The 53,833-nt window shown below is 36.0% G+C and carries 42 protein-coding genes; 19 read left to right on the top strand and 23 right to left on the bottom strand.

The features are described 5' to 3' along the window. Positions 1 to 394: 394 nt before the first annotated feature. The gene (locus HNS38_RS09890; RefSeq protein ID WP_172346382.1) at positions 395 to 2,377 is read left to right on the top strand and encodes a T9SS type A sorting domain-containing protein; all 1,983 of its coding nucleotides are present in this window, start codon (positions 395 to 397) and stop codon (positions 2,375 to 2,377) included. Positions 2,378 to 2,490: 113 nt separating this feature from the next. On the opposite strand, the gene HNS38_RS09885 is transcribed toward HNS38_RS09890, so the two are convergent. The 3 genes from HNS38_RS09885 to HNS38_RS09875 form a co-directional block, all read right to left on the bottom strand. Continuing rightward, positions 2,491 to 3,660 (bottom strand): adenylate kinase, encoded by a 1,170-nt coding sequence (locus HNS38_RS09885; RefSeq protein WP_172279752.1) that lies wholly within the window; start codon positions 3,658 to 3,660, stop codon positions 2,491 to 2,493. 402 nt (positions 3,661 to 4,062) lie between these two features. Continuing rightward, positions 4,063 to 5,334, bottom strand: coding sequence for an NAD(P)/FAD-dependent oxidoreductase (locus tag HNS38_RS09880; protein ID WP_172279750.1), 1,272 nt, complete (start codon positions 5,332 to 5,334; stop codon positions 4,063 to 4,065). 213 nt (positions 5,335 to 5,547) lie between these two features. After that, a complete protein-coding gene (locus tag HNS38_RS09875; RefSeq protein ID WP_172279748.1) occupies positions 5,548 to 6,036 on the bottom strand; it encodes a hypothetical protein in 489 nt (162 codons plus the stop codon). A 281-nt stretch (positions 6,037 to 6,317) separates the two neighbouring features. On the opposite strand from HNS38_RS09875, the gene HNS38_RS09870 reads away from it, so the two are divergent. The 3 genes from HNS38_RS09870 to HNS38_RS09860 are packed head-to-tail and all read left to right on the top strand — an operon-like array spanning position 6,318 to position 8,055. Beyond that, positions 6,318 to 6,761, top strand: coding sequence for an SRPBCC family protein (locus tag HNS38_RS09870; RefSeq protein WP_172346381.1), 444 nt, complete (start codon positions 6,318 to 6,320; stop codon positions 6,759 to 6,761). 42 nt (positions 6,762 to 6,803) lie between these two features. After that, entirely contained in the window at positions 6,804 to 7,001 is a 198-nt protein-coding gene (locus HNS38_RS09865; RefSeq protein ID WP_172346380.1) for a gliding motility protein GldL, read from the top strand. After that, positions 6,994 to 8,055 carry a methyltransferase gene (locus tag HNS38_RS09860; protein ID WP_172346379.1) on the top strand — a complete coding sequence of 354 codons (1,062 nt, stop codon included), beginning with the start codon at positions 6,994 to 6,996 and terminating at the stop codon, positions 8,053 to 8,055. Before HNS38_RS09865 ends, HNS38_RS09860 begins: the two co-directional genes overlap by 8 nt. Before the next feature lie 400 nt (positions 8,056 to 8,455). Here HNS38_RS09860 and HNS38_RS09855 read toward each other — a convergent pair whose 3' ends face one another. From HNS38_RS09855 to hflX, 7 genes are all read right to left on the bottom strand, one after another. After that, a complete protein-coding gene (locus HNS38_RS09855; RefSeq protein ID WP_172279742.1) occupies positions 8,456 to 9,409 on the bottom strand; it encodes a calcium/sodium antiporter in 954 nt (317 codons plus the stop codon). 102 nt (positions 9,410 to 9,511) lie between these two features. Continuing rightward, positions 9,512 to 10,753 carry an outer membrane beta-barrel protein gene (locus tag HNS38_RS09850; RefSeq protein ID WP_172346378.1) on the bottom strand — a complete coding sequence of 414 codons (1,242 nt, stop codon included), beginning with the start codon at positions 10,751 to 10,753 and terminating at the stop codon, positions 9,512 to 9,514. 471 nt (positions 10,754 to 11,224) lie between these two features. After that, entirely contained in the window at positions 11,225 to 14,056 is a 2,832-nt protein-coding gene (locus tag HNS38_RS09845) for a CocE/NonD family hydrolase (RefSeq protein WP_172346377.1), read from the bottom strand. Between the two features lie 753 nt (positions 14,057 to 14,809). After that, on the bottom strand, positions 14,810 to 15,529 hold the full coding sequence (locus tag HNS38_RS09840; RefSeq protein ID WP_172279736.1) for a DUF6873 family GME fold protein: 720 nt from the start codon (positions 15,527 to 15,529) through the stop codon (positions 14,810 to 14,812). Further along, on the bottom strand, positions 15,486 to 16,493 hold the full coding sequence (locus HNS38_RS09835; protein WP_172279735.1) for an elongator complex protein 3: 1,008 nt from the start codon (positions 16,491 to 16,493) through the stop codon (positions 15,486 to 15,488). Before HNS38_RS09835 ends, HNS38_RS09840 begins: the two co-directional genes overlap by 44 nt. Positions 16,494 to 16,762: 269 nt before the next feature. Beyond that, positions 16,763 to 17,119, bottom strand: a complete 357-nt coding sequence (gene folB / locus HNS38_RS09830; RefSeq protein WP_172279734.1) for a dihydroneopterin aldolase — start codon at positions 17,117 to 17,119, stop codon at positions 16,763 to 16,765. 6 nt (positions 17,120 to 17,125) lie between these two features. Then, positions 17,126 to 18,319: a GTPase HflX gene (gene hflX, locus HNS38_RS09825; RefSeq protein WP_172279732.1), complete on the bottom strand. Its 1,194-nt coding sequence runs from the start codon at positions 18,317 to 18,319 to the stop codon at positions 17,126 to 17,128. Positions 18,320 to 18,479: 160 nt separating this feature from the next. On the opposite strand from hflX, the gene HNS38_RS09820 reads away from it, so the two are divergent. Then, positions 18,480 to 19,712 (top strand): 6-phosphofructokinase, encoded by a 1,233-nt coding sequence (locus HNS38_RS09820; RefSeq protein WP_172279730.1) that lies wholly within the window; start codon positions 18,480 to 18,482, stop codon positions 19,710 to 19,712. Positions 19,713 to 20,137: 425 nt separating this feature from the next. Here the strand turns inward: HNS38_RS09820 and HNS38_RS09815 are convergent, their stop codons facing one another. After that, the gene (locus tag HNS38_RS09815; protein WP_172279728.1) at positions 20,138 to 20,470 is read right to left on the bottom strand and encodes a thioredoxin family protein; all 333 of its coding nucleotides are present in this window, start codon (positions 20,468 to 20,470) and stop codon (positions 20,138 to 20,140) included. 64 nt (positions 20,471 to 20,534) lie between these two features. Between HNS38_RS09815 and HNS38_RS09810 the strand changes: the two genes are divergently transcribed. The 4 genes from HNS38_RS09810 to aspS all read left to right on the top strand — a co-directional run bounded on the left by HNS38_RS09810 (position 20,535) and on the right by aspS (position 28,530). Further along, on the top strand, positions 20,535 to 20,987 hold the full coding sequence (locus tag HNS38_RS09810) for a hypothetical protein (protein ID WP_172279726.1): 453 nt from the start codon (positions 20,535 to 20,537) through the stop codon (positions 20,985 to 20,987). Between the two features lie 899 nt (positions 20,988 to 21,886). Beyond that, positions 21,887 to 25,186 carry a SusC/RagA family TonB-linked outer membrane protein gene (locus HNS38_RS09805; protein ID WP_172346376.1) on the top strand — a complete coding sequence of 1,100 codons (3,300 nt, stop codon included), beginning with the start codon at positions 21,887 to 21,889 and terminating at the stop codon, positions 25,184 to 25,186. Between the two features lie 11 nt (positions 25,187 to 25,197). Next, complete coding sequence (locus tag HNS38_RS09800) at positions 25,198 to 26,646, top strand: SusD/RagB family nutrient-binding outer membrane lipoprotein (RefSeq protein ID WP_172346375.1); 1,449 nt, start codon at positions 25,198 to 25,200, stop codon at positions 26,644 to 26,646. 126 nt (positions 26,647 to 26,772) lie between these two features. Continuing rightward, entirely contained in the window at positions 26,773 to 28,530 is a 1,758-nt protein-coding gene (gene aspS, locus HNS38_RS09795) for an aspartate--tRNA ligase (RefSeq protein WP_172279719.1), read from the top strand. A 228-nt stretch (positions 28,531 to 28,758) separates the two neighbouring features. Here aspS and HNS38_RS09790 read toward each other — a convergent pair whose 3' ends face one another. Beyond that, on the bottom strand, positions 28,759 to 29,448 hold the full coding sequence (locus tag HNS38_RS09790) for a Crp/Fnr family transcriptional regulator (RefSeq protein WP_172346374.1): 690 nt from the start codon (positions 29,446 to 29,448) through the stop codon (positions 28,759 to 28,761). Positions 29,449 to 29,672: 224 nt separating this feature from the next. On the opposite strand from HNS38_RS09790, the gene HNS38_RS09785 reads away from it, so the two are divergent. From HNS38_RS09785 to HNS38_RS09760, 6 genes are all read left to right on the top strand, one after another. Continuing rightward, positions 29,673 to 30,806 (top strand): cytochrome c3 family protein, encoded by a 1,134-nt coding sequence (locus HNS38_RS09785; protein WP_172346373.1) that lies wholly within the window; start codon positions 29,673 to 29,675, stop codon positions 30,804 to 30,806. Between the two features lie 97 nt (positions 30,807 to 30,903). After that, a complete protein-coding gene (locus HNS38_RS09780) occupies positions 30,904 to 31,290 on the top strand; it encodes a hypothetical protein (RefSeq protein WP_172346372.1) in 387 nt (128 codons plus the stop codon). A gap of 23 nt (positions 31,291 to 31,313) precedes the next feature. Further along, positions 31,314 to 32,210 (top strand): DUF5777 family beta-barrel protein, encoded by an 897-nt coding sequence (locus HNS38_RS09775; RefSeq protein WP_172346371.1) that lies wholly within the window; start codon positions 31,314 to 31,316, stop codon positions 32,208 to 32,210. A gap of 29 nt (positions 32,211 to 32,239) precedes the next feature. Further along, positions 32,240 to 32,665 carry a c-type cytochrome gene (locus HNS38_RS09770; RefSeq protein ID WP_172279706.1) on the top strand — a complete coding sequence of 142 codons (426 nt, stop codon included), beginning with the start codon at positions 32,240 to 32,242 and terminating at the stop codon, positions 32,663 to 32,665. Positions 32,666 to 32,668: 3 nt separating this feature from the next. Then, positions 32,669 to 33,649 carry a cytochrome c3 family protein gene (locus HNS38_RS09765; protein WP_172279703.1) on the top strand — a complete coding sequence of 327 codons (981 nt, stop codon included), beginning with the start codon at positions 32,669 to 32,671 and terminating at the stop codon, positions 33,647 to 33,649. Further along, positions 33,639 to 34,253, top strand: coding sequence for a cytochrome b/b6 domain-containing protein (locus tag HNS38_RS09760; protein ID WP_172279700.1), 615 nt, complete (start codon positions 33,639 to 33,641; stop codon positions 34,251 to 34,253). The genes HNS38_RS09765 and HNS38_RS09760 overlap by 11 nt, the downstream gene beginning before the upstream one ends. 77 nt (positions 34,254 to 34,330) lie before the next feature. Here HNS38_RS09760 and HNS38_RS09755 read toward each other — a convergent pair whose 3' ends face one another. Beyond that, positions 34,331 to 35,851: a glycine--tRNA ligase gene (locus HNS38_RS09755; RefSeq protein WP_172279698.1), complete on the bottom strand. Its 1,521-nt coding sequence runs from the start codon at positions 35,849 to 35,851 to the stop codon at positions 34,331 to 34,333. 120 nt (positions 35,852 to 35,971) lie between these two features. Here HNS38_RS09755 and HNS38_RS09750 point away from each other — a divergent pair, with 120 nt between their 5' ends. Continuing rightward, complete coding sequence (locus tag HNS38_RS09750; protein ID WP_305847158.1) at positions 35,972 to 36,172, top strand: twin-arginine translocase TatA/TatE family subunit; 201 nt, start codon at positions 35,972 to 35,974, stop codon at positions 36,170 to 36,172. A gap of 44 nt (positions 36,173 to 36,216) precedes the next feature. Here HNS38_RS09750 and HNS38_RS09745 read toward each other — a convergent pair whose 3' ends face one another. Beyond that, positions 36,217 to 37,080 (bottom strand): lysophospholipid acyltransferase family protein, encoded by an 864-nt coding sequence (locus HNS38_RS09745; protein ID WP_256367529.1) that lies wholly within the window; start codon positions 37,078 to 37,080, stop codon positions 36,217 to 36,219. Between the two features lie 613 nt (positions 37,081 to 37,693). Between HNS38_RS09745 and hutH the strand changes: the two genes are divergently transcribed. After that, complete coding sequence (gene hutH / locus HNS38_RS09740) at positions 37,694 to 39,190, top strand: histidine ammonia-lyase (protein WP_172279694.1); 1,497 nt, start codon at positions 37,694 to 37,696, stop codon at positions 39,188 to 39,190. 148 nt (positions 39,191 to 39,338) lie between these two features. On the opposite strand, the gene HNS38_RS09735 is transcribed toward hutH, so the two are convergent. Next, positions 39,339 to 40,331 carry a hypothetical protein gene (locus HNS38_RS09735; RefSeq protein WP_172346370.1) on the bottom strand — a complete coding sequence of 331 codons (993 nt, stop codon included), beginning with the start codon at positions 40,329 to 40,331 and terminating at the stop codon, positions 39,339 to 39,341. A 521-nt stretch (positions 40,332 to 40,852) separates the two neighbouring features. Here HNS38_RS09735 and HNS38_RS09730 point away from each other — a divergent pair. Further along, a complete protein-coding gene (locus tag HNS38_RS09730; protein ID WP_172346369.1) occupies positions 40,853 to 42,796 on the top strand; it encodes a PKD domain-containing protein in 1,944 nt (647 codons plus the stop codon). A gap of 113 nt (positions 42,797 to 42,909) precedes the next feature. On the opposite strand, the gene HNS38_RS09725 is transcribed toward HNS38_RS09730, so the two are convergent. Next, the gene (locus HNS38_RS09725) at positions 42,910 to 44,553 is read right to left on the bottom strand and encodes an AMP-binding protein (RefSeq protein WP_172346368.1); all 1,644 of its coding nucleotides are present in this window, start codon (positions 44,551 to 44,553) and stop codon (positions 42,910 to 42,912) included. A 472-nt stretch (positions 44,554 to 45,025) separates the two neighbouring features. Here HNS38_RS09725 and HNS38_RS09720 point away from each other — a divergent pair, with 472 nt between their 5' ends. Beyond that, entirely contained in the window at positions 45,026 to 45,904 is an 879-nt protein-coding gene (locus HNS38_RS09720; protein WP_172346367.1) for a Dam family site-specific DNA-(adenine-N6)-methyltransferase, read from the top strand. Positions 45,905 to 46,009: 105 nt separating this feature from the next. Here HNS38_RS09720 and HNS38_RS09715 read toward each other — a convergent pair whose 3' ends face one another. The 7 genes from HNS38_RS09715 to HNS38_RS09685 form a co-directional block, all read right to left on the bottom strand. Continuing rightward, positions 46,010 to 46,729 (bottom strand): T9SS type A sorting domain-containing protein, encoded by a 720-nt coding sequence (locus tag HNS38_RS09715; protein WP_172346366.1) that lies wholly within the window; start codon positions 46,727 to 46,729, stop codon positions 46,010 to 46,012. 580 nt (positions 46,730 to 47,309) lie between these two features. Beyond that, entirely contained in the window at positions 47,310 to 48,389 is a 1,080-nt protein-coding gene (gene citC, locus HNS38_RS09710; RefSeq protein WP_172346365.1) for a [citrate (pro-3S)-lyase] ligase, read from the bottom strand. Positions 48,390 to 48,392: 3 nt separating this feature from the next. Next, on the bottom strand, positions 48,393 to 49,754 hold the full coding sequence (locus tag HNS38_RS09705) for a triphosphoribosyl-dephospho-CoA synthase (protein WP_172346364.1): 1,362 nt from the start codon (positions 49,752 to 49,754) through the stop codon (positions 48,393 to 48,395). Positions 49,755 to 49,817: 63 nt separating this feature from the next. Beyond that, a complete protein-coding gene (citF, locus tag HNS38_RS09700) occupies positions 49,818 to 51,377 on the bottom strand; it encodes a citrate lyase subunit alpha (RefSeq protein ID WP_172346363.1) in 1,560 nt (519 codons plus the stop codon). Between the two features lie 10 nt (positions 51,378 to 51,387). Continuing rightward, positions 51,388 to 52,266 (bottom strand): CoA ester lyase, encoded by an 879-nt coding sequence (locus HNS38_RS09695; protein WP_172279680.1) that lies wholly within the window; start codon positions 52,264 to 52,266, stop codon positions 51,388 to 51,390. A gap of 19 nt (positions 52,267 to 52,285) precedes the next feature. Further along, positions 52,286 to 52,576 carry a citrate lyase acyl carrier protein gene (gene citD, locus HNS38_RS09690; RefSeq protein WP_172279678.1) on the bottom strand — a complete coding sequence of 97 codons (291 nt, stop codon included), beginning with the start codon at positions 52,574 to 52,576 and terminating at the stop codon, positions 52,286 to 52,288. Positions 52,577 to 53,215: 639 nt separating this feature from the next. After that, positions 53,216 to 53,833: ISAs1 family transposase (locus tag HNS38_RS09685; RefSeq protein WP_172346362.1), on the bottom strand; the 618-nt coding region annotated here is incomplete at its 5' end.

Below are 53,833 nucleotides of genomic sequence, written 5' to 3'. Positions count from 1 at the left end.
TTATATGGCTCCTAGGATCGTCTATAGTACCAAAAATACTTATTAGATTGTTTGTTGTTTTCATTCCTTATATCGTATTGAATATCAAAGCAATATAGTGATTTGTTCTATAGTATTATATATGATTTATTTTGTTAAAAAAGTGTGCGTCCGCCCTGTATATTTTTCTCTAATAGTAAGTTATAAGTATCCCCCTACAAGAACTCATAATACTTTGACAAATAGTTATTTCGATATTTAGTTTCTGTTATCAATCTAAGATATTCTCTTGTATGGCTGCAAGTGTTAATTTATTTAGGATTTCCCACAAACTTAAATAAATATTTTAAAAAGATAGTATTGGTTTAGAATATTTTTATCTTTGTTATCTAATCTAATCACAAAAAGTATTATTATGAAAAAAAGAAATCTACTATTATTCAGTTTATCATGTCTGATGTTTTTTGGACTTACAACTATGGTCAATGCACAATGTGATCTTGTAATAGACATGCAGGATAGCTATGGAGATGGCTGGAATGGTGCCTCAGTAAAAGTATATGAAGGCTCTACTTTACTCGGAACCGCCACAATTGCCAACGGTTTTTCTGGAAGTGCAACTATTTCTGCTCCAGATATGGCAGATATTAGTTTAGTATGGACTGCTGGTTCTTATCCTGAAGAGTGCTCCTTTACAGTGACTAATGGAATTGGTATAGATGTTTATGTATGTGAATTATTAGGTTCTCCAGCCCCTGGAGAGTTTTTTGTTTTCACCAATGTTTGTTCCTCAGTTGGTCTAGATGTCAACCTTATCGATTTTATCATTGCACCAAAAGTTGCTGCTGGAGATCTTGAAATCACTGGTATTGTTAGAAGTGAAAGAGATACACCTATTACTTCGTTTGATGTGGTATATTCACTTGATGGAGTAAGTAGCTCTGTTTATACCTTTGAGGATCTCGATATTAGCTTCAATACTACATTTGAATTTACTCATCCTGAACTTGCTCAAATAGAAGTTGGAGATCATACTATTGAACTTACTGTTGAAAATATCAATGGAGAAGGCGCTGATGATGATCCAAATAATAATACATTAAGTGCTCAAGTTTTATGTGTAAACGAAATATTCGCTAAAAATGTGGTTTATGAAGAAGGAACTGGAACTTGGTGTGGCTGGTGTCCTCGTGGTTTAGTTGGACTTAACACTATGGCCCACGATTATACCGATGGTTCTTGGATTGGAATTGGTGTTCATAATGGTGACCCAATGACTGTTACAGAATATGATAATGGAGTTGGACAATTTATTGGTGGCTATCCTAGTGGTGTTATGAATAGAGAAAATGTCTTTGATCCAGGATTATCATCTCTTGAACCTGCATATTTGGCTGCAAAACAAGAGATTCCTTTGGCAAAAATCCAAGTAACTGCTAAAACATGGGATGAAGGTAGTCGCGAAATTACAGTTGATGCAACATCAAACTTTGCAATGGATCTTACTGGTACTTCATATAATGTGTCTATGGTTATTGTTGAAAGTGGTATTACTGGAACAGGATCATCATGGAATCAAGCTAACTATTATTCTGGTGGAGGCAATGGTGATTTAATTGACTGGGATGGAACCAATTGGGCTGAACTTTCAAACCCTGTACCTGCTGCTGACATGGTTTATCAGCATGTTGGTAGAGTTTTAGTTGGTGGCTGGGATGGTATACCTAACATTATTCCTGCTGATGTAGTTTATGGAACTCCTTATACTCATGTGTTTACCTATACCCTTGATGATGAATTTGATCCTGCACAAGTTGATTTGGTAGTCATGCTAATTGATGCCACAACAGGTGTTATAGCTAATGCTGCTGAAGTAGCACTAGAAGGTGGTGAAATTTTATCTCCTGCTTTCTCAGCAGATGTAGTTAATGGTTTAGCACCATTAGAAGTAAACTTTACTGATGAAACTGTTGGTACTGTAGCTACGTGGTCTTGGGACTTTGATATGGATGGTACTGAAGACTCAAACGAGCAAAATCCAACATTTATCTTCGAAGGTGGAGATTTTGATGTATCATTAACAGTGACTAACGAGGCTGGAGAAGGCTTTACTACAGTAATGGAAAATTTTATTCATTCAAGTGGTGTTGGTGTAAATGAAATAGCTGAAAGTACATTTAAACTTTATCCAAATCCAGCTTCAGATGTTATTAATATTCAAAGTGTAAATGCTTTGACTAGTATTAAAATTTGGAGTATTAGTGGACAAATTGTTTATACAAACGAGGATAGTTCAAACCTACAAACTATAGATGTTTCTAGCTTTAAAAAGGGAGTATTCTTTATGGAATTAAGCACTGAAACTGAAACTCAAATTATTAAGATTGCCATTGATTAATCGTTATCTATATCCAGTATAAAACTAATTCTGGGGCTAAAATTTTATTAAACAAAAAAGGCGAAATGGAAATTTCGCCTTTTTTTATGTCTCAATGTCTTGACCCGAAACGCTTACCTAACAGTACGATAAGTTTCATGAGCAGGAGGATATACTCTTTCCCAAACCTCATCCACTGAACCTTCACCATTTACATGATAGGTTTTTACTGACTTCTTATAATAATTGAGCACAGGGAGTGTTTTTTTCTCATGCATTTCCAACCTCTTAACGATGGTCTGAGTACTTACATCATAAGGTTGACGGTGATCTGTTTTTCCTCTTTCATCGAGTCTTTTTACCAGCTCTAGAGTTGGGACTTCAATATCAATCACACTACTTACTTTACTACCCATTTTTCGAAGGAGGCCATCGAGGATATATGCTTGTACTAAAGTACGCGGAAATCCTTTAAAGATAAATCCTTTGGCGATTGGACTATCCTTAATCTTTTGCTCAATCAAACGAACTATAATTTCATCAGGGACTAGGGTTCCTTCTTTAATATGAGGCTCAATCTCTTTCTGAATGTCACTTTTCGTTTTGAGCTCTGCGGTGAGCATATCGCCAGTGGCAATATATACCAAACCAAATTCTGAAGCCAGTTTGCGAGCTTGCGTGGCTCGTCCAGCTCCAGGATATCCAAACAAAACGATATTCATCTGTGATTTAGAAAGTGCTAATTCTATTTTAGACTCAATTCTTGAGAAAACCTCCTCTATACTTCCCATGCCGTTTACTGGCGCATGAGTACCTTGTTCCTCATAAAAATTCAATACAGGTAAGGTTTTTTGTTTGTATTCTGCCAACCGCTGTTTGATGACTTCTTCAGTATCATCGGAACGTCCAGAAGTTTTTCCTCTTTCGAGCAAACGTTGGGTGACTTCTTCATTATCTACATCAAGGCTAATCAAGCTGGTTAGTGAAGTATGCATTTTCGATAATAGTCCATCTAAAATATATGCCTGAATATAAGTTCTTGGAAAACCATCGAAAAGGAAACCTTCATAGGAATCCTCCGATTTTAATTTCTCTTCAAGGATTTGAATAATCACCTCATCGGGGACTAATTGTCCGCTGGAAATAATCTTTTGAGCCTCTATCCCTAATTGGCTTTTTTTTGCAATCTCGGCACGCAAAATATCGCCTGTGGCAATATAACAGAGATTATATTTTTTCATAACGATGGCGGACTGCGTTCCTTTCCCAGCACCAGGAGGACCGAATAATGCAATATTAAGCATAGTATATGTTTTTGTGTAAAGATAAGGATTTATCTTTTTAACGGGTATGTTTTTGGACTACTTGAACTCTACAATAGAACTTAATTATCTCTACATTGAGGTAATTATTATTGCTTTTTTAATATTGTTCTATATCTATTGCATTTTAAAAACGACTCTGAACTTCATTTCATTATTTCTGTAAAATCTGAGTATTATAATAAAACAGTGAGCTAAAATACGGTTCATTCCGATCCATATCTAGGCATGCTTAATAATTTTTAGAATACTATTGTTTCTTGTTTTTTAGCAAAACAAATTCAATCAAACAAGGATTGTCCTAACACCGAGGGGTTCAGGATTTTCATGGTGTTATATTTTGCTTCAGAACGAGTGTTAATAACAGGATGTTAATTAAAACCCTTACTTCCCAGTTCCCAAGTATTTGCGAACAATCAATCGTGTGCCTTTATCATAGTTGATATAACTCCATACCCAATTGATAAAAACCACTAAACGACTGCGAAAATCAACCAAGAGCATGAGGTGGACAAACATCCAAACAAACCAACCAGCAAAACCTCCAAACTTTATAAAACTTAAGTCCACAACAGCTTTGTTTCTACCAATGGTGGCCATGGTTCCCTTATCTTGATATCTAAAGGCTAGCATCTTCTTTTTGTTGGCCTTTCTATTGAAGTTATTGGCTAATTGATTTCCTTGTTGCTCGGCCACTGAAGCCAACATGGCATGTCCTTTTGGGCTGGCTTCTGTTTGTACCGAAGCTACATCACCAATGGAGTAAATCTTTTCAAATCCTTTTACCGTATTGAACTCATCTACTATGATTCTATGGTCTTTGGTTTTCTTTAAATCAATACCAAGGGGAGACTGTCCTTTAATGCCTGCGGCCCAGATTAGGGTATTCGATTGAAAGTTTTTATTGCTGGTAAAAACAGTTTTTCCGTCATAATCTTTTACAAAAGTTTTAAGCCAAATATGAATATCGCGGCTCTTTAGATATTTCTCTGATTTTTCAGATGCATGAGAACTCATAGCTGCTAAAACCCTATCGTTGGCTTCCACAATATGAATTTGCATTCTACGAATATCTAAATCAGGATAATCGTTGGGAAGTACATGTGCTTTTAACTCTGCCAAAGCTCCTGCAAGCTCTATACCCGTTGGACCGGCACCCACAATTACGAAATTCATCAGACGCTCTCGTTCCTCTAGATCAGAAGTATTTAATGCGTTCTCAAAATTTTGAATAATCAGACTCCTCAAATCTAAAGCATCTATCAGGTTTTTCATGGACATGGAATACTTCTTGATATTATCCATTCCAAAGAAATTAGAAGTAGCTCCAGTGGCAATAACCAAATAATCATAGGATAAAGGGCCAATATTGGTTTCCACTGTTTTGTCTTTAGCATTTATTGATTTGGTTTCTGCCAATCTGAAATAAAAGTTTGGCTTTCCTTTAAAGATTTTCCGAATAGGGTAAACAATAGAATCGGGCTCCAGACCACTACTAGCTACCTGATACAATAGAGGTTGAAAGGTGTGGTAATTGTTTTTATCTAGTAAAACGACTTGGTATTTTTTACTGTCTATTTTTTTGGAAAATTTGAGCCCTGCAAAACCGCAGCCTATAACAACAATTCTAGGCAAATCTATATCTGGAATATTCATATTTCTCTAATCTTAATCATATTCGGCAAAATTAGAGCTAAATGATTCCTTATGAAATAGAGGCAGGCTTGTTAATTCTTAAACGCTTGTTAAATGGTTAACAAGTAAATCGAACAATGCCCACTTATGCATACTATTGTTTGGAATCCGTGTTCAAATATGATAATCCTTGGACAAAATAAAGCTATGATTTTGATCTGAAAACAACAGTAGTTAGCTCGCAATTTTATTATCCGGATGAATTAAATCAGTAATATCTTCTACCAACATAATGATGTATTTTTCATCTCTAAAGAGGAATAGTCGAGTAGAAAATTGAAGTTGTTTTTCCACTCTCTCATTATCAAAGGTGAGGAATGGTTTAGTGATTCTATCATTGTAGATTACTTCATCATTCACATAAGATTGCAATGCTGCAACTCGTAATTCGCAATTGCAACATTGAGTGGTTTCTCCACAGTCTTTTCCCTCCTCAATATGAAAGGCACAACCAATGGCTTCGCCGCATCTTTTATAGCGGAGATCCTCGTTTTTATTTCTGGAAAAAATGGTTTTTAGGGAGTCATTAAAGGCTTGTAATTCCATTTTATCGTTGAGCAGTAAAACACATGAATTGATATTATTAAGTATGATATTTAAAAATTCACTGGAGCCACTAAGGAATTGGAAAGTCTCGTTGGTTGATGCAATTTCTGATTTCATAATTAAAGGAATTAGGAATAATACTCACTGATTTAAGGGCACATAAAACACAAAACATCTTCAAAGATAAGGAAAACGACCTTGGTATTCCAGTTTTGCTTTGATTATATTATTCATTTATAGGATAATAGCAAATATTGCCAGGCTTAAATATTGCTGATATATAAATAATATCAAAATTAATTATCAGATTAGTTTTTCTCATTTTAACAGCTCCTTAGAATTAAAGTTCTAGATATAAGGTGCTGCATATCTTATCTTTACCTCCTAAAACCTATATTATGAAATATCAATTGGAAATGATTCTGGATTTACCCCGAGAAAAACTTGTTGAACTTTTTGATAATCCTGATAATATGAAGCATTGGCAAGAAGGCTTTGTGAGCATGGAGCATGTAAGTGGATTGGTAGGAGAAAAGGGAGCAAAGTCGCGGCTTAAATATAAAATGGGCATGCGCGAAGTGGAGATGATTGAAACCATTATTAAAAGAAATTTTCCTCATGAATTCTCTGCTACTTATGAAGCCAAAGGCGTTTGGAATGAAGTCAATAATTTCTTCTATGATAAGGAAAATGGACAAACCAAATGGATTACTTTAAACGATTTTCGATTTTCTGGTTTCATGAAAATAATTGCCTTTTTTATGCCAGGAGCTTTTAAAAAGCAATCGTTTAAATATATGGAGGATTTTAAGACCTTTGCAGAGACGAGTTCGAAAAGCTAAAACGGAAGAACCAAGTCAGAATCATATCTTAAAATCAAATCTATGAAAGTAAAACATATCATCATCCTTTTTCTTTTGGGATATATTCTAGAATTATTAGGTGGGTATTTCAAAATCATGCAGCTGATGGGAGCACAAGAGGTTTTCACTGTAGCCATATCGTTAAAAGTTGTAGCGGCGGTTTGGGGAATTTGGAAAATGTTCACGCTTAAAAACTCTACTGATATTTTCAATGCCTAATATCAAAGCCCAACGACCAGAAATAATTCAAGGTGAATTAGAAGTACTTGCCTTTAGTCGTCATGATGACTTGGAGGAGGCTATAGAAGTACTTTTGAGCGGTAAATATGTCTTAATTCTAGATTTTTATAGCACGGGTTTACTTTTGTTAAACGAGTTGAAAGCCTATCTGAGATGGGAAGAGAAACAAAAATTTCAGGAGGAGCGTTCCAAAAGAAGAAACTTCAGAGAATTATCACACCGTATTATTTTAGAGGTCTCGCATCAGCGTTTACGAGTAAAGAAAGCCCCTAAAATAGGTTGGTTGAAAATTCTCTATCCAGAGCAAAAGGAATTCGCATTGAGTTTCCCAGATATACAAGGTTTAAATAGTGCTTGGCAATGGTATGAGAAAGGAATTCAAATCCCGACCCTTCCCCATAAAATACATCCTTGGTATGGCTCCTATTTCCCTACTCGCTTTGAGCATATCATTCTTTTTGATGAGTATTTAAAAGCCAATCAAATGCAGAAAGAAAATGCTTTTGATTTAGGAGTAGGTTCTGGAGTTTTAAGTTTCCAATTGCAGAATCATGGCTTTAAGAATATACAATCTAGCGATCAAAACCCCAATGCCATTATTGGAATGGTGGAAGAGCTCAAAAGACTAAATATCTCCAATATTGAGTTGCTTTATGGCGATCTTTTTGTGGAAAGTGCAGTACAACAAGATTTGATCGTATTTAATCCTCCATGGTTACCGACTAAGGGGAATATAGAAAATCTAGATACGGCTATCTATTATCATGAAGAGCTATTCCCCAGATTCTTTGAGCAAGCCTTTGATAGATTGAAGCCCGATGGACAACTTGTTTTACTCTTTTCTAACCTTCTTAAACTCACCCATCCCAATGAGAAACATCCCATAGAAGAAGAACTTGAAAATGGAAGAAGGTATATTAAGCATGCCCTCCTCAAAAAACCAGTAGCACAAGCCTCAAAAAAAACCAAGAGAAATTTGAAAAGGCGTGAGCAGGAAATTGTGGAGTTATGGTGTTTAAAGAGAAGTACTTAAAGTATATTAAAGTACTTAGACTTGTGGTTTCGGGGTTTTCTTAGAGAAGCATTCTTCGATAGGACTTGGCATAGGGGTGAGAGCCTTCGATCACTGAGCGGAGTCGAAGTGAAAGGATCGCAACCCTGACATTGAAGCTCGAATGTTCTAATTTACTCTATGCCCTTGGCGCACTTAGGGGTTTTTCTTTGCATTTTCTCTGCGTGGGACAATGGAAGCAGCTATCTCTTTATATTCAGCATCCAGTTCATGAAACTAAGGATCTCTCTGGACCGCTTTTTGAAACAAATTAAAAAGAAGAAAAGTTCACGCAAAGTAAGCGCAAAGTTTTTTCGCAAAGCCCGAAAAGGAGCTAGAAAAGAGTTTCTATAAATAAAATGGATAGAAATAAATCTTAAAATTAAACCAATAACCAAACCACATAAGCAAAATAAAGCACCAAGAATATACTTCCTTCCACTCTATCTACTTTACGCCCTTTACCAGTAAAAACAAAGATAAATAGTAGAAGGGTAGATATAAAAGCAATCATTAAATCGAAATTAATACTTGGGTTAAACTCGATAGGACTTATAGTGGCACTAACCCCCAAAACCAGAAATACATTAAAGATATTTGAACCGACTATATTACCAATGGCCATATCTGCATTTCCTTTGAAACTAGCTACTATTGAAGTTGCGAGCTCAGGCAAACTCGTACCCAAAGCCACTACTAAAATACCTATCACCACCTGACTTAAGCCCCATTCTGTGGCTAATTTTGTAGCGCTATTGACAATAAATTCCCCTCCAAAATATAAGCCTACCATTCCAATAATGATAAATAAGGCTGATTTCAATTTGGACATTTCTTTCACATCATGACCCTCCTCATGATTATCGTGGGAAGAGGTGGTAACTACGAAAGTATAATAGATAAATATGAGGAAGAAAGCCAGGAATATCAATCCATCGGAGCGATGAAGCACAGAAAAATCAGTTCCATTAATTAAACCATCGTTGGCCACCACAAAAAGAAGTGCCATGGCTAAAAGACTAAAAGGAAGCTCGTAGCGCACCGTGAAGTTTTGAATTTTCATGGGTTTCACAACAGCAGCTAATCCTATAACCAATAATACATTGATGATATTACTACCCACCACATTCCCTACAGCCAAATCGCTTTGTCCATTATAACTGGCAAAAACATTAATCATTAATTCTGGAAACGAAGTACCAAAGGCCACTACGGTAAGTCCAATGATTAAATTGGGAATTTTCAACATTTTGGCAAAGGAAGAGGCGCCTTGCACCATAAGGTGGGCGCCATAGATTAAAATCACCATGCCAAGTATTAGTAAAAGATATTCCATGTATTAGGTTTTATGAGCTGCAAATATCGAAAAATCTTTTTAGTAGGCTTAAGTTTTATTGATAGAGATTGCCTCTCTTGCCTAAGGCAAGGTCACAATAACTTAAAACAAATACCCAAGCTTTACAGTAAAAGTTTGATTATTCATTAATTTATTAATTCCTCTTTGGTAATCTGTATTGGTATACTCGAGTTTAATAACATAAGTCTTATCGAAAGAGGCTCCAATACCTCCTCCCCATTCCCATTTTGTTGTATTTAGATTTGTTATAGGGAAGGTCCCCGATAGCTCTTCACTATTAGAATTTATCTCAATCTCATTGCTTAAAATAAAACTATAAGCTGTATGAATATATACAAAAGGGCTCAGTTTAGTTTTTGTTAAATTATATTGTAGGTTCAATGGAATGTCCAAATGATGAAATTTGAAATGGTCATCTTCATAATGATAGTTATTAGAATGTATACTGAATATATTCATATCAATATATGAATACCCAATGCCTAAATCAATTGATAAGTCTTTTAAAACTTGGAATTTGCCATAGCCTTTAATATTTAATCCTACACCAGACTTATACTCACTATTTTCATATCTTGCAGCATAAAATGAACCAAATTCTGGAATGGCATGTAATAAAGTTCCTATTTCAATTCCAAACCCAAGTTTTGATTTTCTAAGATTACTCTTATAGTTTGTACTTGGTTCAATGCAATTGTTATATGTATCAACCAGTTTAATCATGGACTGTTTATTCCATTTGGTATTAGGAATCTTGCTTTTAATTTTTTCGCAATCCTGCATCACTAGATTAAGAATTCCCAGATATTTTTTATCCTCATATAGATATTCTTTTTGTTCAAATGTATATTCATCTCCTGGGTTTCTATCATCTCTTACAACTATTTTATCTTCTTCTTTTGCCAATCTATAATATCTTGAATCTACTTGTTTTAAGAGATAGTAGACGGTTTTATTCATTAAATAGTAGGCATATAGATTTATAGGGCCTTCGTTCAGAAGCTCCATAAACAGGGTGTCCGAATTCAAACTATCTGTATATGAAACAAAAGTTCGATTCTCATCATAAAAAAAACCAAGACAATCTGTAGGCTTAATGATTTGATACTCCTTTTCTGATTCTGGATTTTTGAAGGAAAAGGATTGAGCCAATCGATAGTTGTCTTCTATTTTAATATAGCCTTTTATGGTATCTTTTTCTAGATTGAGATAATAGGCAGCCACATCGGTATAACTTTGAGAGTAGACTGTATTTACAAATAAGACCAACATTAAGGTCATGCTCAAATATTGAAGGATTCGGAAAGATAGTTTGAAATACATAGTGATAAAAGTATTAGCGTATATTATTTTAGAGCAAATATATTAATGATTTCTAGATTTAGAAATATTTATTATTAAAACCAACAAAGCATTGGCCTGCTCAGCCGGAAATGTTTTCCGGCGTTTTTAAATCTTATCGCTCAACCAAGTAAAAGAGACCATCCTTTGCTCTATGCAAACCAGTAATCAATAAAAATATGGCTGAAAAACCACCTTTCGAACTTCCACACTCCCATCACCATTCACTATTTCAAATAAATAAACCCTAGGACTTAAAGATTGCATATCAACTTGAAAGACTTGTTGAGAAACCATAGTTCAGCCTGAAATGCTTTCCTGCGTTTATCTATATTTCAGTCACCCCAAATACCCCTGCACAGCCGGAAATGTTTTCCGGCGTTTTTAAATCTTATCGCTCAACCAAGTAAAAGATACCGCCCTTTGCTCTATGCAAACCAGTAATCATCAAAACTAAGGCTGAAAAACCACCTTTCGTACTTCCTTGCTCCCGTCACCATTCACGATTTCAAACAAATAAATCCCAGGGCTTAAGGATTGCATATCTACTGGGAATAATTGCTGAGAACTGGAAAAGCTTCTCAATAATTGACCATTGATATTTCGAATATTGATATCGAAGGTTGAATGTTTTTGATTAGAAATACTAATGAGGTTTTGAGTAGGATTAGGCCAAATTTGAATCTGAGAATCTTTTACAAAAGACTCCTCCATTCCCACTCCATAGGCGGTATAAACGGGAAGAATAATTTGTGTTGGCGTATATGGACCACAGAAGATAGACTGCTCAGCACTACGGGCACTCATCTCTACTCCATTAAACTCGTAGGTCTTTTCTTCCAAAACATCACGACGGAAAAACTCACCTTCCTCTATCGGTAAATTGGGATTGGATTGATAGCGTGGATAATTGGAGGAGCTGATTAGTATCTTCATTTGATGATCGTGACCAAAGGTATAGGCTATGGGCATCATCTTAAAATCTAACTCGTAAAGCTGTCCCGATTCTAGATTAGAATAAAGGGCTTGGTCATTTGGGTTTCCCTCGGCTAAAGAACGTGCGTATTCTCTGGCTCTCCCGTTTACGGCACCTTCGGAAACATAAAACTCTCTACCGTCCGGATAAACATCTACAATTCGAATAAAGAAATCGGTATCTGTAAGCCCTCCTCCTTCTACCATGGTACTGGCCCATAATTTCATTTTCGGATAACCAATAATACAGAGGCTATCTACGATTGGAGCTGTTGAGAACTGAATCACATCGGGTCTGTTTAATGTCAATGGTGCATAATCGGGCCAAGCTAAATTGATGGGTCCAGCATTGGTTTTATTTACAACAGGAGTTCTTAAAGTTAAATTGCCTCCACCTATAGTATGAACTGGGTTGTCAGGATTATGGATATAATTTGTTGGTCCAGCAGCATCCAAAGGATAAGCTGTATCTATGCTCTGTTCCGTATCATGAAAATAATAGGAGATTTCTTCCACTCCATATTCTAAAGGAAAGGTATCACTTTCATACCAATAATTTCCAATGTTTTCGTTGGCGTTTATTCCATCGTTTATAGGACCAGGAACATAAAATCTTACATTTTTAACCGATGGAAAGTCAACTACAGGCGTAGCAGGATCACCAACCGGATTGCTACTAGGTGTTTGTATACTCGAATCGGCGGGAATATCTATAGCAAAAGTAATGGTGGTATCTGGAGTTTGAAGTTGTACTGGCATGGCTGCTAATCCTTCATGCCCTGTTACGAAGTTCACGAAGCTTGGGAATCTAATTTTATAATCCGCTGCTGGAACCCTGATCAGATAAGGACCAAAAGTTTGCCAATCTTCACTCTCTGGTATCACAATTTTGGGCTCACCTAAATAATTATCTTCTTGATAGTTCATTAAATGACGTAACCAAGAAAGCACTTCGCTTTCCACTATTTTATCCACCCTAATATTATCGGTATTATCAGAAATATCGCCATAGAGGATGTTAATATCGAACACGCTTTCTGGGTATCGCAAATCGCCTACGGAATCCATTCCAATAGTTCCATGAGTCCACGGGCCAATAACGAGTTTTTGGAGTTCTTGAGTCTCCTCAGATGTTTCTGCCATGATTTGTTGATAGGTATCTATTTGCCCATCCACAAAAATATCCCACCAACCACTTAAATGATAAGCCGGAACTTCCATATTTTTATATCTGTTTATATTACCATTAAGATCCGATTCTCCTATTTCATTGATTGGCGCATAAGAACCATCCAAATCGCAACGTTGAGTATAATTGGGATACATGGCAGTATAGCCATTTTCATCAGGAATAGTGGAGAACTGATCAATACATAAATCAATGATCTCATCGGGGCTTAGGTTTCCAAAATCGAAAGTAGAATGCACATCGTTTTGCATATCATCGTCAGCTGGATTGACTACGGCCACATCTTCCATTTGCCCTTGTAACCAATTTACTATTAATGCTTGTCGGAATACTCCATTATGCTGAACCACACCGTTAAAATATTCCAAAGTAGAAACGATGGGAACCAAGGCTTTTAAATCGTTGCCCTCCTCCGGTTTTTGATAGGCAGCAGCAGCTTGATATTGAGAATTACCCATGGCCGAAGCGCCAAACATGGCCATATATCCATTATAGGCTTTGTCGGTAATATCGGTGATTCCATCGCCATTGAGATCATAATCCCAAAGTAGGCTGTCTTGTAGAAACATGATACTTTCTCTACCATCTTGGTGATAGATGGAATTATGAGGATCTGAAATTTCAGTAAAATCTATCACATGGCTTTGGTTGGGATGATAGGCATCTTTCTTCCAAGCATCTGAATACATAGGAAAGTATACCCCTTCAGATTGATAACGGCCCCGCATATCTTGTAAGGTATAGGCATAACCCAACATATTCATGACTATAGCTAAAGCATCATCTTCGCTTTTGCTATAAGGTGTCCTAGTAAAAACCATAGGTAATTGATAAGGATTGGGATTGATATCATTATTTACAGAATCGTAAATAATCAGCTGAACACCTTTTGGAATCACCTGAACAGGAAAGGTTAAGTTACCAAAAGGAAGATCTACCATTAAGCTGTCAGAAGTGATGGGTAAATACAAGTCAGTTCTCAGCTTCACTCCATCGGAAGTGGTGAAATCATAAGTATATGAAGTTGAAAAATCAGAGAATTCATCGAGTTGACCATTACCTTGTGCAAAAGAGAAGCTTGCAAAAGCAATAGCTAAAAAGAGGGAAATAATTCTATACATAGCATACGTTTTTAAAAGTAGCTTCAAATATAAGGAAAAACACTTAAGTAAATAGAACTGAAAAATCAGGAAAATGACCAGACTGGGGAGGAGTCAAAAGCCGCATCTTTGTGGGGTAAAGAATACGAAAGTTTTCATAACGTGATTTAGGGAAAAATAGTTTTGATACCCTCTTCAATTTTTTGGAGAGGGTTTTTTTATTATTGGTTGTTTGGTATTGGTGCTTAGCCTTTAACAATCTCCTTCCAGAGGAAAGTCATTCTGAGCTTGACACAAGAAAGTGCTGTAAGCTCTTACAATAATACCATCCGGAAAAACCATTATACATCAGTCATCCGGATTTGTGCATCCAACATCGATCATCAATCATCGCATCGGTCATCTGCTTAGCCGGAAAGCATTTCCGGCGATTATTGCTTTTATGATTATTTTCTCCATTGAATACAAACCTTCTCATTTAAAAGTCATATTTGAGAGCATTAGCGTCCTAATTATTATTAAAGATTCCTCGATACGCATCGGAATGACAGGTGTTTTGGCAATTCATAAGGAAGAAGGGCTTTGCTTTTTTCAATGCCAAAAGCAAAGCCCTTCTTCCTTCCTATCAAATTATAACACCCTGTCATTCTGAACGTAATGAAATGAAGTGAAGAATCTTTTTTAATACGGAACTTCTTTTGGACAGTGTTGATTTGAGAGTTAAAAATATGGTGTAATCACAATTTGAAAAGCTCTAAGGTTTGAGAAATAAAATCAAGAATTCAAGAAGAAAATCCCGCCACCATCTATCATGGGGCCTTGGTATAATTCTTCAATGGATAAGTCTTTAGATTCTAATAATTCTTTCAACGGAGCTCCTTCAGCATATTGGCTTAAGCTTCCAATGAAAAAGACTTTGTTTTCATAAATACCACAAGCACCTGGTAAAAACCCATGGTCTTGACCTTTTAAAACCACATCTTGGGGAGCAAAATAATGCACCTCTAATCCTTCTCCAATCAATGTCTTTTCAATACCTTTATCCGAAGTAATAAAGCTGCCATCGGGCAAAGCCAAAAGATTGCAACGTGTATAGGCCTGATTTACCGAGATAAATTTCTTTTTTGCGCTGTGGCGGAGGATGCAAGAAGTGGAAAGTTCTTGTTTATGAACTAAATATTCGGGAGTAGAAACAGCATTATAATAAGTAGTTTCGGGGAATTTACTTCCCAATTTTTCTTTTCCTTTAAGGAAGGTGATTCTATGGTGTTTCAAGGCATCAATCAAAGACTTGGGCGCATTTGGTGCAATAATGACAAGCTCTTCCATTTGAAACATAAAAATATCGGGATGTCCACTGATGGATGGATAGACGGTACCAAAGGATTCCAATTGAAAAACTTCTCCAAATTCTTTTAATTTTTCAATAGCAGTTTCGGGTATACGGGCATCAATAATAATCAACATAGAAAGCTCTTTTAATGAGTTTAACATCTGTTTTTATTTTCACTGAAGAAAAATGGTTGGATAATAATTGGGCATTTTCCGATTTATGACCAATAGCAAAGTTCAGCTGATCGTGAGGTACATAAATGATAATGGCCTTATCAGGTTTGAATTCTATTCGCTCAAACAAATGTTCTTTCCAAATTTCCGTCATCACCAACTCCTTAAAAGAGGCATGATAAGGCCCACCCATTAAGGAGTGGTTTGGATCTAGTTCTTCAGAAGGATGCAATCCTATACGAATCACATTTATATTAGCCTCCTCAAAAAGCAAGTATAAATCTTTTACCCATAAAATGGCTTCGGTCAATCGCATGGGTGTATATTTCCCCATTTCCATTAGGCTTTCAAGCTGAGTGCCTTTAATCACTAGGCATGGATAAATGCGAGTATTCTTAGCCCCCAATTCAATAATTCTTTTGGCAGTATGTAATGCCTTTTCACGAGTATCGCCAGGTAAACCAATCATCATTTGCAAGCCAAGCTCAAAACCAGCTTCAATAATCATTTTGCTGGCTCTTTCTACATCTTCTACAGTATGGCCTCTTCCACTTTTTGCCAATACTTCTTCATCTAATGATTGAGCACCAAGTTCAATGGTTTTTACTTTATACTTCTTGAGAAGTTTGAGGATGTCTTCATTAATATAATCGGGGCGAGTGCTTAACCGAATACCTTCTACTCTAGAACCATTAACATATTTTGCAGCGGCTTCCAAATATGCTTTTTGAAGATCAATTGGAATTCCGGTAAAACTACCTCCAAAGAAAGCGATCTCTACTCGACTTCGCTTAGCAGGGATGGTTTCTAAATAGGATTCAATTTTTTCTTGTACCGCTTCAATATCAGGAATATGTTGTTGACCACTAATTTTCCGTTGGTCACAAAATACACATTGATGGGGGCAAGCCATCTCTGGAATAAATATGGGTATATTATAGTGTTTGAGCATTTTGGTAAAACCTTAATTTCAATTTCGAAAATAAAGATAGTTAAATACACCGAGAACTCAAAGGAAATTTAATGTCAGTCGATCTTTAACAAGTCTTTTAACAGTTTTAATTTTATTGAAAGGATATTCTACTCAAATGAAAACATCCCCAGGTGTCAAATAAAATTTCACTATTAGTGCGAAAATTAAATAAGCACGTCATCAACTTACTACGTAATCATAAAACTACACAACCATCGCAACGACGTAACCATTGTAACCACGCATAGTTAACGAGTTTCTTCCAAAGTAAAACTTACACTCTTCATCTGCCCACCCAATGGAGGATTCATCTTTTGAATTTTCACCTTTGCCCATTCCATACTAGGATATTCAGAAAAAGTTTTTTTAATAATTCTTCTGCCCACGTGCTCTAGTAAATCTGAGCTGATAGACATTTCAGTTTTTATTAGCTGATAAACATCTAGATAACTTATAGTATCCTCTATATTATCACTAGCCTCTGCTCTACTGGTATCATTCACAAAGTAGAAATCAACAGTAAAATGCGTTCCAATTTCTTTTTCTTCTTTAAAGCATCCGTGGTAGGAGTAGAATTCCATTTCCTCTATGGCAATCATCGACATATTGTTCTAGTATAAAAAGTTATTATAAGGATATCTAACGGCATGAATTCGTTTTACTTCGGCATATAGCATTTCTCGAAGCTCGGGAATATTGGTTTTATCTTTTGCAGAAATAAACAAAGCGGGCATATTTTCCTTGCTCATCCAAGTCTCTTTCCAATAATTTAAATCGTAGTTCTTTTTGGAAACAGGTGTTAAATCATCTTCTTCTTTTTGCTCATAGGTATAGGCATCAATTTTATTAAAAAGCATGATAACAGGCTTATCACCGGCTCCAATTTCGCTTAATGTTTGATTGACCACTTTAATTTGGTCTTCAAATTCAGGGTGAGAAATATCTACCAAATGAATCAATAGGTCCGATTCTCTAACCTCGTCCAATGTAGATTTAAAACTTTCTACCAAACCGTGTGGGAGTTTTCTGATAAATCCAACCGTATCTGATAATAAAAAAGGAAGATTGTCAACCACCACTTTTCTTACTGTGGTATCAAGGGTGGCAAACAACTTGTTTTCGGCAAAAACTTCGGTCTTACTCAATAGGGTCATTAAAGTGCTTTTTCCAACGTTAGTGTAACCCACTAAAGCAGCTCTAACCAAGCTTCCTCTATTCTGCCTTTGGGTAGACATTTGCTTGTCTATCTCTTTTAATCTCGTTTTTAATAAGGAAATTCTATCGCGGATAATCCTTCTATCGGTTTCAATTTCTGTCTCACCGGGTCCTCTCATTCCGATCCCTCCTCTTTGTCGCTCCAAGTGAGTCCACATGCGAGTTAAACGAGGTAGTAAATATTGGTATTGAGCCAATTCTACCTGGACTTTAGCATGAGCCGTTTGAGCTCTCTGGGCAAAGATATCGAGGATTAAATTGGTTCTATCCATAATTTTAATCTCCAAAACCTTCTCTAAATTTCTGATTTGAGAGGCGCCCAATTCATCATCAAAAACAGCTAGATCGATATTCTCAGCTTTAATATAGGCAGCAATTTCGTTTAGCTTTCCTGAGCCCACAAATGTTTTCTGATCAGGACGAGATAGCTTTTGTACAAAGCGCTTTACTTCTAGGGCGCCAGCAGTAGTGACCAAAAAGGCCAGCTCATCAAGATATTCCTGACTTTTCTCTGCATTCTGATCTTGGGTGATTAAACCTATTAATATGGCTCTTTCTATTTTATCTTCTTTGGTATTATAATTGGACATATTCAAATTTTGGAGTGCAAAAATACGCAAAATGACCCAAAACTATATAAAATAATAAATCACCTTTAAATCAGCTCATAAGCACTTTTTGAATGTCAAAAATAATCCTAAATTTGCGCTTCAATTAAACCATTTAAATAATAAATTTAATATAATACAAATGCAAAAATCTATTGTTTTGTTGGCCGGTGGTGGTCCAGCCCCTGGTATCAACACCGTTATTGCTACGGTAGCCAAAGTGTTTTTAAAAGCAGGTTTTAAAGTACTTGGCTTAAATGGAGGGTTCAAAGCCCTTTTTGCTGAGGCCCCGAATATTACCGATTTCGATTTCTCTTTGGCTGATAGAATTCATAAAGAAGGAGGTTCGGCTATACAAATGAGTAGGTATAAGCCCAAAGACAATGAGTTTCGTGCTGATATATTTATCAAACATAATGTGAAACTTTTGGTAACTATTGGGGGGGATGATACTGCCTCTACTGCCAATAGAATTGCCAAATACCTTGCTGATAAAAACATTAGAATTCAAAACATACACGTTCCTAAAACCATTGATAACGATCTACCTTTACCAGAAGGTGTTCCAACATTTGGATATCATTCAGCAAAAAGCGAAGGGGTTAGAATTGCCACCACCATTTATGAAGATGCCAGAACCAGTGGAAATTGGTTTATTGTAAGTGCCATGGGTCGTGAGGCTGGTCACTTGGCATTTGGAATTGGGGCTGCCTGTCATTATCCTATGATTATTATTCCTGAGATGTTTAATAAAACAACCATCACTTTGGATAAGATTATTCGTTTAATTATTTCTTCTATTCTGAAACGTAAGCTTCTAGGTATCAACTATGGGGTGGTTATAGTTAGCGAAGGGGTGTTCCATAGTATGGGTGATGAGGAGATTGAAAAATCTGGAATTAACTTCACCTATGACGAACATGGCCACCCAGAACTTGGGAACTTGAGTAAGGCACATATCTTCAATGTATTATTGCAGCAAGAACTAAAGAAAATTGAATTAAAAATTAAGAGCCGACCAGTAGAAATAGGTTACGAAATCAGATGTGTACAGCCTGTTGCTTTCGATTTGGTTTATTGTGCTAACCTAGGAATGGGTGTGAAGAAACTATTTGATTTGGGTATTACTGGAGCCATGGTCACCGCTGATCATAAAGGCGATATTTATCCTCTATATTTGAAAGATGTGGAAGATGAAGAAGGCAAAATCAGACCTAGACTTGTAAACATCTACTCTGAAAAATTTAAAATGGTTTATGAGGATAATCAACAATACTTGGTAGAAGATGATTATGACACAGCACACTACTATTTAGAGAAGCCAGAGAATTACGATTTCTTTAAAATATTGAACTGGGAAGAAGACGAAATTTAGTCTAAACCAGAAACATAATAAAGCTTGTCCAATGATACTTTTGGGGCAGGCTTTTTTTTATTGAGGTGTTGAATTTTTTACTTACCATATTGTTTTGATAACCATTTGGTTAATCATCGATTAGTGGGATTCAAAACGATTAAATTGATTTGGATTAGTCTTTTTGCTCCCTTTAGGGTTTGGGGCAAACAAAAAGAACTAATTCACAAGATGTTATAATTAATACTTTAGATTTAATTTAAGTAATGCTGGCAAGAAAACTCCCGCATTTTGTAGTCTTTAGCAAAAAACGTCAAAGACGAGGATTGCGATGTGTGGAAAACCAAGGAGTTTACTTTCGTAAATGACTGTTTTCAACGCAAGAGTAACGAAGTATTTGGTGTTTTCTTGCAAAGACTAAGTAGTTATTTGAACACCTCAATTTTTTATCCAAACATCATTTGATAATAACGATCGATACCATCTTTTAATTCTGGAATAGATACATATTTACTTTTTCTAATGTATTCCTTTCGATCAAAAAAGACCAATAAGGTTGGCATCGAAAAGACTCCAAACTCAGCGGTCATATCTGGATGATGCTCCGAATTCACAAAGTATAATTGCATTTTGGGATAATCATTTGTCAATAATTCTTCCACTTTTGGTCTTAAACTCTTACAAGGTGCACAATTATTACTATAAAAATATACTAATAATGCTTCATCATTCGTAATAGCTTCTTGAAGTTGAGTTAATTGCTGTAATTCTTTGTCCATGGCAAATAATATTTTAAGGCGGCAAAACTAATAAAATTATTAATTTTGCAGCAAAGATACATCAATGATAGACCCAAAAAATATTCCCAGTAACGAAATGGCTAAAAGACCTGATGGTTTAACCCTTCTCTGTGTCTTAAGTTTTATAGGCTCAGGATTGGCTTTCCTCTCCAATTTTATGGTGTTTTTCATATTCCCTAGTATTCCAGAAATAATGGAAAGTGATGAATTTATTCAGATGCCAAATTTGGAACCAGAACTATTATTAGAATTCCTCACTTCAGCCGGTCGAAGTTATTTTCTTATAGCAGCTTTCCTCTATTTAGTATCCATCATAGGGGTTTATTTCATGTGGAAATTGAGAAAAACAGGGATTCACTTTTATGCTATGGCTCAAATAGCTCTATTAATTATTCCTTTGATTTTTATCAGCACTGAGTTGTCTGCTTTGCCAAGTTTACTTTTTACAGTCTTATTTATTTTATTATACTCACGATTTCTAAAAATCATGTATTGATGAGTCCAAAAACAAAGCTTCCATTCTTGTTGAGCATTCTTCTTTATAGTCTTTTGGTTTTATCTACAGTAATATTCATTGTCTTTATATCTTTGGCCTTGCATCAAGATCAGTTCGAATATTTGCTTAAAGCCTATAGCTCCAAAAGTTTTGAATTAAGCTTATTGTCACAATTATACACCCCTCTCTTATTTATAGTGATTTATATAGCTTCTCTTGTCATGATGATTTTAGCTAAAACATATGCCTACTATATTTTCTATGGCTTAAACATATTTTTACTTCTTGTTTTACTTGTAAATCCACCCATTCATTTCCTAAATATGGGCCTCATTATCTTGATCTGTCTATTTATATTTTGGCAATTTTCTGCCTTTAAAAAGGCAAAAATGCAGCAAGAAATGCCAATAAATGAGGATTAATTAGTTGATAAATGCCTTTTTTTTAGCAAAACATGCTCGGTTTTGAACGTTTTTTTTCAATTTAAAGTTCAAAAAGCAAGAAGAATATTTTGTTCTACTCTTCTGTGAGGTTAGTTTTTGTCAATTTTAATTATTGACAATTGTTAATAAAGCCTAAAAAACCATGCCCTTTTTCCTAATGTCCTGAATAGGTTGTAAATAAGCTTGGATTTTTATTGGTGTACTTCTTGCGCCTATTTAGAAAGATTCCAACCAATATTGGGACATAAAAGCTTTTCAAACCACTATATTTTAAAATTCAAAAACGCTAAATGCAACATTGATAATAAATTAACAACAAGTTTTCGTTAAATATTCATTGTGAAATGGCAAATTCATTGTAAATTAGCAATCATAAATCATTTGTTTCTATGGGGGAAGCAATAAACAATAAATCAATTTTAAATCAATTCAATTATTAACTAATTTTTTGAAGTTATGAGAAAATTAACTCTATTACTCGCATTGATCGGCTTTTTAGGCGTTCAAGGAGTATTTGCGCAAACTTCTGTAACTGGTACTGTAACTGATGCAGACAATGGGGGAACTCTTCCCGGCGTATCTGTATTGGTGAAGGGAACCAGTATCGGAACGGTTACCGATATGGATGGTAAGTATAGCTTACAAGTTCCTGAGGATGCTGCAGCTCTTCAGTATTCGTTCGTTGGAATGGAACCACAAGAGATTGCTTACACTGGTCAGACTACAATAGATGTAGCCATGCAAGCCAGTGCTTTAAAACTAGATGAGGTGGTTGTTACTGCCTTAGGTGTTTCCCGTGAGAAAAAATCTCTGGGATACGCTACTCAAGAAGTAACTGGTGATGATTTGAACAAAGTATCTAAGGATAACTTTATCAATTCTATTTCTGGTAAAGTAGCGGGTGTTCAAATTAAGAATAACACCAATATGGGTGGTTCTTCGAATATTATTATTCGTGGTAACTCCTCTTTAACACAAAATAACCAAGCTTTATTTGTCATTGATGGTGTTCCTGTTGACAACTCTAATACAAATAATGCCGGACAAACCACAGGTAGAAGTGGATTTGACTACGGTAGTGCTGCTTCTGATATCAACCCCGAAGATATTGAAAGTATGAACGTATTGAAAGGTGCTGCCGCATCTGCTCTTTATGGTTCTCGTGCTGCCAATGGTGTAATTATGATTACAACCAAAAAGGGTAGTAAAGCTCGTGAAGGTTCAAAAAGAATCGGTGTGAATATCCATTCTAACGTAACTGTAGGTTTTGTTGACAAATCAACTTTCCCTAAATACCAAACAAATTATGGAGCTGGTTATGGTCCTTATTATAGTGGTGGGGATTATCCAGGTTTAGAAGAAATTGATGTAGATGGTGATGGCGTTGACGAATTAGTAGTTCCTTTTACTGAGGATGCTTCTATGGGACAAAAATTTGATCCTAATCTAAACGTAGTACAGTGGGATTATTTCGATCCTAATTCTCCAAACTATAAAAAATTAACACCTTATGTTAATGCTGAAAATGGTGCTGAAAGTTTCTTTAACGACCAGTTAACATTAAAGAATAGTGTTGATGTAAACGGCGGAACAGATGTTTCTACTTTCCGTGTTGGATACACAAACATGCATCAAAAAGGTATTCTACCAAACTCTCAGTTAGATAAAAATACTTTTAATATTAGCGCTTCTTACGACGTTCTTAAGAATGTAAAAGTTTCTGCTGCTGCTAATTATTATAAGACAAATGGAAAAGGTCGTAACCATACTGGTTATAGCGAGAATATCCTCTCTTCTTTCCGTCAGTGGTATCAAGTAAATGTTGATATGAAAGAGCAATTGAGAGCTTATGAAGCACAAAACGAAAACGTAACTTGGAACAGAAGTGCATGGAATGATGGTTCTCCAATTTATTGGGACAATCCATACTTCCAAAGATATGAGTCTTATCAAACTGATGAGAGAAATCGTATCGTTGGTTATTTCCAAGCAGATTGGAAAATCAATGACTATTTTGCTTTAATGGGACGTGCTTCTGTTGATACTTATGACGAACTTCAAGAAGAAAGAAAAGCCATGGGTTCTATTTCTAATGAATTTGGTGTGGGTAGAGTTGACCAGACTTCTGGTTATTACAGAATGGATCGTAGATTCATGGAAGCTAATTATGATCTTAAATTAGATTTCCATAAAGATTTAGGTGAAGATTGGAACTTAAATGCATTTGCTGGTATTAATATCCGTCGTAATAATATTGGTGAAGCTATGGCTTCTACTAATGGTGGTTTATTAGTTCCTAATGTATATGCGCTTAGAAATGCTGCAGCAATTAGTGCTGACGAAAACGTATATAAAAAAGGAGTAAATGGTTATTATATCGCAGCATCTGTTGGATATAAAAACATGGTTTATTTAGATGCGACTTATCGTTATGATATCTCTTCTACTTTACCAAAAACTGATTGGGCTTATGGATATTATTCATTGTCTGGTAGCTGGTTGTTCTCTGAAATGGTGGAAGCTGATTGGATGCAATTAGGTAAAATTAGAGTAAACTACGCTCAAGTAGGTAACGATGCTCCTTATTTATCATTATATGATACTTATGACCAATTCCCAAGCTTTAGCGGTAATGCTGTGGTTTCTGTACCTAGTACTACAAATAACGCGAATTTAAAGCCTGAAACTACAAACTCTTTAGAGGCTGGTTTCGAAATGACCATGTTGAATAATCGTTTAGGAATTGATTTTGCTTATTATAAGACCAATACTAAAGACCAAATTATGCCAGTTGCTGTTTCTACAGCTACAGGATATTCTCGTAAGTATTTTAATGCTGGTGAGATTCAAAACTCTGGTGTTGAATTAGCACTTAGAGGTACAGCGATGAAAACTAATGATTTCCGTTGGGATATCAACTTAAACTTTGCTAAGAATAACTCTAAAGTGGTCTCTTTATTTGATAAAGATGGTCAGAAAGTGGATAACCTACAGTTAGGTGCTTTACAAGGTGGTGTGACTATTAACGCTAAAGTTGGTGAACCTTATGGTGTGATTCAAGGACAAGATTATGTATATGCTCCTGATGGACAAAAAGTAATTAATTCTAGTGGTTACTATCTTAAATCTCCAACCTCTGATAATATTTTGGGTGATGTTAATCCTGATTTCAATATGGGATTAAACAACTCATTCTCTTATAAGAATCTTTCTTTCAGTTTCTTAATCGACTGGCAGCAAGGTGGAAGTTTATTCTCTCTTGACCAGTATTATGGTAGAGCAACAGGTCTTTATGAAGAGACAGATTATACTAATGACTTAGGAAACCCTGTTCGTGATGCTGTAATTCAAAATGATGATGGTTCTTACGATGCAAGTTCTGGAGGTTTAGTATTAGACGGAGTTGTTGAGCAAGAAGATGGGTCTTATGTAACCAATACAACACGTGTTGAAGGTGGTAATTATAAAGTATTTGGTTATAGTAGAAACCCTAATGCTGCATTCATATATGATGCTACATATATCAAGCTAAGAGAAGCGGTAATTACTTATAATATGCCAAGAAAACTTATGGATAAGACTTTTATCCATGGTGCTTCATTTAGTTTAGTGGGTGGTAACCTTTGGATTATCTCTAAAGACCTTCCTCATGCAGATCCTGAAGCATCTCAAGGTGCTGGTAATATTCAAGGATGGCAAGCAGGTGTGATGCCTTCTTTAAGAACTATTGGATTTAGTGTTAAATTACAATTTTAAAACGGAGTATTATGAAAAGAATATATTTAATATTAATCGTTCTAGTCGCGATCTCTGTATCATGTACTAAGAACTTCGAAGACTGGCAGAAGGATGAGAAGCATCCTGCCGTGGTGCCAGGTGAAATGCTTTTCACCCACGCACAAAAAGCTCTAGCAGATCAAGTAGCTAGTAGTAATGTGAACCTAAATAATCATAAATTATATGCTCAGCATTGGACGGAAACAACTTATACCGATGAGGCGAATTATGATTTAATCAACAGAAATATCCCTGATAATGTATTTAGAGTTATTTATCGTGATATTTTAAAGGATTTGCAAGAAGCTAGATCAATTATATCTGGTGATGCAACCACAACTCCTGAAGCTCAGATTGCAAAAACAAATAGATTAATCATTATTGATGTATTAGAGGTGTATTCCTACCAAAGGTTAGTAGATATTTTTGGAAATGTACCTTATTCTGAAGCCTTAAATATTGATGCTACTTTAAATCCAGCATATGATGATGGAATGATGATTTATAAGGATCTTGTTGTGAGATTAGATAAAGTTATTAATACATTAGATGCTAATGGTGGAAGTTTTGGTTCTGCTGATATTTATTATGGTGGAGATGTTCAATCTTGGATTACATTTGCTCAATCCTTAAAATTCAGATTAGCTATTACTATTGCCGATGCAGATAATGCAACTGCACAAGCCTGGGGTGAAGCTGCTGCTGCACATACATTCTCTAGTAGTGCTCAAGATGCTAAGCTTGTTTATGAAGCTGCTCCTTTAGACAATACAAATCCTATTTATCAAGATTTGGTAGCTAGTGGGCGTAAGGATTTTATTCCTGCTAATACAATTGTTGATTTTATGAACGGATTAAATGACCCACGTCGTGCTGCTTATTTTGATTTAAACGAAGTAAACGAAGGTGAATATGTAGGTGGAATTTATGGTTCTTCTAATGCTTGGGGTAATTATTCTCACGTAGGTACTATGATTTTAGATGCTACTTTCCCAATCCAACTTCTTTCTTTTACTGAGATGGAATTCTATAAAGCAGAAGCTGCTGCTCGTGGATGGTCTGTTGGTGGAACTGCTCTTGAGCATTATGAGGCTGCTATTACTGCTTCTTTTGCTGAGTGGGGTATTGAAGGCGCTGCTGATTATATCGCTTCTGAAGGCGTAGCTTGGGATGGTACAACTGATTGGAAAAAAGCTATTGGTATGCAAGCCTATTTAGGTTATTACCAAAGAGGTTTCGAAGGTTGGACTACTTATAGAAGATTAGACTGGCCTACAATGAATGTACCTGAAGGTGCTATTACTACTGATGGTGGAGTTCCTAGACGTTTTACATTCCCTGTAAACGAACAAACATTGAATGCTGATAATTATTATAAAGCTGCAGATGCTGTTGGTGGTGACCTTATGGAAACTAAATTATTCTGGGATAAATTCTAATTTCAGTTATAATATTTAATACAAAGCCCTGCTCATTTGAGTGGGGCTTTTTTTATACCATATTTTTCTACAATTTTAGTATTTTTGCAAATTCAATTTTTATCGATAATACTAAGCTAATCATATATGTTAAGATCACACACCTGCGGGGAACTTAGAATAGAAAATGTTAACGAATCCATTACCTTAAGTGGTTGGGTACAGAAATCAAGAGACTTAGGCGGAATGACCTTCGTAGATATGAGAGATCGCTATGGGATTACTCAGGTGGTTTTCAATATGGAAGACAATGCTGCACTTTGTGAGCAAGCTCGTAAATTAGGTCGAGAATTTGTGATTAGCCTAAAAGGAAAAGTGGCAGAAAGAAGCAATAAAAATGCGAAAATGGCAACAGGTGATGTGGAAATCATTGCCGAAGAACTCGTTATACTCAATAAAGCTAAATTACCTCCATTTACTATAGAGGATGATACTGATGGTGGCGAAGAAATTAGAATGAAATACCGCTACTTAGATTTGCGAAGAGCTCCTCTCAGAAAAAATTTAGAGTTACGTCATAGATTATCTATAGCTACTCGTAACTACTTAGACAAGCAAAGTTTCTTTGAAATAGAAACTCCTTATCTTATTAAATCTACTCCAGAAGGTGCTAGAGATTTCGTAGTACCTAGTAGAATGAATCCTAATGAATTTTATGCCTTGCCACAATCTCCTCAAACCTTTAAGCAATTATTGATGGTAGCTGGTTACGACCGTTATTATCAAATTGTAAAATGTTTCCGCGATGAGGATTTAAGAGCCGACCGTCAGCCTGAATTTACACAGATTGACTGCGAAATGGCCTTTGTGGAGCAAGAAGATATTTTAAGCACTTTCGAAGGAATGGCTAAATACCTTTTTAAAGAAGTAAAAGGAGTAGAAATTAATGAGTTCCCAAGAATGGAGTATTCAGATGCCATGAAATACTATGGTTCTGATAAGCCCGATATTCGCTTCGATATGAAGTTTGTGGAGCTTAATGAAGTCACTCAAAACAAAGGATTCAAAGTTTTTGATGACTCAGAAATTGTTTTAGGAATCAATGCGAAAACTTGTGCAACTTATACCAGAAAGCAATTAGATAAATTGATAGACTTTGTAAAGAAGCCACAAATTGGTGCCAAAGGATTAGTTTATGTAAAATGTAATGAGGATGGTAGTTTTAAATCATCAGTTGATAAATTTTATAGTCAAGAAGACTTGAAAGCTTGGGCAGAAATGATGAATGCAGAAGCAGGAGATTTAGTTTTAGTCATGTCGGGTGATACTGAGAAAACTCAAAAAGCCATGAACGAGCTTCGCCTAGAAATGGGTGAAAGACTTGGTTTAAGAGACCCAAATGTATTTGCACCTCTATGGGTGATAGACTTTCCATTATTAGAGTGGGACGAGAAAACAGAGCGTTATCATGCCATGCACCATCCCTTCACTTCTCCTAAGGCAGAAGATCTTCATTTATTAGATAAAGAGCCAGGAAAAGTAAGAGCCAATGCCTACGATATGGTGATTAATGGTGTTGAAATTGGAGGAGGTTCTATCAGAATCCATGATCGTGATTTACAAAAACTCATGTTTAAACATTTAGGTTTTACAGACGAAGAAGCACAAGAACAATTTGGTTTTCTAATGGATGCTTTTGAGTTTGGCGCTCCTCCTCATGGTGGAATTGCTTTAGGTTTTGATAGACTTGCCGCTATGTTCGGAGGATCTGATTCTATTAGAGATTATATTGCCTTCCCTAAGAACAATACAGGCCGTGATGTGATGATCGATTCACCTTCAGAAGTTGCACAAGCTCAGTTGGACGAGTTATTCCTACAGACTGTGAAAAAAAATAAATCATAATAGATATCCGCGAATTACACCGGTTTACGCGAATTTAAAAAGCAAGGACAAAATTGTTTGCCCTTGCTTTTTTTATTTCCGTTAATCTTTTTCTCTTTCCTCTTCACATATTGCGTCATCGACTGAGCTCAACGAAGGAGAAATCTATTTATCGCAACCACGTAACCACCCCAACCATTTTACCCACGCAATCATCGTAACTACGTAACCATCGCAACCACTCAATTACTATCCCGAAATACTAATCTTCTCCAATTTTTCTTTATTTAAAATTTCAAAGTGGTTATGATCGCATATAATAATGCCCTCCTCAGAAAACTCCTTGAGAAGTCTAATAGTAGTTTCTTTAGTCATAGCTGATAAATCTGCTAAATCTTGACGGCTCAATAAAGTATCAAAGACATCGTTTTGATAAACAGCATTTGCTAAATACAATAAGGCATCTGCCATTTTTCCATGGGTATGTTTATGAGTGAGGCATTGCATTTTCTCAAATTGTTTAATCACTTTTTTATTCACATGTTGTAAAATAGCCATGGTATACTTTGTGTTGCCTTCCATGATTCTTTTTTGTTCCTCTACATTGATGAAACAAGCGGTGGTTTCTTCCATAGCTACAGCTGTTAAATGATGGCTATCGTCCACCAAAAAACCAGGGCCTAAGACCAGTTCTACAGGCTTTAAAATAGACAGTAGTATTCGTTTATCTGTGTATGGGTCTTCTAAATAGACTTTTACCATACCCTTGGTTAGGCAAATCATATGAGTTAAAGGCCCCCCAGTCTTAAATATGGTTTCCCCTGCTTTATAACGAACTTCTTTGCGGTGGTCATTCACATTATTAAGCTGATTATCAGTCATGTGACAGAACAGATTTAGCTTAAGATCGCAGCTTAAACAAGAGGCAATATTTTTCATATTGGGTTTAATTAATGTATATTTTTTAATAGAACAAAGAAATATTAGTATAGAATTCAGGTTTTGTATTGACAAATATCGTAAAAATAATGATCTAAATCAATATAAAAGTAATTATAAACATTTTCCACACGTTTAGTATCATGGTGTTAATAACTGTTAATAAATTCTTAATTCTTAATATTGTACTGGAGAAAAACAAAACTTATTAAAACATAATTATTATGAAAAAGAATTTTAGCTTTTATTTTATGTTAGCAATATTAGCTGGTATGACGCTAGTATTTTCTAACTGTACAAAAGAGGGGCCTGCTGGTCCTGCTGGTGCTAATGGTACCAATGGTATAAACGGTACTGATGGTACTGATGGTGTTGATGGAAATTCAACATGCTTGGAGTGTCATACTGCCGCCTATATGGATGCAATTAACACTTCATTTAATGAACATAAGCACGTTATTGGCACTTCTTGGGCAAGAGGAACGAGCGGGTCTTGTGGTATGTGTCACTCTCACGACGGATTTGTTGAATTTGTAAGATCAGGCACTATGATAGGAGCAGAAATTTCAACACCATTAACTTGTGCAACATGTCATGATAGTCACTCTAGCTTAGAAGATGGAATAAGTGCTCCAATGAGATCAGTTCCTGTTCCAACTTCTCTTATTACTGAAGGTGCCGTTTATGAGCACGGTGGAGGTAATTTATGTGCTACTTGTCACCAAGCAAGAAGAGGTCCTGCTTCTTATTATGGAACTGAAGATGGTACTTTTGCAAGAAAATTTACTGGTGATGATATCGCTACATACCAAGCTCACGGAGCTGTTGGTCCTAATGGTAGTATAGAACTTGTAGGTGATACTTTATTTGTAGTATTTGATGTACCTGTTGCAACTCATACTTATACAAATAGTACACATGCTGGTCCTCACCATGGTCCTCAAGCAAATATGTTTGCTGCTGATATGGGATCCGTAATCGGAACTCCTTTTGACAGAGACCATCATACTGATTGTGCATCTTGTCACTTAACTAACGCTGAAGTTGGTGGTGGTCATACATTTGTTCCTGATAATGCAATGTGTAATGCATGTCACAGTGAAGCTGGTTACGATATGGAAGCTGAGCAAGCAGAAATTGCAGCTAGATTACATGCTGTTGAAGTAGCTCTTGAAGCTGCCGGAGCTATTCACGTTGCTGATGATGGTGTACACCCAATGTACGCTTCTTTAGAAACAGCTAAATGGAATGCATTTTGGAATTATATGTGTCTTTATGAAGACAATAGTAATGGATTACATAATTTTAATTATGCGAAACAGCTTTTAACTCAGTGTGAATCAGCATTAGGTATTTAATCTATAAAGCATGAAATATTAAATCGGATATACCTATATTTGTGGTATATCCGATTTTTATATGGATAAAAACAAACTTTCACTAATAACACTAAAAATGAATAAATTTTTAAAATTCACTTTATTGGTAATTGGCTTGGTGGGATTCTTTTCCTCTTGCCAATACAAATTTAATGTGGAACCTATTATTCCACCGCCAGATCCTATGGATACCATCTATTTTTCCCAGGATGTAGCTCCTATATGGAATATTGACGACAAATGTACCTCTTGTCATAAAACAGGAAGCACTCCTCCAGATTTAACTACTGATAATGCTTATGCTGCTGTGGTTCCAGCTTTTGTAAATACTGATCAACCTGACGAAAGTTCTATCTATACTTTTACTCATCCTGATACTGAAACACATAGTTGGAAGAAGTATACAAGCTCAGAAGCGGCAATTATCCTTCAGTGGATAGAACAAGGCGCCATCAATAATTAGTATGAATTTTAAAATTTGAAAAAATGAAAAAGATAGTATTTATTATATTGGGGCTTTATTTAAGTGTAGGAATGGCTTTTGCTCAGGATACAGAAACTGAGAAACCAAAAGACCGTCCAATCCGTGCCCCTTTTGAAAGTGGGATTTTAATAGACAATCAAACTACTGTAGTTCCAAGTAAAAAGACTTTGGAAATGCATATTCAACACCGTTTTGGTTTGATTAAAAGCAGTGGAGCATCTGACCTTTGGGGCATTTATGCACCATCGGCAAATACTCGTATGGGATTAAATTATTCTATTACCGATGATATTATGCTTGGTTATGGTATCACTCGTAAGAATATGTATAATGATTTTCAAGCCAAGTGGACTTTCTTAAAACAAACTCGTAAAAACACCATTCCTGTTACGCTTACCGTATATGGAAACATGGCTATAAACGGGCAAAGTGATGACGTATTTGGTGACGATTATGCCTTTGCAGACAGAATGAGTTATTTTGGCCAGTTTATTGCTGGTAGAAAGTTTAACGAGTGGTTTTCATTGGAATTAAACGCGAGTTTTACGCATTTTAATTCTGTAAAATCAACAGAGGCAAACATTACAGGTTACGAACATGATGTGATTGGATTGGGTGGACATATGAGATTTAAATTCTCTCCGCAATCTTCTATTTTAATCATGTATACTACTCCTCTTAATATTCAAAGCATGCAGGAGAATACTACGGTAATGAATGCTTGGAAATCGAATTTTGGTATTGCTTATGAGGTAGCTACTAGCACTCACGCTTTCCAAATATTTATTTCTACAGCAGATGGAATTGTACCTCAAGATATTTATATGTATAACGAAGCTGATTTAACTGAAACGGAATTCCGTTTTGGATTTAACATCACTCGCTTATGGAATTTTTAAAAGAATCGATAACTAAAAAACTTAAAAAAATGAATTCAATAAAAAAATCAGTTTTCGCAATAGCTACAGTGGCTTTTGCTTTCTCATTGATGGCATTCGTACTACCTCAAGATCAGAAAAAAGGAGGTCCTTGGGAAACCCCTGCGGAATACCAAAGCATGACTAATCCTTATGCCGATGATGCTAGCCTAATAAAAGTAGGTAAAATGATGTATAGTAAGCATTGTAAATCTTGCCATGGTAATAATGGTTTAGGTGATGGCCCAAAGGCAGCTAAATTAGATACTTTTCCTGGCGATTTTTCAAGTGCTGAATTTCATGCCATGAGCGACGGTGAAATGTTTTACAAATCTATCATAGGTCGTGATGAAATGCCTAATTATGAAGGCAAAATTCCAGATGTAGAAGATCGTTGGGCAGTGATCAATTATATGCGAGCTACCTTTAAGAAATAATAGATGGTAGAGCTATCACATAAATATAGCTTGGCTTTTCTCCTGAGTTTTGCGTTTCTTTTCTCTAATGCAATTGTGGCGCAAGAAGAGATTAAGGATTATGAAAATGCAGGAGAAAACCATCATTGTTTAAAATGCCACGGGCAGTCCTTTTATACTTTTTATAACGATTGGACAGAATTAGATGTAAGAAAGATCATGCCACAAGAATTTTATGTGGATACGGTCATGTTTTATTCTGCCAGCCATTGGAATTTCAAATGTACCGATTGTCATACCGATGAGTACGGAACCTTTCCCCATGATGGCGGACTTCGTATGGAGTTTCTCAATACATGTATCGACTGTCATGGTGGAGACGAAGATTGGGAGCATTTTAAATTTGAAGAAATAGAAGCGGATTTTAATGCCAGTGTGCATAGTCCCGAAACACTTCCTAATTTTAGCTGTTGGAGTTGTCACGACCCACATAGTTATAAACTGGACTATCGCAATACAGAAGACCTTATTGCTACTATCAGCAAGAATAATGATGCTTGTATGAACTGCCATAATCAGGAAAGTCATATGCGTTTGCATACGGATGAGCCTTTTAAAGATTTGGCTACCAGTCACGATTTTTTACCCAATCAGAGAGCCCATTATAATAAGGTTCGTTGTATTGAGTGTCATGGTGATTTAAACGGTGAAGCATTGGTAGCACATAAAATACTTCCTGCTGAAGAGAGTGTAAAAAACTGTAAAGAGTGTCATTCCAAGAACTCCTTGTTAATGGCTAGTCTTTATAGGTATCAATCACAAGAAAACAGAAAGAAGTATGGTTTTTATAACGCCAGCCTCCTCAATGAATCTTATGTAATAGGAGCATCTAAGAATTATTTCTTGAATGTTTTTACTATCGTAATTTTTGCTTTGAGTATTTTGGCTATCCTTACGCATGCAATCCTTCTCAGAATCTCAAAAAAGAAAAATCATGGCAAATAGACTTTATTTATATCCCATTTGGTTAAGAATTTGGCATATGATAAATGCAATTCTATTTTTAGCCCTGATAGTCACAGGATTGAGTATGCAATATTCTCCTGTTGAAAACCCTCTTATCGAGTTTCAAACTGCAATAGCTGTGCACAATGTAGCCGGAATATTGATTGTTATTGCATACGTCTTTTTTATGGTGACTAATTTTTTCTCACCTAATAAAAAGTTCTATGTAATGAAGAAAAAAGGCTTAATGGACCGATTGATGAAACAAAGCCGGTATTATGCCTATGGCATGTTTAAAGGTGAATCTACTCCGTTTCCAGTAACAGAAGATGAAAAATTTAACCCCCTACAAAAGCTAAGCTATGTAGGTGTAATTTATATTCTTCTTCCTGTACTTATGATTACGGGTATCGCTTTATTATATCCAGAATTGATCATACATAAAATATGGGGATTAAACGGAACCATGCTTACTGCATTATTGCATATGATGATGGGTTTCTTTTTGACACTATTCTTACTTATTCACTTGTATTTCGCAAGTTTGAGCAAAAAGAAGTTTGCCAACTTTAAATCCATGATTACAGGATGGCATGAGCATTAGAATGCTTTAGAAATCAAAAAAAGGATGTCATCGCTTAGAGCGATGACATCCTTTTTTATTGAGAGCAAAATGCTTTTTCAGCCTTTAATTTTCTTGGCAATTATAGCGCTTAATTCACTAATAGCTACTCTTTCTTGTTGCATAGTATCTCTTTCACGAATAGTGACGGTATTGTCTTCGAGTGTTTGATGATCTACGGTGATACAATATGGAGTACCAATGGCATCTTGGCGACGGTAACGCTTACCAATAGCATCTTTCTCATCATACTGACACATAAAGTCCATTTTCAACTCGTCAATGATAGCCCTTGCTTTTTCGGGTAAACCATCTTTCTTCATTAATGGAAGAATAGCGGCTTTATAGGGAGCTAAAACAGGAGGAATATTCAAGACTGTTCTTTCGGAGCCATCCTCTAATTTTTCTTCATTATAAGAATGAGCCAATACGGTAAGGAACATTCTATCTAAACCAATAGAAGTCTCTACAACATAAGGCACATAGCTTTCGTTGATTTCAGGATCGAAATATCTTAACTTTTTACCACTATGCTCTTCGTGAGCATTTAAATCGAAATCGGTACGGCTATGAATACCTTCTAATTCTTTAAATCCAAATGGGAAACGAAATTCTATATCAGCAGCAGCATTGGCATAATGAGCTAGTTTCTCATGGTCGTGGAAACGATAATTTTCTTTTCCCATTCCCAATGACTCATGCCAAGCCATTCTCTTTTCTTTCCAATACTCATACCATTTAAGTTCTTCACCTGGACGTACAAAGAATTGCATTTCCATTTGTTCAAACTCACGCATACGGAAGATAAACTGACGAGCTACAATCTCATTTCTGAAGGCTTTTCCAATCTGGGCAATACCAAAAGGGATTTTCATGCGGCCTGTTTTCTGAACATTGAGGTAGTTTACAAAAATACCTTGTGCGGTTTCAGGACGGAGATAAATTTCGCTGGCACCATCAGCTGCAGCGCCAATATGAGTGGAGAACATCAAGTTAAACTGACGAACATCGGTCCAGTTCTTAGAGCCAGAGATGGGACAAGCAATTCCTAAATCTTCAATCACTTTCTTAACCTCGTCTAAATCGTCAGCTTCTAAAGCACCAAAGAAACGCTTTGTGATGCTGGCTATTTTCTCTTGATTGGCTAAAACTCTTGGATTGGTTTTTAAGAATTCTTCCTTATCGAATGCCTCGCCAAAACGCTTTTCAGCTTTTGTGACTTCTTTTTCTATCTTGCCTTCAATTTTCGCTAAATAATCTTCCACCAAAACATCTGCACGATATCGTTTATTGGAATCTTTATTGTCGATCATGGGATCGCTAAAAGCATCTACGTGACCAGAAGCTTTCCAAGTGGTAGGGTGCATAAAGATTGCAGAATCGATTCCCACAATGTTCTCATGCATTTGAACCATGGCTTTCCACCAATATTCTTTGATGTTTTTCTTTAGTTCGGCACCATTCTGTGCATAATCATAAACGGCTGCTAAACCATCATATATCTCACTGGATTGAAAGACAAAACCATACTCTTTGGCATGTGCTACAACCTTCTTAAATTTATCTTCGTTATTTTGCATTTTGCAAAAATAGTAGATTGATTGAATAGAGCCTAATTTTGAGAAGAAAAAACAATAAACAATAAATATTGCTGCTAGTGATCAATTTTATATATTTGCACTACGTAAATACTTGAAACTATGACAACACATATTTTATTATACGGAATGCCCAGCGTTTGGTCACTAGCTTTGATAGCTGTAGTAGTATTATTGATTTTTGGAGGGAAGAAAATCCCAGAATTAATGAAAGGATTGGGTAGCGGTATTAAGGAGTTTAAAAAAGGAGTTGGGGAAGACAACGATGATGATACTCCTAAAGAAATTGAAGACAAAAAATAAAGAGGAAGCGGTATTGATACCGCTTTTTTTATGCTCGACAAGGACTATTTAGCCCTGTGCTTGAATCTGCGATGCGTCCAAAGATAATTATCCGGATTCTTACGAATCATATTTTCCACTTTTTCTATATAGATCATAGTAATCTCTCCAGTCTCAAATTCCTTGGGTTTGTCGGTAATCAATTCGAAATGTAGTTTATAATGACTTCTCTTTGTTCTTTCGATATACATAAACCAGATACTCTGATCCATTTCCTTAGCTAAGCGCTCAGGACCCGTGTAAATAGGCACATCCACACCAAAAAAGTTTCCTCTAAATTTATATTGTTGTTTAGGAGATTGGTCGGCAATTAATCCACAAAGACTAAATTTATCTTCGTCATGTTTTTTTAATTTTTCAGCAAATTTACTGGCTCTGTTTAGCTCTAATCCAAAACGCTCTCTATTCTTTCTTATCAGCTTGTCCAGCGATTTGTTGCTAAGTGGAGTATAGGATATATAGGCGTTTATATTATCCGGTAAGATATGCCCAGCAAAAATCATCCACTCCCAACTAAAGGCATGAGCAGCTGTTAAAACAGCACCTTGTTTATTTTTCTGCACAAAGGAAATCACTTCATTATAGTTTTCGATAACATATCGTTTCTCAAAGGAAGAAGCACTCATACTAAAAGCTTTAATGCTTTCAACAATAAAGTCGAAGAAATTGTGATAGAATTTCTTAGAGATGCTAATCCTCTCCTTCTCTGTTTTCTCAGGAAAGGCGATAATCAAATTATCCATCACTACCTTCTTTCTGTAGCCAATGATATAATGATTCAACACCCATAAAAAGTCAGCTATACCATGCAAAAACCAGAATGGTAAATAGGATAGCATTTTTAGAAAATAATATAATAATGAGCCCAAAGTATTTTTTTGACAAAGATATGTGTTTTTTAGGATTGGCTTGTGGTGCTTATTTGATAAGTTTGAGCAATGTAGATGCCCTGGTTTAATGAATGTTCCAGATCAATAGTGCCCTAATAATTATTAAAGATTCCTCGTTACGCTTCGGAATGACTGGTTTTATGGCAAAGAATAGGAAAAAGGCCTTTGCTTTTTTCAATGCCAAAAGCAAAGGCCTTCTTACTTCCTATCATATTCTAATACTTTGTCTTTCAGAACCTAATGTAATGAAGTGAAGAATCTTTTTTAAAATGGAATATGTATTTGACAGTATTGATTCCAATGGTTTAATAAGTCAGAATAAGTCAAATTAAGTGTAAAACTGAGATAATTTCTGTATTTTGAAAGGATATTGAGGCTATTTTTGCCGTTTAAGGATAATGATGACTATTTTGTCATCAAAAAACAATAAATAATGACTTGGCAATTGAAATTTAAAATCTGTGTAAATCGTTCTGCACTCTGTGTTTAATTGAATTTTAGAAAATATTTTCAAAAAATAATTCAACAACATTAACCGCTGCTTGACCTGACAGAGTTGAAGGATACCGCAATGGTTTTAAAATAGAACAAAATGAATACACATTATATTTCAAGTAATAGATTAGATATTAATATTGTAAAGAGTATTGTTTTTGGTGATTATAAAATCGCCTTATCGGACGAATCTATCGAAAACATAGAGAAATGCCGCACTTACCTAGATGAGAAAATGAAAACTCACGAAGGCCCAATCTACGGTATCAATACAGGATTTGGTTCCTTATACAAGCATTCCATTTCAAAAGAAGACCTCGGAACTTTACAGAAGAACTTAGTGATGTCTCACGCTTGTGGTACTGGTGACTTGGTTCCAATGGAGATTGTGAAAATCATGATTTTCCTAAAGATCCAATCTCTTTCCTATGGAAATTCGGGAGTACAATTGGCTACAGTTCAGCGTTTGGTTGATTTCTATAATAATGGTATATATCCAATGGTTTTTCAGCAAGGTTCCTTAGGAGCTAGTGGTGACTTATCTCCTTTGGCTCATTTAGCACTTCCATTAATTGGTTTAGGAAAAGCCTTTCATAATGGAGAAGTAAAAACAGGGGAGGCCATCAATAAAGAATTCAAGTGGAAGCCTATAGAATTGCAATCAAAAGAAGGTTTAGCTTTACTGAATGGAACTCAGTTTATGGGAGCCTATGCGGTTTACGAGTTGATTGAGACCCAAAAAATCAGCTTCTTAGCCGACTTTATTGGCGCCATTTCATTGGATGCTTATGATGGTAGAATTGAGCCTTTCCACCCAAAAGTACACGAGATAAGGCCTCATGATGGGCAAATAGAAACGGCCAAAAACATCCGTGAGATATTAGAAGGTAGTGAAATTATCACTAGAGATAAAGTTCATGTTCAAGACCCATATAGCTTTCGTTGTATGCCTCAGGTTCATGGTGCCAGCAAAGATGCCATTAGCTATGTGACGAAAGTGGTAGAGACAGAAATCAACAGTGCTACTGATAATCCAAATATTTTCCCAGAGGATGATTTAATCATCTCAGCAGGAAACTTCCACGGACAACCTTTGGCTATTGCACTCGATACGCTAGGTTTGGCCTTGGCCGAGCTTGGAAATATCTCCGAAAGAAGAACTTATAAATTAGTGGCAGGACAAAGGGAGTTGCCATCATTTTTGGTAGCCAAGCCAGGACTCAATTCCGGCTTTATGATTCCTCAATATACTGCTGCTTCCATTGTTTCTCAGAGTAAGCAATATACCATGCCAGCCTCCTCCGATTCTATTTCTTCGTCTCAAGGACAAGAAGATCACGTGAGTATGGGTGCTAATGCTGCTACTAAAACCTATAAAATCACGGAGAATACCATGAGAGTTTTAGCCATTGAGTTATTCAATGCTGCACAAGCTTTAGAATTCCGTCGCCCTGCAAAATCAAGTGAGGTCATCGAAGACTTTATTGCTGCATACAGAACAAAAGTAGCATTTATAGAAGTAGATAAGGTGATGCACGATGAGATTCAGAAGAGTGTAGATTTCTTAGATGCTTTGGATGTTGAAGACGAATAGCCTTTAAGAATTTTAGCATATTTAAAAACCTTGTCATTTATTTGATGAGGTTTTTTTGGTTTTGGGCGTGCAGCTCCATCGGTAAAGTTTCCGATGGATAGCAAGCTCAAACTTATTTCAAAAATTGATAACTGATAAATGCTTTTCTCTAGTAAAAATAAGGAACAATAATATTACGAACAAAGGCTATGGTGGCAATATAGGGGAGAAGCACAATTGTAAGTGCAATGGCAGCGACAGGCAAAGCAATAGCTGTTGCAAAAGCTCCAATATATGAGGAATTGTCATCATAAGTTGAACCATCAGACCTTCTATATCTAACTGTTTGAGCACTCCCTAATATGGCACCAATGATTTTGAGCCATTTTGATTTGTCTTTTTTACCTCTTTTATCGATGGTGAACACAAAGGGGAACATGGCTGCTAAATAAAGTAAAAAGCACAATATTGTTTTCCAAGCATATCCACTTACAGAGGCTGCTGCCTCTTGATCATTTCCTATTTTATAATCACGATACTCCTCTGCTGACATAGATTTCAGAAATTCGATTTGTTTTTCTGATTCGCTGATAGTGGTTTCCCTGATTTTATTATTCTCTTCCGAGGAGGCTAGATTTTTTTCTTTTGCAGCTATGCGTTCAATAATTTGATTGCTTTGCTCTTGCTTTTTTAAATCTTCTATTTCCTTTTTCAATGGAATAGTATAAGTCATGGAATATTCAATCTCATCTTTAGCCGATTTAACTTTTCGCTCTAATTTGACTATTTTATCTAGTTGTATAGATTCGGCTTTGTCTATAGTTAAACTGGCAGATTTTTCTTCTACTCTATTGCTCATATAGAACATGATTAAGATGCCCAGAAATACTCCGATAATGGTGAATTTTGAACCATTGAACTTTCTTTTACTAGAGTCCACTAAAAGATCATCCAAATACTTGATTTCTTTGTCAAAATCTTTGTTTCCCTTGTGCTTTCTTTTAAGCTCCGCCACTTCTATTTTAGCCTGGTCTATTTCTTTCTTTGATCCAGGCTTATACCTGTCGTCTATTATTAATGAAAAGTTTTGATAGATCTCCTCAATCTCTTTAAACCATATGGTGTCCTTAAAACCATTTGCATTGGTGGGTTCATCTGTCATTATTTATCCTCCTAAATTATTTAATTAGTGTGTTATATATGCATATGCTATATTGCGAATAATCAGTGCAAAAGATAAATTGTAAAGTACATATATTGCTCAAAATGAAGCTTATTGTATTTATATTAGAAGTGTATGATTGTATATACGTTGTCTTTTACTGGGAAAGCTTCTCAGAAACTGTTTCTCAAAACTTACTCACTTTGAACGATATTCTGATGGTAAATAATACTTAAGGCTGTTTTGATATCATCTTCTTGTAAAAATGAGGTTTTTTAGTTTGGATTAACCTTTGTCAAGAGGTTCTAAATTCAGTTCATCTTCAAAAGTGAAGCTTTCAAAATAAAACTAAATGACTATCTTTACAGCTAAGATTGACATTTTTCATCGGACAAATAATTGATAAATACTCATTTGAGAATTCTGAATATTAATACTATAACCTAGTTAATTAGCACTAATTACTGTTGTCTAGTTTTTATATTTATCAAACACTAAAGAATTTAAATGAAGTAAATATTATGAAAAAGTTAATCATTTTTGCATTAAGCCTCTTTTTAATTATAATCTCTTTTTTATGGACTGCCTGCTCTAAAACTGATGAAGAAGAAGAAGAAGCTTGGTCCAGTGATGAGCAGGAAGCATACGCGGAATTGCTCAGTCTACAGGATGAAATAGCCAATAATCTGGATACATGGTTTTTAAGCATGGATTCCCTAGATGCTATTAATTTGGCACAGCAGTCTTTTGCTAACTCTCCATCTGTTACCGAAGCAACAATAAATAGCAAAGGGATTGCGGTACAATATGCCAATGGGATGAGGGGTGGTTTGTTTTTAAAAGGAAAACTCTTTGATTACAAAAAATCAACAGCTTTAAATCCATTAGCTGATGATATAAAGGAAGAAAGCAGGCTAAAATCTATTGTTAATGGGCGTAAAATGTTACAATTAGATGCTGCTTATTCTGAGTTTAGTTATTATACAGATCAAGTTCACAACATAAACAGTTCAAATCTAAGTAGGGTAGGTATAAGTATTACTGAGTATTATAAAGATAGTGAAGTTACGGTGGACAGATTAACACAATTGGGTGACTATGGTATTATCGATATGTCTGGACATGGAATAGCATGGCCAAAAGAAAGTTACATTACCGAGATTTATTTCCTAACTGGTGAAACGGTAAATGCAAATACTTCAAAAAAATATTGGGATGAGATAAAAACAGGAAGTATTCCTCTTGTGAAAACGATGAGTTTTACTATCGGCACAAAATATTGTGTATCCCCTGACTTTATTACTAGTCATAATGATTTTAGAAACGACACCATATTTTTTTATGGGGGATTCTGTTTTAGTTTTTTAGGAGGCTGGCCTGATATCATTAATGATTTTGGCGACGGTGCCTATTTAGGTTTCGATTGGTCTGTTCAGGGATATCATTGTGCAAACTGGGATATCAATTCCCTTGCAATGATGAGCGACACCTCCAAATCACAAGCCATGAACCTTGAAGGATGGATGAATGATGGAACTGTTGCAAAATCGTATAATGAAGAAGGCAGAATAGTAAGTATTCATTACACAGGTGATGGAAATCTTAGCCTCTGGGGTGATGTTAGCGTTAATCTCCTTCCCCTGTCTTCTGATGGTACACCTGTTAGTAATCCTGGAGAAGCAGGTGTGGCCTATCCTTTCAAGTGTGAAGTGGTATCAAATATTAGTGAGCTGGAATATATTTGGGATATTGGTGATGGTTCTTCACCAGTTACAGCAAGTAATGCAGTAAATATTACTTGGAGTGAAGATGGGGAGTACGAACTTAAGGTTGAGGTAAAGGATAAAAGTAATGGCAATAGTATTGGATCGGCTAAGGCAAATGTTAGTATAGGGAGTTCAGGCGAAGATGAATTGATAGATATTCTGAAAGCATGTAACCACGTTTATCTCGGTTTTGGTCCAGAGGATGCCTTTTTATTTGAGGAAGGAAAAACAGTATGTTCGGTAAAAGATCCTGGCGATTTGGAGTGGGAAGAAGCTATAATAGTATGGAACGGACTGAGCTTTTCAGCTACAGCAGTAACCAATGAAAATCATACCCACACCATTAATGGTATTTTGAGTAGTGATGGTTATACAGTAACTGCTATAGGTGAGCAAGCCGGCTATGAAGTCGCACATAATTTTACTTATAAACTTGGATTTGATAATTATCCGGTTCATCTACCCTATGATAACACTACAGTTATGTATAGCGTAGAGCGCAACCAAATTCAAAACTATGTGACTACATTTGAAGGTAGATGGGTTTGGGATAATGGAAATATTATCAATTTCACTGGCGTTGATTGGGAAAATACAGAAAGACTGTATATTGTATTCCGAAACCTTGTTAAGTCGACAAAGCATACTGATTCAGCTGTTTCGGATATTCAAGAGCCTATGGATGTTGAAAACAAATAGCCTGTAGGAGTTTAGAAAAAGATAAAAACCATATCATACAATTAGTATGATATGGTTTTTTTGGTTTTCTGTGGCCATTATTTAAGAATCGAACCTAAGGTAAATAGCTAACCCTATGCAGGTACTCCTTGGTATAAAAATCGTTTGATCTTTTGGGTGGCCGTTTTTATAAATTCCTCTTCGTGTGGCTCGACGATTTGGATTTTAGAAAATTTATTTACCCTGGCATTTACGTACTCTTGCAATTCTTTGCTTAAGTCTTCAAACTTAGCTTCAATTTCTTCTCTCACATTTTTGTACTTTTCTTCAATCTCCTCGCGGTTGAAATGTACCATGGCGACCAATTTACCTTTTTGCTGAATGACAAGGGATTCGGCTACATGTTTGAAATTATTGATAATAGACTCGATGTCTTCAGGAAATATGTTTTCACCTCCAGGTCCAATAATCACATTTTTGCTACGTCCACGAATATAGAGGTGGTTGGTTTTATCAATGATACCCAAGTCACCTGTTTTAAACCAGCCATCTTCGCTTAAAACTTCCTTGGTCAATTCTGGTTCTTTATAATAGCCTTTCATTATATTAGGGCCTTTTGCCCAAATTTCACCTTCGCCAGTGAGTTTCCCTGGATTATTGATTTTGAGGCTTACTCCTTCGAGTTTGGGTCCTGTAGACTGCAGCTTTGTATGTTTTGGGTTTGCACCGGCAAGCAAGGGAGATGTTTCAGTGAGTCCGTAACCAATTGCGTATGGGAATCTAGCCTCTCGCAAAAAGGTCTCTACTGTCTTATCGAGTTTCGCACCACCAATTCCAAAAAATTTCAGTTCGCCACCAAAGGTTTGCATCAGTTTTTTGCCGGCCAATAGGTTCATTTTCTTTCGTAAGAAAGGCATAGCATATAATGCTCTTGTCAGCTTGTTTTTATTGAAAGTAGGTAGAACCTTGTTCTTATATATTTTTTCGATAATCAAAGGCACGGTCAGCATCAACGTTGGGCGTACCTCTTTGAGTGCCGGAAGTAATACTGCTGGGGTTGGTGGTCTGGTTATATAATAAACACAGGCTCCCCTAAGAATCGGAAGGATGAAGCCAATTGTATTTTCGTAAGTATGTGAAAGAGGAAGGACAGATAAAAAACGGTCGAAGGGATTAATTTCCTGAATCCCTCCGCTGGAAACGGCATTGGAAACAATATTCTTGTGGGTGAGCATAACCCCTTTTGATTTTCCAGTTGTCCCCGATGTGTATATAATGACCGCCAGATCATCCTCAGCAATATGGTGTTTCTTTTGGGGCATTGAAGCCTCCTTAAAGCGAACTTTGGGCAGGTCAGACTCTAGTATTGAATAATCCTCAATCAGTATGCGGTGTAACAGTGTTTCCTTCTGGAATTTGCTGATCTTAGCTTTTAAACCATTCGAAAAAAATATGGCTTTTGATTCGGAGTGGGACAAAATATTATCTATTTCGTGCTCGCTAAAATCTGGTAGAATAGGCACCACAACAGCACCCATAGAAGCGATAGCGAAATAGGTGATTCCCCAATTGGGCATGTTGGAACTTAGTAAAGCCACTCGATCACCTGGTTGGATTTTTAACTTCTCAAGCAAAGAGTTAACAGCAAGTCTTTTTTTATCGAATTGCCTATAGCTTATTGAATCTTTACCAACAAAAGCAAGTGCCGGACGATCAGTAAATCTTTTAACTGATTGCTGCAGTAATGCTGGTAATGTTAAAACTGGAAGATCGTGCATATTTTTTTATTGTGTCGGCAAAAGTACAACAAAATAAATATTCCACTATTCTCATTATAAAACTTTAACTCAAACTACCTAAGTGCATAGCTATTTGTTAATTTATTTCTATGCTCACTTCTAGAGTAATACATTACCTGTAAATTATTTTTTGTCCTCATTTACTTTTTTCAAATCTATAACCAATTCTTTGTGGTTGTTCCCATTGCTTCAAGGACTGATTTTAATTCGACGAAACCTAAACCTCTTTTTCCAGTTTCACACTTGCTAATAAAATATTGAAGAAGATCTAGATTATAAGCTAGTCCGGGCTTTTTTGGTCATCCCCCCTGAGACTATATAAAGTCATTATAGCTACAATATGTCTTTTTTAGTGTTTCTCCATTCATAAAAATATAATATATGCTTATTCCTGCTATCCGATATTGGGATAAGGACACATTTGGCATTACATTTGCCAAAAATCTTATTTATGCAGTCTAGACTCCACAGCAAATTTGTAACTAAGACTCCACCCAAAAGTCAATTATTAAAATGGGTTGGGAATAAACAAAGATTTGCATCTGAAATAGTTAGATTTTTCCCAACTGAATTCAATACTTTCTATGAACCTTTTATTGGGAGTGGGGCTGTAATGGCCACTGTAGCTCCTAATATTGGTGTTGGTTCTGATGCATTTTTACCATTAATTGAAATTTGGCAACAGTTAAAGTCAGATCCAAAGGGATTGGTTGATTGGTATGCAGAGAATAGAAACAAACTAAATACAGAGAATAAAAAGGAAGTATACGAAAGTGTAAAAGCAGCGTTTAACGAAAAGCATAATGGTAAAGACTTTTTGTTTCTAACGAGAGCTTGTTATGGAGGGATTGTTCGTTTTAGAAAAAGTGATGGTTATATGAGCACACCTTGCGGTCCTCATACACCAATTTCGGTTGATAGTTTTGCAAAAAGAGTTATAGATTGGCAAGAAAGAATGAAAAATGTAAACTTTATGCATGCAGATTACAAAGAAGTATTTGAACTTGCCAAAGAAGGCGATTTACTTTATTGTGATCCTCCATATAGTCATAGCCAAGGAATTCTTTATGGTGCTCAATCTTTTCAATTAGAAGATTTATTCTTGGAAATTGAGAAGGCAAAAAACAAAGGTGTTCGAGTTGCATTAAGTATCGATGGAAGTAAGAAATCAGGAAATTATATTTGTGATTTACCCATTCCGGAAAATGTATTTGAAGAAGAAATTATTATTAGTGTTGGACGTTCAATGTTGAGAAGATTTCAAATGGAAGGTCAATCTTTGGAACAAGAATTAGTTTCTGATAGATTACTGTTGAATTATACGGTCTAATGTATTTTAAAACAGTAGCTCAGCCTCTCCACTCAAAACAAGAGATAAAACCATCCTCTCAGCTTTAGGATAAAATACATTTAGATTTCTATTTATAATACAAGCTTATTCTATAATTATTTTCTCTGTATAAAGAACAATCTCATTTTCATCATAAAGCCTAATAAGATAAACGCCTTTATTTAGATTTGAAACATCTATGTTTAATTCCTGATGATTAAGTGTTTTTTTGAATACTTGTTGCCCTAGTAGATTCGTCATATTTACTGACCATAAGCCAATGTTACTCATGTTTTGAATATTTAAATGCTTAGTTGCAGGATTGGGATAAATGCTAAGTTCTGATTTGTTCTGATTTATTGGGGATACTGACACCGTGTTCTGAGAATGATAAATAGCTTGGCGACCGAGTGAGTTATTAATTGTTAGCATGAGGTAATCATTTTCATCAACTATGTAGTAACTATAAGGCTGTGCTAATTCAGTCCCCACATAGAAGAACTGCCAAAAGTATTGAGATTCAAATTCAGAATTTTCACTCATGGCGCAATCCATTAATGTTACAGAAACATCGGATAAAGTAAATCCCATTCCCGTGTCATCAAACTCCACTTCTCCACCAAAGCCATTGCAAACACCGGTCATTAGATAGTTATCACCAAACTGAGTACTCACCTCACTTACTTCTTCGTTGATGGGAGTCACATATTCCACATCATTGATAATGAGTTTTTGCAAATACCAGAGATGATTAATGAGCTCGTCTTGTTGCGCATTTGCAATAAGTCCGCTAAAGATTAATGTAAATAGGATAAATTTTCTCATGACATATTTTTTTGTGCTATTTATAGATTCTATATAAAAACCATTATTCTATCCTTACTGTAGCCAATTATGGCATTAATGCTAATCAAACCGCTATAATCATTAAGTAAATAACAGTTGCTGCCCATATAAAATAGCGACTAGTACATTTACAGTATATATAATAAATTCAAAAGTAAATAAAATTAAACAACTATACAAGTTTGTAAATGATAGTAAATCAGATATATATATATATATATATATATATATCATAAAAATTGAACAAATGAGCATTGTTACAGGTCATGAAATACAGAAAAGTATTGATATTTGCTATGCTTTAGATGTGGAAGATTAATAACCTTAAGGTTTTCTTGGTTTGGACAAGCTGCTTCATCGGAAATGTTTTCCGATGGCAGATCATGTTTTAAACTATAATTCCATTAAACGCCTGATTTGTAAAACCCTGCTGGATATATCCTACCATAAGGATATGCTAATAGATGGTTAGCTAATCTTGATAAGTAAAGAATTAGAATACAGTTTCATCTTCAACAATAAGAAAAACACAAAGAGAATGAATAGAAACTTGAAAATCCTAATCCACAAACTTCAACTTTTCCCAAATTTCAGCAGACTCCGGGGATTCTAGAAATTTCTTGGTGACTTCTGGTATAAAGTCCTGGATTTCTTTATAGCGGCCTTCTTTCATGGCTAATCGGACTTTGGAAGCGCTGATACAGTTTTTGTTCTCGCCTTCGGTGACCATGCCTATGGTTTTTCTATCTACCTCGAATACTTCACAGCCCACTTTTGGAAGTATCTTCTTCATGGCTTCATTATAGGCTCTAGTAGTTCGGCAATAATGCTCTGTTCCCACATAGCGTTTTTTGATACCTAGAGTAGGCACTATATATTGGGCGAAAATCTTCACATCTACTTCGGCTTGCTTCTCCGAAATCAAGTTCCAAGACTCTAATTTCAAGAAATAATTAGGGAAGATGGCACCAGAAACAATATAAGGACCTGTTCCTATGATCACTACATTATCGAGGTGTGCAATGCCTTCTTTAATCATTTTTATTCTGGCCTCATAAGGGAAAGCAGATAGGTCTTCCTCCACCACAAACAGATATACTATTTCGTTTTCAGCAGCAGCTTTTTCAATTAAATATTGGTGACCTAAAGTAAAAGGATTACAGTTGACCACAATGGTGGCTACATCCTCAGTCTTGGTTTCAACTTTACGTTTTAATAGATTTTTCTGATAGGTTTTGATGGATTCGTAGCCAAACTCTAAAACTGAAAATAGTGGTTCCGCTCTGGTGATTTCTTTAAACCCTAGGCCTTCGAATAATACCGCAGTTTCAGGTTTTGTGAAAACAAAGCAACGTTTATTGTTAGCCAAAATCTTATCGGAAAGATAGGATACGATTAATGGAAAAGCGGTGGTTTCGCGAAATTTATCAGCCACAACCACATACTTTAGGGTCTGGTTTTTAAAAGAACCAGTGCCTATCAATTCATCATTTAAATTATATAGAATCACTGTAGAGTCTATAGCTTCCGAAAGATAATCGTAACCCTTATCCTTTAAAAAGTTGTTGACCAACTTTACATCATAAGGATTTTCTATATCTAAATATTCGTATCTAAAATCTGTATCTTCAAAATTCATTTTTCAAACTATTTCTTGTTTCACATCATAGAAAAACATGGTGACAGCCAACATGTCGGCACTTCCACCTGGCGAAATTTGCTCTTCACTACAAAAGCTGGCTAATTTATTATAATTATCCTTGTTGAGGAGGGCTTCTGAAGCCAATTTCTTTAATTCTTCTGCTATCTTGGAGCCTTTGCGGTATAAAACATTGGAATCATTGGTATTAGCCATGATATTTAAAAGCGTTTGAGATAAGAGCTCTCCCATGGTTTCTTTGTTCTGAAAATCCAATTTCTCCCTATGTGATTCTAAGAAGGGAAGTGCGGTTTCAAAAACCACAGGAAATCCTTCTTGAGCTTCATATCTGGCTCCTGCACCTTTTATTCCGTATTTTTGGAAGGTTTTTTCACCATGAGAAACTTGTTTTTTTGAGGAGGCCGTCAATTCGGTATTCACCATATCTTGACAAATGCTTCTAATGCAATTTCTGATGTTTTGCTCACTGAGTTCTTGAGCCATTTTAGTCAAATAGGAAATGCTAAATACAGCAATTCCTAGCAGAAATATTAAGCCTTTTTGGGTATTTACATTTCGGGTAGCAGCAAACATTCTTTGTTCTGCCTTTAACCCCAAAACTCTAATCTGACTCAAAGCAGTAGATAAGTCCACATCTTCTTTCCAAGCGGCTAAAGCAAAATCCTTCCAAAGCGGTGCCAATGCTGCTGTAGAATTAAGAAAACTATAATAGTTCATGTCTTTATGCGCACCAGAGTTATAATAGTCCACGAGGCCGGGCTTAGGCGACAAGCTCACTTCGTAGAGAAGGGCGCGGCTACATAACTCACTCAATTTCTCGGAGATTTCTAGGGCGCTGTGTTGGTCTTTATAGTCCTCCAACATGCTAAACATTTTTGCTCTCAATTCTTCGTAGTCATGCCTGCCTTCGCGCATACATTCTACGGCAGAACTGTCTTTGCAAATGATACAAGGCTTTTTCTTTCCAGAACTCACTGGCTTGGCCTGCTCGTCATACACATCCACATCTAGTATTCTAGAAACAGAGTGATTGCTTTCGAAGCTTTCGGTGATATTTTTGAGCAATTTTAAATCATCAGACTCCTCTATAGCCACCAAATAGAGTAATCCAGCCTCATCTATAATCATTTCTTCTGTTCCCAATTCCACCCGATGGGCCAAAAGATGGATTTTCAATTCGTCCACTATCCATGGAAACACTTGGCGGCAAAGCGCATTGTGTTTTGGATAAGAAGGAATATTCAAGCTCAGGCTCACAGAAGCATTTGCGGTGGCCGCAATGGCATTACGCTTATGGGCTCTGTCCTCCCGAGCTTGAAGTATTTTATGGAGTTCTTTACTCATGTATTGGCTATTTGCTGTTTGCTGTTGGCTAATTGCTAACAGCAAACAGCTAAAAGCAAGTTTTTAGTCTTCGATTACTTGTCGAATCACATCAACGATAGTTCCGTCTCTGTATTCCACTAAACCAACTATTTTATCGGAATATTTCACCTCTTTGGCTTTTCCCACTATCTTTTCAACCTCTTGCTGAAGGTCTTCAATTTTCTTGATATTGAGTCCTGCTTTTTTGAGATTTTCTTCCAATTCTGGTTTCATAGGATTCACACAAATTCCACGCTCTGTCACCAAAACATCTACTGTTTCTCCAGGAGTAACTACGGTTTGTACCCGCTTATTGATGGTGGAAATTCTTCCTCTAAACGAAGGACAAACCACTACGGTTAATTGGGCTCCAGAAGCGGTGTCGCTATGTCCTCCAGAAGCGCCTCTCACTTCACCATTGGCTCCCGTAATCACATTTACATTAAAGTCTAAATCAATCTCTAAAGCCCCTAAAACCACAATATCTAATTTATTGGTTACACAACCGCAGTTGAAAGGGCTGGCATAGTATCCAGCAGAAATTTCAATATGATTTTTGTTATTATAAAGGGAGGTACTCACTGCTGCATCAAAAGATTGCACATCGAAAATGGTCTTGAATAATCCTTCGTTGAGCATATCTACTCCATAGGAAGTCACACCACCCAAAAGGAAACTACCTTTGAGGTTTTTGCGCTTCATTTTTTCACGGATAAACTTAGCCACGGCCAAAGAAGCACCACCAGCACCCACTTGGAAAGAGAAGCCTTCGTTGAAGAAACCAGAATGCTCAATCACATCGGCACCTAATTTGGCAATTCTCAAATCCATTGGAGATTTCGTGATGCGAGTCGTTCCGGAGGCAATTTTAGAGGAGTCGCCAATAGAATCAACTTTCACTACAAAATCAACATAAATCTGCTTAATAGAAAGCGGATAGCAAGGATAGTCTACCAAGTCATCAGTCACCACCATTACCTGTTTGGCATATTGTGAATCGATATGGGCATATCCCAAGGAACCAAAAGCAGATTTGCCAATAGAACCTGTTGCATTTCCTTCTTCATCGGCTGCAGAAGCTGCAATAATGGCTAAGTCAATGGAGATTTTACCTGTGTGAATGGCTCTTACTCTACCACCATGAGAGTGGATAGTGATGGGTGTATCCATAATACCAGATGAAATAGCTTGTCCTAATTTGCCCCTAATTCCGGAAGTCCAAATGCGAGTAATGGTACCATCCTCTAAATATTTGATGATGGAATTGTGGCTCTCATTTAAAGAGGAAGAAGCCAAGGTGATGTCTTTAATTCCCATTTGGGCTAAAATATCGATAGATCTCACCAAGATATTCTCTCCATTACGCATATGGTGATGGAAAGAAACCGTCATTCCATCTTTAGGATTTGATTTCTTAATGGCCTCTTCCAGCGTTTCGCAAAGCTTAACGGCATGAGGCATTTTGGCTTTATTTGGTGGAGGGCTTGTTAACTCATCCATCCAACCTTTTTTTAATTTGGTCCAGGCACCGCTATATGGTTCTAGTTCTCCAATGCCTTCTATCTTTTTTGGAATTTCTCTTCCTATACTATTCTTATTCATCGCTAATAAATTAAATGTTCGCATGATCTACACCTGCCAATTCCAGAACGTATCTGGCTCTTGTGACTACGGGTGCATCCACCATTTTTCCATCTATGGCAAAAACGCCAATACCTTTTGCATCGTTCTTGTTGAACTCTTTCACTACCCTATAAGCCTTACGGATTTCTTCGTCGGAAGGGGTGTATATTTCATGGATTGGGTCTATTTGTCGAGGATTAATGACTGCTTTTCCTGAGAATCCAATCTGACGTATGAATTCAGTTTCTTGTTTCAAGCCTTCCTCATCGTCAATATCAGCCCAGACGGTATCTATGGCATCTATTCTATTGGCTTTAGCGGCCATTACAATCATTTTTCTAGCTAAGTCAATACCAGAGCTATTCTTAGAGCTTTTAATATTCATATCGGCAGTTAAATCTTGTCCACCAATGGTGATGGCATCTACACGTTTAGAATATTTTGCAATATCGAATACATTCTGAACACCCAAAGCTGTTTCAATCATGATATGAATGGTCATTTGGTCATGGGGTAATCCATGCTCATCTTCAATTTGCTCCACCAAAGTGATGAGTCTTTGAAGCTCTTCCACCGTTTCGGTTTTAGGATAACGAATGGCATCTGGCTGCAATGGAACAATGGCTTTTAGGTCTTCCATTCCAAATGGAGTATCTAGATGGTTCACTCTTACGCAAACCTCGGTATTGCCATAATCCACATTTTTGAGCATTTGTTGAATCAAATTTCTAGCGGCATCTTTTTGGTTAAGGGCCACTGCGTCTTCTAAATCGAGAAGCAAACTATCGGCACCGTAAACACTTCCGTGAAGCAACATGGCTGGATTGTTGCCCGGAATATATAACATGGTTCTTCTTTTTCTTTTCATGGTAAAAATTGTGGGAGTTTTAATACATGGTACCTTTTTGCTGATTGAGGGCTCTTTGCATCACGGTTTCCATTCTTGCAAGTATAACTGGTTCAATGGCACCTTTATCATGAATTTGTAATTGAACATCGTTTACTTCAAACTGATCTAAAACTTGGTGAATCAGTTTTTCTATGGTTTCGCCGTATTGCATAAATACGCCCGACTCAATTTGGATATCTCTACCTTCGCCTTCCTCTACAGGAGCTGCAAGGATAAGGATATCGCTGGACTCGAAAGAACCCGCTTGTGCTTTTCTGGTTATTTTCATCTGTTTATATTTTATTTTCATTGGTCAGATGGAACCGCATGATAATAATAACGTTTATCGGTGCCGTTTTGCTGGATAGCCAAATAGATGTGATTAATTATTATTTTAATCATGCTTGTTTCATTGATTTGAATATTAAAATTTAGAATAATATTTCTGTTCTTTGAGTTTGTATTTCAAAAAAAAGATGCGCAAAATTAGAGCTATTTGAGCGGTTGGTAAATAAGTGAAAAGCCCAATTAAGGCAATTTTGTGTTAAAATATTAACAATGCTTAGTTTTGATAAATAGTCATGGACTTTTCACCTTGGTTTTTAGGTTAAGAATCAATTGCGTCCTAATAATAAGTAAAGATTTCTCGCTACGCATGGAAATGACTGGCGTTTTGGCAAGGTAAAGGAGAAGTGGCTTGCTTTTGATATTGCAAAAAGCAAAACACTTCTTCCTTCCCATCACCTAATAGTGAGTTGTCTTTCTGAACTAAATGCAATGAGTGAAGAATCTTTTTGAATATAAAACTTGTTTTGGACAGTATTGGTTAAAAATCATAACTGTACACTTTGATTCTATCATTCTTTTATAGCCTTGGAAGTAATAATCCATAAAATTAGACTAATCTTGGGACCAAGACAGGGCAAACTCATACTTTAGTATTTAGAACCCTAAGTAAATATTCTTCATTCCAACCAGCCTTAAGTCTTTTATCTGCTATTCCCTGCTTTTCTGATTTCTCTTTTTTCAGTAAGTTCAAAGCGATTTTAAGAAGTATAGAATTATTTTGAGCAGTATTATTATTTCTTTTTGTCGAGGAATCTTCAGAGAACGCCACATCTAAAGTCCAATGCAATTTATTCTCAACTCCCCAATGTGAACGGATATAATCCTGATACTTCTCAGCCGAATCATTCCTGCTGGTAATGTAATATCGGGATGCTTTTTTAGTTTGTTTATCGCTATTCTTAAACTCTCTAATTGATTCTAATTTAACTATCTGAGTTAATTTATTCCATTTGTTATCATCGTTCTCTATAAATTGAAAATCTGTTATTACACTGCATTTTCTTGTTTCGATTCTACCATGTCCTATATCAATATTTTCATTTTTTTCAATTTGTTTTGCGAAACGAAACTCATCTTTTATATGCTCTAATAATTGTTCTTGATTTCCTTTAACAGCTAAAATATAATCTGCTTCACTTTCTATAATTTTATCGGCGATATCAGTTTGAGTTCCCATGGCATCAATAGTGATAATATT

It is taken from the genome of Lentimicrobium sp. L6, assembly GCF_013166655.1.
Taxonomy (GTDB): Bacteria; Bacteroidota; Bacteroidia; order Bacteroidales; family UBA12170; genus UBA12170.
This window is presented reverse-complemented; position numbering and strand designations above follow the sequence as displayed.

Bases quoted from the DNA above. Each gene is read 5' to 3' on its own strand.
- HNS38_RS09775 (WP_172346371.1), top strand. From the start codon at position 31,314: ATGAAAAAGATAGTATTTATTATATTGGGGCTTTATTTAAGTGTAGGA.
- HNS38_RS09780 (WP_172346372.1), top strand. From the start codon at position 30,904: ATGAATAAATTTTTAAAATTCACTTTATTGGTAATTGGCTTGGTGGGA.
- HNS38_RS09850 (WP_172346378.1), bottom strand. From the start codon at position 10,753: ATGTATTTCAAACTATCTTTCCGAATCCTTCAATATTTGAGCATGACC.
- HNS38_RS09800 (WP_172346375.1), top strand. From the start codon at position 25,198: ATGAAAAGAATATATTTAATATTAATCGTTCTAGTCGCGATCTCTGTA.
- HNS38_RS09820 (WP_172279730.1), top strand. From the start codon at position 18,480: ATGCAAAAATCTATTGTTTTGTTGGCCGGTGGTGGTCCAGCCCCTGGT.
- citC (WP_172346365.1), bottom strand. From the start codon at position 48,389: ATGAATTTTGAAGATACAGATTTTAGATACGAATATTTAGATATAGAA.
- HNS38_RS09805 (WP_172346376.1), top strand. From the start codon at position 21,887: ATGAGAAAATTAACTCTATTACTCGCATTGATCGGCTTTTTAGGCGTT.
- HNS38_RS09875 (WP_172279748.1), bottom strand. From the start codon at position 6,036: ATGAAATCAGAAATTGCATCAACCAACGAGACTTTCCAATTCCTTAGT.
- HNS38_RS09840 (WP_172279736.1), bottom strand. From the start codon at position 15,529: ATGTTAAACTCATTAAAAGAGCTTTCTATGTTGATTATTATTGATGCC.
- HNS38_RS09765 (WP_172279703.1), top strand. From the start codon at position 32,669: ATGGTAGAGCTATCACATAAATATAGCTTGGCTTTTCTCCTGAGTTTT.
- HNS38_RS09760 (WP_172279700.1), top strand. From the start codon at position 33,639: ATGGCAAATAGACTTTATTTATATCCCATTTGGTTAAGAATTTGGCAT.
- HNS38_RS09720 (WP_172346367.1), top strand. From the start codon at position 45,026: ATGCAGTCTAGACTCCACAGCAAATTTGTAACTAAGACTCCACCCAAA.
- HNS38_RS09890 (WP_172346382.1), top strand. From the start codon at position 395: ATGAAAAAAAGAAATCTACTATTATTCAGTTTATCATGTCTGATGTTT.
- HNS38_RS09815 (WP_172279728.1), bottom strand. From the start codon at position 20,470: ATGGACAAAGAATTACAGCAATTAACTCAACTTCAAGAAGCTATTACG.
- HNS38_RS09785 (WP_172346373.1), top strand. From the start codon at position 29,673: ATGAAAAAGAATTTTAGCTTTTATTTTATGTTAGCAATATTAGCTGGT.
- HNS38_RS09860 (WP_172346379.1), top strand. From the start codon at position 6,994: ATGCCTAATATCAAAGCCCAACGACCAGAAATAATTCAAGGTGAATTA.
- HNS38_RS09725 (WP_172346368.1), bottom strand. From the start codon at position 44,553: ATGCACGATCTTCCAGTTTTAACATTACCAGCATTACTGCAGCAATCA.
- citD (WP_172279678.1), bottom strand. From the start codon at position 52,576: ATGAAAATAACCAGAAAAGCACAAGCGGGTTCTTTCGAGTCCAGCGAT.
- hutH (WP_172279694.1), top strand. From the start codon at position 37,694: ATGAATACACATTATATTTCAAGTAATAGATTAGATATTAATATTGTA.
- HNS38_RS09695 (WP_172279680.1), bottom strand. From the start codon at position 52,266: ATGAAAAGAAAAAGAAGAACCATGTTATATATTCCGGGCAACAATCCA.
- HNS38_RS09705 (WP_172346364.1), bottom strand. From the start codon at position 49,754: ATGAGTAAAGAACTCCATAAAATACTTCAAGCTCGGGAGGACAGAGCC.
- citF (WP_172346363.1), bottom strand. From the start codon at position 51,377: ATGAATAAGAATAGTATAGGAAGAGAAATTCCAAAAAAGATAGAAGGC.
- HNS38_RS09770 (WP_172279706.1), top strand. From the start codon at position 32,240: ATGAATTCAATAAAAAAATCAGTTTTCGCAATAGCTACAGTGGCTTTT.
- HNS38_RS09855 (WP_172279742.1), bottom strand. From the start codon at position 9,409: ATGGAATATCTTTTACTAATACTTGGCATGGTGATTTTAATCTATGGC.
- HNS38_RS09810 (WP_172279726.1), top strand. From the start codon at position 20,535: ATGATAGACCCAAAAAATATTCCCAGTAACGAAATGGCTAAAAGACCT.
- HNS38_RS09845 (WP_172346377.1), bottom strand. From the start codon at position 14,056: ATGTATAGAATTATTTCCCTCTTTTTAGCTATTGCTTTTGCAAGCTTC.
- HNS38_RS09885 (WP_172279752.1), bottom strand. From the start codon at position 3,660: ATGCTTAATATTGCATTATTCGGTCCTCCTGGTGCTGGGAAAGGAACG.
- HNS38_RS09735 (WP_172346370.1), bottom strand. From the start codon at position 40,331: ATGACAGATGAACCCACCAATGCAAATGGTTTTAAGGACACCATATGG.
- HNS38_RS09865 (WP_172346380.1), top strand. From the start codon at position 6,804: ATGAAAGTAAAACATATCATCATCCTTTTTCTTTTGGGATATATTCTA.
- HNS38_RS09755 (WP_172279698.1), bottom strand. From the start codon at position 35,851: ATGCAAAATAACGAAGATAAATTTAAGAAGGTTGTAGCACATGCCAAA.
- HNS38_RS09750 (WP_305847158.1), top strand. From the start codon at position 35,972: ATGACAACACATATTTTATTATACGGAATGCCCAGCGTTTGGTCACTA.
- HNS38_RS09790 (WP_172346374.1), bottom strand. From the start codon at position 29,448: ATGAAAAATATTGCCTCTTGTTTAAGCTGCGATCTTAAGCTAAATCTG.
- HNS38_RS09715 (WP_172346366.1), bottom strand. From the start codon at position 46,729: ATGAGAAAATTTATCCTATTTACATTAATCTTTAGCGGACTTATTGCA.
- hflX (WP_172279732.1), bottom strand. From the start codon at position 18,319: ATGTCCAATTATAATACCAAAGAAGATAAAATAGAAAGAGCCATATTA.
- HNS38_RS09870 (WP_172346381.1), top strand. From the start codon at position 6,318: ATGAAATATCAATTGGAAATGATTCTGGATTTACCCCGAGAAAAACTT.
- HNS38_RS09835 (WP_172279735.1), bottom strand. From the start codon at position 16,493: ATGCTCAAACACTATAATATACCCATATTTATTCCAGAGATGGCTTGC.
- folB (WP_172279734.1), bottom strand. From the start codon at position 17,119: ATGTCGATGATTGCCATAGAGGAAATGGAATTCTACTCCTACCACGGA.
- HNS38_RS09880 (WP_172279750.1), bottom strand. From the start codon at position 5,334: ATGAATATTCCAGATATAGATTTGCCTAGAATTGTTGTTATAGGCTGC.
- HNS38_RS09730 (WP_172346369.1), top strand. From the start codon at position 40,853: ATGAAAAAGTTAATCATTTTTGCATTAAGCCTCTTTTTAATTATAATC.
- aspS (WP_172279719.1), top strand. From the start codon at position 26,773: ATGTTAAGATCACACACCTGCGGGGAACTTAGAATAGAAAATGTTAAC.